At 41.1% G+C, this 55,720-nt stretch carries 62 protein-coding genes; 31 read left to right on the top strand and 31 right to left on the bottom strand.

The genetic code is table 11. The features are described from left to right. The first annotated feature begins 8 nt into the window (after nt 1-8). The 5 genes from MTF68_RS07320 (at nt 9) to MTF68_RS07300 (ending at nt 6,491) form a co-directional block, all read left to right on the top strand. Nucleotides 9-245, top strand: a complete 237-nt coding sequence (locus MTF68_RS07320) for a hypothetical protein (RefSeq protein WP_004588266.1) — start codon at nt 9-11, stop codon at nt 243-245. 77 nt (nt 246-322) lie between these two features. After that, on the top strand, nt 323-1,570 hold the full coding sequence (locus MTF68_RS07315) for an exonuclease SbcCD subunit D C-terminal domain-containing protein (protein WP_248462112.1): 1,248 nt from the start codon (nt 323-325) through the stop codon (nt 1,568-1,570). Next, nucleotides 1,567-5,217 carry an AAA family ATPase gene (locus tag MTF68_RS07310; RefSeq protein ID WP_248462111.1) on the top strand — a complete coding sequence of 1,217 codons (3,651 nt, stop codon included), beginning with the start codon at nt 1,567-1,569 and terminating at the stop codon, nt 5,215-5,217. The genes MTF68_RS07315 and MTF68_RS07310 overlap by 4 nt, the downstream gene beginning before the upstream one ends. Nucleotides 5,218-5,229: 12 nt before the next feature. Continuing rightward, nucleotides 5,230-5,889, top strand: a complete 660-nt coding sequence (locus MTF68_RS07305; protein ID WP_248462110.1) for a class I SAM-dependent methyltransferase — start codon at nt 5,230-5,232, stop codon at nt 5,887-5,889. A 146-nt stretch (nt 5,890-6,035) separates the two neighbouring features. Continuing rightward, nucleotides 6,036-6,491, top strand: coding sequence for a hypothetical protein (locus tag MTF68_RS07300; protein WP_248462109.1), 456 nt, complete (start codon nt 6,036-6,038; stop codon nt 6,489-6,491). Nucleotides 6,492-6,725: 234 nt separating this feature from the next. Here MTF68_RS07300 and MTF68_RS07295 read toward each other — a convergent pair whose 3' ends face one another. The 5 genes from MTF68_RS07295 to MTF68_RS07275 form a co-directional block, all read right to left on the bottom strand. Beyond that, nucleotides 6,726-7,244, bottom strand: coding sequence for a hypothetical protein (locus MTF68_RS07295; RefSeq protein WP_248462108.1), 519 nt, complete (start codon nt 7,242-7,244; stop codon nt 6,726-6,728). 180 nt (nt 7,245-7,424) lie between these two features. Next, a complete protein-coding gene (locus tag MTF68_RS07290; RefSeq protein ID WP_248462107.1) occupies nt 7,425-7,979 on the bottom strand; it encodes a hypothetical protein in 555 nt (184 codons plus the stop codon). A 76-nt stretch (nt 7,980-8,055) separates the two neighbouring features. Then, nucleotides 8,056-8,448: an ACT domain-containing protein gene (locus MTF68_RS07285; RefSeq protein WP_248462106.1), complete on the bottom strand. Its 393-nt coding sequence runs from the start codon at nt 8,446-8,448 to the stop codon at nt 8,056-8,058. A gap of 17 nt (nt 8,449-8,465) precedes the next feature. Beyond that, a complete protein-coding gene (locus MTF68_RS07280) occupies nt 8,466-9,008 on the bottom strand; it encodes a hypothetical protein (RefSeq protein ID WP_248462105.1) in 543 nt (180 codons plus the stop codon). A gap of 1 nt (nt 9,009) precedes the next feature. Then, nucleotides 9,010-9,465: a YaiI/YqxD family protein gene (locus tag MTF68_RS07275; RefSeq protein ID WP_004588273.1), complete on the bottom strand. Its 456-nt coding sequence runs from the start codon at nt 9,463-9,465 to the stop codon at nt 9,010-9,012. 120 nt (nt 9,466-9,585) lie between these two features. Here MTF68_RS07275 and MTF68_RS07270 point away from each other — a divergent pair, with 120 nt between their 5' ends. After that, the gene (locus tag MTF68_RS07270) at nt 9,586-10,107 is read left to right on the top strand and encodes a lipocalin family protein (protein ID WP_248462104.1); all 522 of its coding nucleotides are present in this window, start codon (nt 9,586-9,588) and stop codon (nt 10,105-10,107) included. Between the two features lie 238 nt (nt 10,108-10,345). Here MTF68_RS07270 and MTF68_RS07265 read toward each other — a convergent pair whose 3' ends face one another. From MTF68_RS07265 to MTF68_RS07255, 3 genes are read right to left on the bottom strand one after another with little or no spacing between them, the layout of a single operon-like run. After that, a complete protein-coding gene (locus MTF68_RS07265) occupies nt 10,346-10,687 on the bottom strand; it encodes a DUF3325 domain-containing protein (protein ID WP_248462103.1) in 342 nt (113 codons plus the stop codon). After that, complete coding sequence (locus MTF68_RS07260; protein ID WP_248462102.1) at nt 10,684-12,279, bottom strand: PepSY-associated TM helix domain-containing protein; 1,596 nt, start codon at nt 12,277-12,279, stop codon at nt 10,684-10,686. The genes MTF68_RS07265 and MTF68_RS07260 overlap by 4 nt, the downstream gene beginning before the upstream one ends. Further along, nucleotides 12,276-12,614 carry a hypothetical protein gene (locus MTF68_RS07255; RefSeq protein WP_248462101.1) on the bottom strand — a complete coding sequence of 113 codons (339 nt, stop codon included), beginning with the start codon at nt 12,612-12,614 and terminating at the stop codon, nt 12,276-12,278. Before MTF68_RS07255 ends, MTF68_RS07260 begins: the two co-directional genes overlap by 4 nt. Nucleotides 12,615-12,836: 222 nt before the next feature. Here MTF68_RS07255 and MTF68_RS07250 point away from each other — a divergent pair, with 222 nt between their 5' ends. The 4 genes from MTF68_RS07250 to MTF68_RS07235 all read left to right on the top strand — a co-directional run bounded on the left by MTF68_RS07250 (nt 12,837) and on the right by MTF68_RS07235 (nt 17,216). Continuing rightward, nucleotides 12,837-13,193: a VOC family protein gene (locus tag MTF68_RS07250; protein ID WP_055254322.1), complete on the top strand. Its 357-nt coding sequence runs from the start codon at nt 12,837-12,839 to the stop codon at nt 13,191-13,193. Nucleotides 13,194-13,343: 150 nt separating this feature from the next. After that, nucleotides 13,344-13,934 carry a uracil-DNA glycosylase family protein gene (locus tag MTF68_RS07245; protein ID WP_024033006.1) on the top strand — a complete coding sequence of 197 codons (591 nt, stop codon included), beginning with the start codon at nt 13,344-13,346 and terminating at the stop codon, nt 13,932-13,934. Continuing rightward, complete coding sequence (locus MTF68_RS07240; RefSeq protein WP_248462100.1) at nt 13,931-14,668, top strand: phytanoyl-CoA dioxygenase family protein; 738 nt, start codon at nt 13,931-13,933, stop codon at nt 14,666-14,668. Before MTF68_RS07245 ends, MTF68_RS07240 begins: the two co-directional genes overlap by 4 nt. A gap of 163 nt (nt 14,669-14,831) precedes the next feature. Beyond that, complete coding sequence (locus MTF68_RS07235) at nt 14,832-17,216, top strand: TonB-dependent receptor (protein ID WP_248462099.1); 2,385 nt, start codon at nt 14,832-14,834, stop codon at nt 17,214-17,216. On the opposite strand, the gene MTF68_RS07230 is transcribed toward MTF68_RS07235, so the two are convergent. Then, entirely contained in the window at nt 17,200-18,129 is a 930-nt protein-coding gene (locus MTF68_RS07230; protein WP_024033009.1) for a LysR family transcriptional regulator, read from the bottom strand. The genes MTF68_RS07235 and MTF68_RS07230 overlap by 17 nt on opposite strands. Before the next feature lie 90 nt (nt 18,130-18,219). On the opposite strand from MTF68_RS07230, the gene MTF68_RS07225 reads away from it, so the two are divergent. The 3 genes from MTF68_RS07225 to MTF68_RS07215 all read left to right on the top strand — a co-directional run bounded on the left by MTF68_RS07225 (nt 18,220) and on the right by MTF68_RS07215 (nt 22,015). Beyond that, nucleotides 18,220-19,026 (top strand): class II aldolase/adducin family protein, encoded by an 807-nt coding sequence (locus MTF68_RS07225; RefSeq protein ID WP_138579629.1) that lies wholly within the window; start codon nt 18,220-18,222, stop codon nt 19,024-19,026. A gap of 129 nt (nt 19,027-19,155) precedes the next feature. Beyond that, nucleotides 19,156-21,141 carry an AMP-binding protein gene (locus MTF68_RS07220; protein WP_248462098.1) on the top strand — a complete coding sequence of 662 codons (1,986 nt, stop codon included), beginning with the start codon at nt 19,156-19,158 and terminating at the stop codon, nt 21,139-21,141. A 1-nt stretch (nt 21,142) separates the two neighbouring features. Beyond that, nucleotides 21,143-22,015 (top strand): bile acid:sodium symporter family protein, encoded by an 873-nt coding sequence (locus tag MTF68_RS07215; RefSeq protein ID WP_248462097.1) that lies wholly within the window; start codon nt 21,143-21,145, stop codon nt 22,013-22,015. A gap of 58 nt (nt 22,016-22,073) precedes the next feature. Here the strand turns inward: MTF68_RS07215 and MTF68_RS07210 are convergent, their stop codons facing one another. Next, nucleotides 22,074-22,982, bottom strand: coding sequence for a LysR family transcriptional regulator (locus MTF68_RS07210; protein WP_024033013.1), 909 nt, complete (start codon nt 22,980-22,982; stop codon nt 22,074-22,076). A 115-nt stretch (nt 22,983-23,097) separates the two neighbouring features. Here MTF68_RS07210 and MTF68_RS07205 point away from each other — a divergent pair, with 115 nt between their 5' ends. Genes MTF68_RS07205 through MTF68_RS07185 form a run of 5 tightly spaced genes read left to right on the top strand, consistent with a single transcriptional unit; the run spans nt 23,098 to nt 27,696 of the window. Next, nucleotides 23,098-24,318 carry an acyl-CoA dehydrogenase family protein gene (locus MTF68_RS07205; protein ID WP_248462096.1) on the top strand — a complete coding sequence of 407 codons (1,221 nt, stop codon included), beginning with the start codon at nt 23,098-23,100 and terminating at the stop codon, nt 24,316-24,318. Between the two features lie 9 nt (nt 24,319-24,327). Beyond that, the gene (locus tag MTF68_RS07200; protein WP_243534334.1) at nt 24,328-25,149 is read left to right on the top strand and encodes an SDR family oxidoreductase; all 822 of its coding nucleotides are present in this window, start codon (nt 24,328-24,330) and stop codon (nt 25,147-25,149) included. Between the two features lie 12 nt (nt 25,150-25,161). Beyond that, complete coding sequence (locus MTF68_RS07195; RefSeq protein WP_248462095.1) at nt 25,162-26,235, top strand: phosphotransferase family protein; 1,074 nt, start codon at nt 25,162-25,164, stop codon at nt 26,233-26,235. Next, a complete protein-coding gene (locus tag MTF68_RS07190) occupies nt 26,235-26,939 on the top strand; it encodes a histidine phosphatase family protein (protein WP_029772869.1) in 705 nt (234 codons plus the stop codon). Before MTF68_RS07195 ends, MTF68_RS07190 begins: the two co-directional genes overlap by 1 nt. Before the next feature lie 10 nt (nt 26,940-26,949). Beyond that, nucleotides 26,950-27,696 carry an SDR family oxidoreductase gene (locus tag MTF68_RS07185; protein WP_171036111.1) on the top strand — a complete coding sequence of 249 codons (747 nt, stop codon included), beginning with the start codon at nt 26,950-26,952 and terminating at the stop codon, nt 27,694-27,696. 89 nt (nt 27,697-27,785) lie between these two features. On the opposite strand, the gene MTF68_RS07180 is transcribed toward MTF68_RS07185, so the two are convergent. Next, nucleotides 27,786-28,358, bottom strand: a complete 573-nt coding sequence (locus MTF68_RS07180; protein ID WP_004586261.1) for a hypothetical protein — start codon at nt 28,356-28,358, stop codon at nt 27,786-27,788. A 193-nt stretch (nt 28,359-28,551) separates the two neighbouring features. Here MTF68_RS07180 and arfB point away from each other — a divergent pair, with 193 nt between their 5' ends. Then, the gene (gene arfB / locus MTF68_RS07175; RefSeq protein WP_024033019.1) at nt 28,552-28,965 is read left to right on the top strand and encodes an alternative ribosome rescue aminoacyl-tRNA hydrolase ArfB; all 414 of its coding nucleotides are present in this window, start codon (nt 28,552-28,554) and stop codon (nt 28,963-28,965) included. Nucleotides 28,966-29,046: 81 nt separating this feature from the next. On the opposite strand, the gene MTF68_RS07170 is transcribed toward arfB, so the two are convergent. The 5 genes from MTF68_RS07170 to MTF68_RS07150 all read right to left on the bottom strand — a co-directional run bounded on the left by MTF68_RS07170 (nt 29,047) and on the right by MTF68_RS07150 (nt 33,273). Beyond that, on the bottom strand, nt 29,047-30,096 hold the full coding sequence (locus MTF68_RS07170) for a DUF2955 domain-containing protein (RefSeq protein WP_004586263.1): 1,050 nt from the start codon (nt 30,094-30,096) through the stop codon (nt 29,047-29,049). Nucleotides 30,097-30,106: 10 nt separating this feature from the next. After that, nucleotides 30,107-31,171: an HlyD family secretion protein gene (locus MTF68_RS07165; protein ID WP_055254297.1), complete on the bottom strand. Its 1,065-nt coding sequence runs from the start codon at nt 31,169-31,171 to the stop codon at nt 30,107-30,109. An 8-nt stretch (nt 31,172-31,179) separates the two neighbouring features. Continuing rightward, nucleotides 31,180-31,653 (bottom strand): MarR family transcriptional regulator, encoded by a 474-nt coding sequence (locus MTF68_RS07160; RefSeq protein WP_054982034.1) that lies wholly within the window; start codon nt 31,651-31,653, stop codon nt 31,180-31,182. A gap of 119 nt (nt 31,654-31,772) precedes the next feature. Then, entirely contained in the window at nt 31,773-32,657 is an 885-nt protein-coding gene (locus MTF68_RS07155; RefSeq protein WP_248462094.1) for a fused MFS/spermidine synthase, read from the bottom strand. Further along, nucleotides 32,650-33,273, bottom strand: a complete 624-nt coding sequence (locus MTF68_RS07150; RefSeq protein ID WP_248462093.1) for a fused MFS/spermidine synthase — start codon at nt 33,271-33,273, stop codon at nt 32,650-32,652. The genes MTF68_RS07155 and MTF68_RS07150 overlap by 8 nt, the downstream gene beginning before the upstream one ends. Nucleotides 33,274-33,441: 168 nt before the next feature. Between MTF68_RS07150 and MTF68_RS07145 the strand changes: the two genes are divergently transcribed. Then, the gene (locus MTF68_RS07145; RefSeq protein WP_248462092.1) at nt 33,442-35,523 is read left to right on the top strand and encodes a TonB-dependent siderophore receptor; all 2,082 of its coding nucleotides are present in this window, start codon (nt 33,442-33,444) and stop codon (nt 35,521-35,523) included. 77 nt (nt 35,524-35,600) lie between these two features. Here the strand turns inward: MTF68_RS07145 and MTF68_RS07140 are convergent, their stop codons facing one another. Continuing rightward, complete coding sequence (locus MTF68_RS07140; protein ID WP_248462091.1) at nt 35,601-36,476, bottom strand: LysR family transcriptional regulator; 876 nt, start codon at nt 36,474-36,476, stop codon at nt 35,601-35,603. A 107-nt stretch (nt 36,477-36,583) separates the two neighbouring features. Here MTF68_RS07140 and MTF68_RS07135 point away from each other — a divergent pair, with 107 nt between their 5' ends. Further along, nucleotides 36,584-37,255, top strand: a complete 672-nt coding sequence (locus MTF68_RS07135; RefSeq protein WP_248462090.1) for a hypothetical protein — start codon at nt 36,584-36,586, stop codon at nt 37,253-37,255. A 44-nt stretch (nt 37,256-37,299) separates the two neighbouring features. Here MTF68_RS07135 and MTF68_RS07130 read toward each other — a convergent pair whose 3' ends face one another. Next, nucleotides 37,300-37,632, bottom strand: coding sequence for a gamma-glutamylcyclotransferase family protein (locus MTF68_RS07130; protein WP_029771802.1), 333 nt, complete (start codon nt 37,630-37,632; stop codon nt 37,300-37,302). A gap of 172 nt (nt 37,633-37,804) precedes the next feature. Here MTF68_RS07130 and MTF68_RS07125 point away from each other — a divergent pair, with 172 nt between their 5' ends. Further along, complete coding sequence (locus tag MTF68_RS07125; protein ID WP_248462089.1) at nt 37,805-38,779, top strand: transposase; 975 nt, start codon at nt 37,805-37,807, stop codon at nt 38,777-38,779. Nucleotides 38,780-39,123: 344 nt separating this feature from the next. Here the strand turns inward: MTF68_RS07125 and MTF68_RS07120 are convergent, their stop codons facing one another. The 3 genes from MTF68_RS07120 to gcvA form a co-directional block, all read right to left on the bottom strand. Next, nucleotides 39,124-40,353 (bottom strand): MFS transporter, encoded by a 1,230-nt coding sequence (locus tag MTF68_RS07120; RefSeq protein WP_248462088.1) that lies wholly within the window; start codon nt 40,351-40,353, stop codon nt 39,124-39,126. Between the two features lie 57 nt (nt 40,354-40,410). Next, a complete protein-coding gene (locus tag MTF68_RS07115; RefSeq protein ID WP_096042631.1) occupies nt 40,411-40,932 on the bottom strand; it encodes a carboxymuconolactone decarboxylase family protein in 522 nt (173 codons plus the stop codon). Between the two features lie 155 nt (nt 40,933-41,087). Continuing rightward, on the bottom strand, nt 41,088-42,017 hold the full coding sequence (gcvA, locus tag MTF68_RS07110; RefSeq protein WP_248462087.1) for a transcriptional regulator GcvA: 930 nt from the start codon (nt 42,015-42,017) through the stop codon (nt 41,088-41,090). 168 nt (nt 42,018-42,185) lie between these two features. On the opposite strand from gcvA, the gene MTF68_RS07105 reads away from it, so the two are divergent. The 5 genes from MTF68_RS07105 to MTF68_RS07085 all read left to right on the top strand — a co-directional run bounded on the left by MTF68_RS07105 (nt 42,186) and on the right by MTF68_RS07085 (nt 45,529). Next, a complete protein-coding gene (locus tag MTF68_RS07105; RefSeq protein WP_096042629.1) occupies nt 42,186-42,965 on the top strand; it encodes an SDR family oxidoreductase in 780 nt (259 codons plus the stop codon). 65 nt (nt 42,966-43,030) lie between these two features. Then, nucleotides 43,031-43,312, top strand: a complete 282-nt coding sequence (locus MTF68_RS07100; RefSeq protein WP_248462086.1) for a hypothetical protein — start codon at nt 43,031-43,033, stop codon at nt 43,310-43,312. Nucleotides 43,313-43,340: 28 nt separating this feature from the next. After that, complete coding sequence (locus MTF68_RS07095; protein ID WP_248462085.1) at nt 43,341-43,685, top strand: carboxymuconolactone decarboxylase family protein; 345 nt, start codon at nt 43,341-43,343, stop codon at nt 43,683-43,685. Between the two features lie 62 nt (nt 43,686-43,747). Further along, nucleotides 43,748-44,422, top strand: coding sequence for a cupin domain-containing protein (locus tag MTF68_RS07090; RefSeq protein ID WP_248462084.1), 675 nt, complete (start codon nt 43,748-43,750; stop codon nt 44,420-44,422). A gap of 3 nt (nt 44,423-44,425) precedes the next feature. Continuing rightward, the gene (locus MTF68_RS07085; protein WP_055254279.1) at nt 44,426-45,529 is read left to right on the top strand and encodes an FAD-dependent oxidoreductase; all 1,104 of its coding nucleotides are present in this window, start codon (nt 44,426-44,428) and stop codon (nt 45,527-45,529) included. A gap of 117 nt (nt 45,530-45,646) precedes the next feature. On the opposite strand, the gene MTF68_RS07080 is transcribed toward MTF68_RS07085, so the two are convergent. Together MTF68_RS07080 and MTF68_RS07075 are read right to left on the bottom strand one after the other, a co-directional pair. Further along, nucleotides 45,647-46,165 (bottom strand): hypothetical protein, encoded by a 519-nt coding sequence (locus MTF68_RS07080; protein ID WP_054982021.1) that lies wholly within the window; start codon nt 46,163-46,165, stop codon nt 45,647-45,649. A gap of 27 nt (nt 46,166-46,192) precedes the next feature. Beyond that, nucleotides 46,193-46,435 carry a hypothetical protein gene (locus MTF68_RS07075; protein WP_054982020.1) on the bottom strand — a complete coding sequence of 81 codons (243 nt, stop codon included), beginning with the start codon at nt 46,433-46,435 and terminating at the stop codon, nt 46,193-46,195. A gap of 108 nt (nt 46,436-46,543) precedes the next feature. Here MTF68_RS07075 and MTF68_RS07070 point away from each other — a divergent pair, with 108 nt between their 5' ends. Continuing rightward, entirely contained in the window at nt 46,544-47,452 is a 909-nt protein-coding gene (locus tag MTF68_RS07070; RefSeq protein WP_054982019.1) for a LysR family transcriptional regulator, read from the top strand. 119 nt (nt 47,453-47,571) lie between these two features. On the opposite strand, the gene MTF68_RS07065 is transcribed toward MTF68_RS07070, so the two are convergent. The 3 genes from MTF68_RS07065 to MTF68_RS07055 all read right to left on the bottom strand — a co-directional run bounded on the left by MTF68_RS07065 (nt 47,572) and on the right by MTF68_RS07055 (nt 49,398). Then, nucleotides 47,572-47,814: a hypothetical protein gene (locus MTF68_RS07065; protein ID WP_054982018.1), complete on the bottom strand. Its 243-nt coding sequence runs from the start codon at nt 47,812-47,814 to the stop codon at nt 47,572-47,574. A 191-nt stretch (nt 47,815-48,005) separates the two neighbouring features. After that, nucleotides 48,006-48,737, bottom strand: a complete 732-nt coding sequence (locus tag MTF68_RS07060; protein WP_054982017.1) for an SDR family oxidoreductase — start codon at nt 48,735-48,737, stop codon at nt 48,006-48,008. Nucleotides 48,738-48,846: 109 nt separating this feature from the next. Then, the gene (locus MTF68_RS07055) at nt 48,847-49,398 is read right to left on the bottom strand and encodes a carboxymuconolactone decarboxylase family protein (protein WP_054982016.1); all 552 of its coding nucleotides are present in this window, start codon (nt 49,396-49,398) and stop codon (nt 48,847-48,849) included. Between the two features lie 300 nt (nt 49,399-49,698). Here MTF68_RS07055 and MTF68_RS07050 point away from each other — a divergent pair, with 300 nt between their 5' ends. After that, nucleotides 49,699-50,283 carry a TetR/AcrR family transcriptional regulator gene (locus MTF68_RS07050; RefSeq protein WP_054982015.1) on the top strand — a complete coding sequence of 195 codons (585 nt, stop codon included), beginning with the start codon at nt 49,699-49,701 and terminating at the stop codon, nt 50,281-50,283. 251 nt (nt 50,284-50,534) lie between these two features. Here MTF68_RS07050 and MTF68_RS07045 read toward each other — a convergent pair whose 3' ends face one another. Next, a complete protein-coding gene (locus MTF68_RS07045) occupies nt 50,535-51,419 on the bottom strand; it encodes a LysR family transcriptional regulator (RefSeq protein ID WP_096042624.1) in 885 nt (294 codons plus the stop codon). A gap of 166 nt (nt 51,420-51,585) precedes the next feature. On the opposite strand from MTF68_RS07045, the gene MTF68_RS07040 reads away from it, so the two are divergent. After that, nucleotides 51,586-52,068, top strand: coding sequence for a DUF2938 domain-containing protein (locus MTF68_RS07040; protein WP_282448202.1), 483 nt, complete (start codon nt 51,586-51,588; stop codon nt 52,066-52,068). 21 nt (nt 52,069-52,089) lie between these two features. Next, on the top strand, nt 52,090-52,500 hold the full coding sequence (locus tag MTF68_RS07035) for a hypothetical protein (protein WP_138579673.1): 411 nt from the start codon (nt 52,090-52,092) through the stop codon (nt 52,498-52,500). Nucleotides 52,501-52,628: 128 nt separating this feature from the next. Here the strand turns inward: MTF68_RS07035 and MTF68_RS07030 are convergent, their stop codons facing one another. The 4 genes from MTF68_RS07030 to MTF68_RS07015 all read right to left on the bottom strand — a co-directional run bounded on the left by MTF68_RS07030 (nt 52,629) and on the right by MTF68_RS07015 (nt 55,671). Next, nucleotides 52,629-53,219, bottom strand: coding sequence for a TetR/AcrR family transcriptional regulator (locus tag MTF68_RS07030; RefSeq protein ID WP_054982011.1), 591 nt, complete (start codon nt 53,217-53,219; stop codon nt 52,629-52,631). 126 nt (nt 53,220-53,345) lie between these two features. Then, a complete protein-coding gene (trxB, locus tag MTF68_RS07025) occupies nt 53,346-54,296 on the bottom strand; it encodes a thioredoxin-disulfide reductase (protein ID WP_248462082.1) in 951 nt (316 codons plus the stop codon). A 19-nt stretch (nt 54,297-54,315) separates the two neighbouring features. Next, nucleotides 54,316-54,639: a thioredoxin domain-containing protein gene (locus tag MTF68_RS07020; protein WP_248450122.1), complete on the bottom strand. Its 324-nt coding sequence runs from the start codon at nt 54,637-54,639 to the stop codon at nt 54,316-54,318. Between the two features lie 543 nt (nt 54,640-55,182). Then, nucleotides 55,183-55,671 (bottom strand): GNAT family N-acetyltransferase, encoded by a 489-nt coding sequence (locus MTF68_RS07015; protein WP_121638590.1) that lies wholly within the window; start codon nt 55,669-55,671, stop codon nt 55,183-55,185. Nucleotides 55,672-55,720 lie beyond the last annotated feature (49 nt).

The following is a 55,720-nucleotide window of genomic DNA, read 5'->3' as shown; positions in this document are numbered from 1 at the left end:
GTGGGTGTATGGATTTTTATATCCTAAAAAAACAACAAGAGCTAATAGCCATTCCAGCAAATCAGCAAAGTTGTAAGCAGTATCTAGACTCAGGTTATTTTTATATTGATAAAGTAGCCGCCTGTAACGAAACGAATGCCATAAAAGCATTGCAAGCAAAGCAAACTAAAAGTTTAAAAATGCCGCTAGGTATGGCTTTGTTAGCGCTTCCTGTCATTATTATTGCTATATATAGTTTTACCTAAACTAAAGCCCTCCCGAGGCTTGCATCTTTACTTGCCTTGGGTATATTGGCGCTCTTATGGTTTTTTAAGAGCGCGATATGAAAGTTCTCCACACCTCAGATTGGCACCTAGGCCAACAATTTTATGAACATGACCGCCGTGATGAGCACGCTGCATTTTTTACTTGGCTACTTAGCACCCTTGTAGAGCAACACATAGATATACTTTTAGTTGCAGGCGACATTTATCATACTGCCACACCCAGTGCCAGCGCCGAAAACCAACTCTACCAATTTATAAAAGATGCTAAAAAGCGTTGCCCGCAATTGCATGTTGTTATTATTGCCGGCAACCACGACTCAGCAAATCGTATATTAGCGGCGCAGCCCTTACTTGCTCAGTTTGACACCCATGTAGTGGGGCGCTTTGAAGTAACCGACCCAGGCAATACCGTGATTGAAATAAATACGCAAAATAAACGCGCTGTAATCGTCGCTATGCCTTTTTTACGTACCAGCGACATAAGTTCACTTAGTCATACTAAAAACGGCCCTAGTTACGCACAAGGCGTTGAAAAAGCCTATAAGCTTGCACTTGATCACGCCTATAGCATTAACGCGCAAAATTCGCCGTTAATTGTAATGGGGCATTTACATGCCAAAGGCGGTGATATTTCAAGTGACTCAGAACGTAATTTAGTGATTGGTGGGGAGGAGTCTATTTCGGCCAATGTATTTGGTAACAAGGCAGACTACGTAGCACTGGGGCATTTACACAAAGCGCAGCAAGTCGCTAAAAAAGACGTTATTCGTTACAGCGGTACGCCCATTCCTATGTCGTTTTCAGAGCGTAAGTACACGCACCAAGTTAATATAGTAGAATTTAAAAGTGATGAAAAACAAACTATTAGCACATCTGTAAACCCCCTTTACATTCCTCGCTCTGCTGAAGTGATTATCTTACCAAAAGGGGAGTGTGTGCCATTGAGCGAGTTATGCGAGCAAATTAAAGCGCTCGATACATCACAACATACTATTGCCCCTTATTTACGCGTAAAACTTAAATCAAGTGATACCGACACCACCTTTAGAGAACAAATAGAGCAAGCACTTGAGGGTAAACACGTAAAATTTTGCGGCATTGAGCGGGTACGAGAACAAACCACATCAAGCGATAACAGCGCCGTATTTGAAGATTTAAGCGAAATTGAAATGCTCAACCCATTAAACTTATTAGAACAAGCCTTTGCAAACGACAAAGATATGGCCGGCCAAGCTGTACCTGATGAGCTAAAAACACTGTTAAACGATGTAATAAGTGAACTGACGGAGCAAGAGCAACTATGAAAATAACCGCAGTTCGTATTCATAATTTAGCCTCAATAGTCGATGCCGAAATCGACTTTACTCAAGCTCCACTGAAAGATGCGGGCTTGTTTGCTATAACCGGCGACACAGGCGCAGGTAAAAGCACCTTTTTAGATGCTATTTGTTTAGCGCTTTATACTAAAACAGCCCGCTTAAAAGGCGATAAAGGCAACTTAATTGATTTTAACGGCGACAGCATAAAGCTAAACGATGCGCGTAACTTACTGCGCAGAGGCAAATGGGAAGGCTTTGCTGAGGTTGATTTTGTTGGCCAAGATAAACAACTATACCGCGCACGCTACGTTATTACCCGTACCCACAAAAAAGCAACAGGCAAGTTAAAAGTAGCTGAGCATACGTTACTAACCTTGCCCGATGAAACCCTAATAGCCGATAAAAGCCAAACCATAAAAGAGGTAGAAAACAAAATAGGGCTAAGCTTTGATCAGTTTTCGCGTGCGGTATTATTAGCACAGCACGAGTTTGCAGCCTTTTTAAAAGCCACAGGCGATGAACGCGCACAACTTTTAGAATGTTTAACCGGCACCGATAAATTTAGCTTAATAGGTAAACGTATTTTTGAGCGTAATAAAGCGCTAAAAGATCAATATGAATTACTTAATGCAAGCCTTGCAAGCTACACCTTGTTAAGCGATGACGAATTAAGTGCTAAACAAACCCTGCGCGATGAGTTACTTAAAAAAATTGAGCAAACTAAAAAAACGCATGCAGCAACAGAGCAAGACTTAAATTGGTACAAGCAAGCAGCTAGTTTATCGCAGGCACTTGAACACGCACTAGAGCAGCAACAACACGCGCAACAACAGCTTGATGCAATAGCAAAGCAAAGTGAGCAAGCTAAACAAGCACAAAGCGCCCTTGAAATAAAAGACAACCGCAAACGTCATGAGTACTTAACGGCGCAAAACAAAGCACTTAGTACGCAAATAAGCGATTTAAAAGCGATTGACCATGCTGCGCTTATAAAAGAGCAGGCCGCAACACTTACAACAAAGCAAAGCGAGTTAAAAACAGCGCAAGAGCAAAAGCAAACGGCAGAGCCAATTATTGCAAAAGCCCGCGAGCTCGACAGCCAACTTGCTATACACGCACAAACTATTACAAGCCTGACTCAGCAAAGCGAAAAAGAGCAGCAGCAACTTAGCGAATTACAAACGCAGTACACGCAAAGCCAACATGCACTTGATGCGGCAAACAAACTCAGCACTGGGCATCAAACGTGGCTAAACGAACACACGCAGCTTAAACCATTGGCTAATGATTGGAATTATTACCAACATAGCTTTAATACGTATTTAAGTGCCAATGAGCAAATAAAGGCAACCGCTTCGCAAAACCAACAGCTGTTAGAAGAGCAAGCTAAACAAGCGGCGCTGTTAGCTGAGCAAACTAAAAAAGCAGAGTTGCAAGAGCAACAACTTGCGCATCAACAAAAAGATCTTAACCAGCTAAGTGAGCAACAACGCCAATTTAATATTGAACAATGCGATAGCAAACTTAAAAATATTGAATATTTAAAAGATCAGCGTTTGCGCTACCAGCAGTTTAATCAAGAAATAAAACACAGCACACAACAACAAGCTGCGGTTGCGGCCAAGCTTGTACACAGTGAGCAAACGCAAACAACATTGCAACAAAGCTTAGCCTCGTGCGAGCAAGCACTTAAACACAGTGAATACGCATTAAACCAAGCTCGCCTGCGTGCCAGCGAAAACGTAGAGCATTTACGCACGCAGCTTACCCCTAACGAGCCATGTGTAGTGTGCGGGGCAAAAGAGCACCCGTATGCAAGCAGCCAAAACCCGCAATTAAATAACCTAATAGCCGATTTTGAAACAAGTTATAACCAAGCTAAGCAGCAACACGATAGCGCCCAAGCTAAGCTGCACCAGCACCAAACTCAACATGCTGTACTTGTCACTGAGCACGCCCAATACAGCCAAGCCATACAGAACGCACAGGCAAAGCAGCTAGAAATTAAAACAACAATGCAAGGGGCACGTACAGAGCTTAACGACTTAACAGCACAGCAGCTTGATGAAACATACGCCCAGCTCAGCAGTCAAAAATCGCACTATTTTGAATCGCAAAAACAGCAAACAGCCCTGCAAGAAAAAGTAAATCAGCTAATAAATAACTTGAAAGCCGAGCAACATACACAGCAGCAATTGCATAATCAGCATGTTGAATTAAACAATAAGCTTGGCCAAATAAACACTAAACATGCAGAGCTAAATACGCAAGTTAACGAGCTTACCAGCACCCTTAATGCACAGTTTGAGCACAGTGACTTTTGGCAGCAATTGCAAAACAACACGCTTAATATGAGTGATTTAAGCCAGCAGGTTGAGCAGTTCCAGCAAACACAGGTTCAGCTTGAACAAAGTCAAAAACAAATAGACAGCGCTAATCAGCAATTACAGCAACTCACACCGTTAATTGCTAAAAGTGAGCAAGCGCTTAAAGTTTTAAAAGACGATTTAGCCAAAGCGCAACAACTGCAAAATACCACACGCACAGAGCGCCTTGCTTTATTTAACAACGAGCCATTAAGTGCCGATGATTACCAAGCAAAACTTAATGCGCAGCTTGAACAATGCCAAAAGGCATTACATACAAGCCAACAAGCCCACGACAGCGCAATTAAAAAACGCGATGAGCACGCTATAACACTCAAAAACATTGAGCAGCGCTTGGCAGAGCAAACTCAAGAGCAAAATACACTTGAAGAGCGCTACAATGCCTGGTTTAGCGACTTTAAAGCGCAATATAGCGAGGCAAATCACGAACAGATCGCTATTTTACTAACTCTCACTAGTGAGCAAATAAAAGAGCAATTAATGCAGTTTGAGCAGCGTTTAGCAGCACTTACAGACGCAAATGCAGCGCTTAAGCAACAGCAAAAGGCGCAAACAGATCACCAAAATACTAACAAGCCCGAAAAAAGCGAAAGCCAATTAGCAGAGCAAGAAACGTCCTTAGCCAATGAACAAACTGAGCTACAAAATAGTTTGCTTGGCACTAATACCGCGCTTGAGCAACACAATCAAAACGCCAAAGCACTTAAAGGCAAACACGCTGAACTTGCTACCCTTAAAAAGCAGGTAGAGCAGTGGCACGTGCTTAATAAAGTATTAGGGGATGCAACCGGTAAAACCATGCGTAATTTAGCGCAAACACAAACCCTTAAAATATTGCTGCATTATGCTAACAGCCATTTAAAAACCCTCAATAAACGCTACGAGCTCACTGCCATTGCGCAATCGCTCGATATAGCCATTATTGACCGCGATATGGCCGACGAACAACGCTCGGTTAATACGCTCTCTGGTGGTGAATCTTTTTTAGTATCACTAGCACTGGCTTTAGGGCTTGCATCGCTTTCTTCAAACAAAGTGCAAATCAACTCTTTGTTTATTGACGAAGGGTTTGGTACGTTAGATAGCGAAACACTCAGCGTTGCTATGGACGCACTCGACTCATTACAAGCACAAGGCCGTAAAGTAGGGGTTATATCGCATGTGAGTGAAATGAGTGAACGCGTAGCCACGCAAGTACATGTAAGTAAAAAAAGTGGTGGATACTCCACTGTTGAAGTCTTATAAAGGAGTTAAAAAATGCCAACATTCACAGGCGAGCAAGCAACGCATTACAACGACCGCATTACCCGTTTAGTCCCTGGTTATGAGCTATTGCACCAACTTACTAATGCTCAACTTAAAGCAACCCTTAAAGATAACGCACATATTTTAGTCGTGGGCGCAGGCACAGGCAAAGAAATACTCGCCCTTGCCGCGCTTAACCCTACTTGGCAATTTACCGCACAAGATACCTCTAGTGATATGCTCGCAATTGCTAAACACGCGTTTGAAGAGCACGGCATAGCAAAGCGCGTTAATGTTATTGAAGGCGAGCTTGATAAGCTATCTACTAAGGCCGATGCGGCGCTATGCCTACTCGTAATGCACTTTTTAAAAGACGACGGCAGCAAAAAGCAGCTATTAAAAAATATTAAAGCTAATTTAAATAAAGGCGCAAACTTATTTATTAGCGATTTAATGAAACCCGAAACCGACTTTGAGCGCGAAGCACAAATTACTGTGTGTGCCGATTTGGGCTTAAGTGATGCAGGGCAAGCCTACACAGCTCAAAACTTAGACAGTGAATTTTACCCACTTGATAGAATGCGCTTTAGCGAGTTACTTAATGAATGCAAATACGGTATTCCTAAGCTTTATTTTAAAGCGCTGGGGTTTAGCGGATACGTTGTTAAATAGTCTTAACCTTAGCACCGACCTGGCTTCAGTCGGTGTTTTCCTTTGAACACATTCTTACATCTTCTAACAGGTACAAACAAAGCTCTCACAGTTTTATTACTAATTAGTGAATATGATGATACTCATTACCAACACAGAGAATAATCATGAAAAAAAGTTTAATTGCCCTTTTATTACTGTCTGGCTGTGCCTCTCAGGGCGTTGATCGCGATGACCAAGGTCATATCATTAAGCATTACTATGCTACGGTCGAATCAATTGAAAAGGTAAAGCTGTCATCAGAAATCGGAACCGGAATCATGGTTGGTGCAGGCATTGGTTTAGCCGAGGATTTAGATGGTAACACCGAAGACATGATCAGCGGTGCAATTGCCGGAGCATTGATTGGCGGACTTTTCACGGCCTTATTTGAAGGCGGTAACACAGCATATCAATACACACTTAACGATGTAGATAACGGCGAATTTAATGTAATTCAAAAGAAAAAACTGCCAAAAAGTACTCGCTGTGTAAGAGTAAAAACAGGAAATAGAGTAAAGCTTGAGCAAGTAGCCTATCGAAATTGTACTAATAGAAAGAGGATAAATTTTGCAGCCAATTAATATACCTGTTATCCCAGAGTAAAAATTACACTAGACGACAAATTTTTATATTATTGGCTGCTTAGTTATTTACTAGCCTTATATATAACTAATATAGAACGTAATGAAACTATTGGAAATATAGTTATTAGGCCGTAAAACATAGCGGCTCTTGTGTCTTCGCTTGAAGACTCCCAGCTAAAATAAATTGCGATAAATATCAGTGAGTAAATAAGTGAATTAAATAGAACTACTTTAATTTTTTGCATATTTACAAACATCAAAAATATCCTCCGAACGGGTAACAAGAGCTTCTTTAAAAGCGTTTAACTTATTAATCCCTATATTACTAGTTATAAGGGTTTTCATTACGTAATCTCCGCTACTGTTATCTATTTCGATAAAAAAAACATCTAAATGTGTGCTTTCAGGAAATTCTGCTTTAATTATTTTGCGACTACTTTCAAAAGTGCTATGTTCGTACATGACTTCAGTCTTATAAAATAACATTGTCTCTAATGTATCTTTCTGGTAAGCATCGAGTAGGCTCTCATAAATACTATAGGGCTCATCGCTATAGCTGATATCCGAGTTTGCTAATCGTTCCTTACTCAATACCCATACACTTAAATTAGAGTCAAAACCACTTATGTTAATTATTTTAGAATAAATTGGCTTATTAAACCCTTCGAATTCGCACTCTGCTGTAGCAAAAGGAGAAACAATAATTAAAGTAAATAAAAGAAGCATAAGAGCAAAAATATTTTTTTTCATATTAAAGTTTCGATAAATATTTTTTCTTTGAAAAAGATAGAAAGTTTAAATAAGCAAATATAAACAGTAACGAGCCAAAAAATACGTAGTCTTCATATTTACTAGTCGTTGCTGTCTCCCACAATAATATCATTAAAGCCGAAGATATGATCGTGATTGCTACATGCTTAATCAGGATTATCATTGCACTGGCTTGAGTGAGATTGTTCTAATAGAACTACGACGTTTTATCTCATCATTAACTTTGGCAAGTTCGCTTTTGTTAAACAGCACAGTCCCCCATATAACGAGAGTTACAACTCCGCCCCGAGTTATTTTTCGCTGCTTCCAAACTTGTTTTAATAAATCTTTGCCACTAAGAACTGATGCACCTACACCAACATATGATGCAAAAGTATCTATCTGGCTGTGAAAGTATTTATCCGCGAGTAACTCTTCCTCAGTAAATGACCATATACCTAAATCTTTATTAATAAAAGTTGGTTCTATTGCAACAGAAATCAATTTACCGGTTAGTGCTCGATTAGATAAAGCACGAATTTTAGTCATTACTTCCATTCTTTGATGTCTATCGAGGTGCCTGTAAAGCATTGCGCCACAGATTGCTTCCACCTCATCTTCGCCACCATCTTTAACAAAAGAGTAGGGAATATCAACTATATTAGCTAATATTCTTAACTGCTCATTTAAATTACTTGGTAAATTATATGGAAGATTATTTATAGAGAAAGACATTTTTTTATTCCTTTAAAAATTATTTCCAAATAAGGTAATTGATTAAATAAAATAAATCAACCACACGCGATTACTCTTAACCAATCTCTTTAAGCGCAGATAGCGCCGCCTGTGCTTTATCTATTTGTACAAAAATATGATCGTGATAAAACGCAGCTACTACGTTAGCGCTTATATTATGCTCGGTTAATTTGGCCGATACCGCAGCGGTTAACCCAACAGCCTCAAGGCTTGAATGCACATTAAGGGTAATTAAATTATATTTAGCTTCATACGTAATACCGGCTTTATTGGCTGTATCTGCATTTAAAATAAGGGTTAGGCCTTCTTCTTCAACGTAACTGGCAAGCGGGTTTAAATAAACGTAGTCAGCAAGGTTGCCTGCTAAACAGCAAAATATATATTCACCTTGTTTAAGCTCAGGGTTCATTGATTTTAATAACGTATTTAGCTCTAAAATTCCCGCCATGTTGAGTCCTTACATTTTTAATTAGATGTTTTAAGCTTGGCAACTAGCTCGCTTAATCGGGCTATTTTAATATTACTTAACTGCCGGTAATCAAAGTACGGGCACACAATAATGTTATTCGTTGTATCAATTGCAAACTCATCGTCTAACCAATTAAATTGCGCATTAAGCTTACCTTGCTGTAATAAGTTTTTAGCATGGGTTCGCCCAGCAATAATATGCAGTTGATTTTTATTTGCGCCGTTAATAATGGGCGCACTAAATAACAGCGCTGTTTTACTGTTTTTTTGCAGTAAAAATGTATCGCGATACGCTTGCCAGCTAGCGGCTTGTTTAGCAAAGCTGTAATGCTCACTCGGTAGCGCAAACAACACTTTAGCGTATACGTTAAACACTTTACGCCAGCCATTCCCGCAGTGCTGGTTTATGGTATTTATTTGCTCGTTTATTACAGGCTCAACACTGTGTAGGGTTGCAAAGTAGGGCATAGGCGGCGCTTTTGCCACATAAACGCCTACGCTAAAGGCTTGCTCACCTAAGCCAATTAGTTGCTCACTCACACTAGCTCGCCTTTTTCTGCGCTAAAATACGGTCGAGGTTATTGGCAAAGTTTTGGCGGTCGGTTTGGCTAAGCGGTGGTGGCCCGCCACTCATTTCTACGCCGCTTGAGCGCATGGTATCCATAAAGTCGCGCACGTTTAATAACGAGCGAATATTCTCTGGCGTGTAAAGCTCACCCCGTGGGTTAAGTGCTTGGCCACCGTTATCTATAACTTCACTGGCTAGCGGTATATCGCCAGTAATAACTAAATCGCCTTTTTCTACACGTTTTACTATTTCGTCATCGGCCACATCAAACCCGCTCGAAACCTGTACCCGGCTTATAAATTTTGAAGGCGGAATACGCATTGCATGGTTAGCTACTAAAATGGTTGGTGTTTGCGTGCGCTCAGCGGCTCTAAAAAGTATTTCTTTTATTACCACAGGGCATGCGTCGGCATCTACCCATATTTTCATGCTTAAATCTTTTAATTGCTCTAGTATTTAGCTGATCCTATAGCAATTTATTTTAATCGGCTAGCAAACTTTATTGGCTTAGAGCCGTACAAACAACATCACTTTTAAAAAGGAGCTTTCATGAAGGCCATTACGACTATTTTACTCATTACAGGGTTATTTTTACTCACCGCCTGCACAAGCGCACCAGAGGGCATTACTCCGGTTAAAAACTTTGACTTAGAGCAGTACAAAGGTAAGTGGTACGAAATTGCCCGCCTTGATCACTCATTCGAAGAGGGTATGGAGCAAGTAACCGCGACTTACACTGTAAATGACGATGGCACTGTAAAAGTGCTCAACAAAGGTTTTATAACTAAAGAGCAAAAGTGGGAGGAAGCACAGGGCTTAGCTAAATTTGTAGAAGGGACTGACACAGGCCATTTTAAAGTCTCGTTTTTTGGCCCATTTTATGGTGCTTACGTTATTTTTGAATTAGACCAAGACGACTACCAATATGCGTTTATTACAAGTTATAACCGCGACTTTTTATGGTTTTTATCGCGTACACCTACTGTTAGTGACAAACTTAAACAACATTTTATAGCTAAAGCAAACAAACTAGGCTTTGCTACAGAGCAAATTATTTGGGTTAAACAGTAGGTTATTTAGCTATGTAAAGGGGCTTTACAGTTGTTGAGCAAATGATTGTTACAGCTGTAATAAAACGATCATCTCACTGTAAGGTAAGTTAAATATGTTAGGGCTATATTAGCTGCACTTGCAACGAGACATGCAAGTGTTGGACATACTGAATATCCCCCTATTGTTGGCAAGCTTTATAGCTTGCCATTTTTTTTGCCTAAAATTAATGGCTTTCTTTGGATCAGGTTTTTACTAACTAAAGTGAATTTACTGCCAGTAATAGCCCTGATAAGCCAATCAGTAACATATTTAAAAAGCTAAATGGCTTAATCAACTTTTCTATAAAATTATAAAAAATCGTTATAATTAATACACTTAGCCCCATAAAGCCACAAAACAGTAAAGCACCGTATCCCTGCTGCGTAACCACACAGAGCAATAAGCTTAGTAAAATACTGATCCAAGCAACTATTAGCAGTAAATTACTTTGCAGCTTAGAGGGACGCGTTGTAAACACCGTTTTAAAATGCGCTGGTTTTGCCAAAGCAAAACCATTAAAAGCAAACAAACAGAGGCTAAAGCTAAGTAAATCAATCATGCTTTTTGCCTCTTTTTATTATTGGCTAGGTTATTGGCTGTTTTTTTAGATGCGCTAGAAGCAGTACGTAATTTTTCGGTTTGTACTAAAAACAGTATGCTAAACAGTAAAAATACCGCATCGAAAATAAACAAGGCCCATTGTTTATTAAGCAAGTAGCTCACTATATTGCCCTGTGTGGTGAGCGCATTTATTGCCGGTACACTCAAACACGCGAGGGCATTTATGGCTGCCATTACACGCCATTGCAGCCTATCGCGCTTTAAAAGTGCCATAACGGCAACCACTAACCATGCTAAAAAGAACGCTGTAACTTCTTTTTCACCACGCCCTGCTACGGTTGGACTAAGTAATCTATTGGCAATAAAAAAGGCGCAGGTAGCCAGTGGTAAACCCATAATGGTGGCAAGGTTTAAGGCTTCGACTAACTGTAAGCCAAAAGAGGCTTTACCCTTATTACGCTCGCGTATGCGTTTAGCCCACATTATGCAGCCAGAGCCAATCATTACGCAGCCTGCAATACCGCCAAGTACGTATAACCAGCGCAGTAAAGGCGTAGCAAAGCGCCCTGTATGCATAGAGTTAAGTGATTCATAAAGTGCTTTACTACTGCTAAGTTCGTCATCAGTTTGTGCAACTAACTCGCCCGTAGCACCACTAAACAAAAGCCGCGGAGATTGATCGCGAAGCGCCTTTGCAGGGCTTACCAATACCGTTACTGTTGAAGCGGCCATATTCGGTTTACTAACCTGAACACGCGTAATATCTGCACTAGGCCACTTGGTATAAACTTGATCCAAAATAGTGTTTATAGGGAGCAATTCTGCACTGCCTTGGGCGTTATTAGTTACGTTATTGCTAGGTGTTACATCGTTAAAAAAGCCACGCATACCCTTGTCGTACGTCGTTAACGCAGGGTAGGGGAACAACATAAATATAAGCGTAATAATGCCTGTGTAGGTAATCATTAAATGAAACGGTAGGGCAAGTACCGAGCTTAAATTATGTGCATCTAACCAGCTACGAGTCCCTTTATTGCGCCTAAAGGTAAACATATCTTTAAATATGCGCTTATGAATAACCACGCCCGAAATTATTGCCAGCAGCATAAAAAAGCTGGCAAAACACACTACCCAGCGACCTGTTATGGCATCTAAATAATAAAGCTGATAATGCAACCGGTAAAAAAAGTTACCACCTTTACTTTCAACAAAAGGAGGCAGCGCTTGCATGGTGTTTGGGTTTAATTGGGTATTTACAAACTGGCTGCGGCGCTGCCCCGGCTCTTTAGGTTTTGCATAGCCATATACCAAATATGGTATTCGCTCTTCAGGCAAGGTAATACGCCAACTAGGGGAATTTGCAGCGTGCTGATTTAAATAATCAAAGCCCTTTATAATTTGCTGCCTTTGCGCGGCCACTCTGTCGGTTTGGGCTTGCACATTGTGTATAGCCGGTTGATTCCACAAGTTTATTTCGTCTCTAAAAAAGCTCGCTGTGCCTGCAAAAAATATTACGTAAATAATCCAACAGGTAAGTAAGCCCACCCAGGTATGTAGCCAGGTCATCGACCTAAAAAAACTGTCTTTCATAGCCAACCCTTCAGTAATGCCAATACAGCAACAAAAATACCTGTACTTAGTAAAATACTGATCCAAACAGTTTTTAACGACTTAACCGAAAACGCATAAATAAACACCGCGGCGTAAATTAAAATACTGATAGACACACACAGTAATACGGCATCTTGCTTAGGAATGGGCAGCAGCACACTTAATAATGAAATACACGCTGAGGTAAATGCATAGCCGCCCACTATGGCAATAATAAAACGCAAAAATACTAACACTCTATAGCTTTGGGCCACCTTTGAAAGCGCAGCTAGGTTAGTTTTGGTAAAAGGTGCTATGTGCAGAGGTGCCTGCATAATTAACAAATCCCTTATTCAAATACGAGAATAAAAATAAGGCGTTATTATAAAGCTTACAAATACAAAAGATAGCGATTCTCATTTGTATATTCTAGATAATTTAACATTAGTGCCTAGCATGTTAGTAAAATACTGATCTCAGCCGTTTTAGGGTTATTGCTTAGCTAATTACGAAGGTTTACAGTGGTCAATACTGGCAAGCCAAAGAGTAAATTTAAAATGAGCAACCACGAAAAACTAAATTATGTAGAATTTCCCGCGTGCGATTTAACAGCCACAAAAAGCTTTTTTACTAACGTGTTTAACTGGCAATTTACCGACTATGGCCCAGAGTATACGGCATTTAGCGGCCAAGGGCTTGATGGTGGCTTTTTTAATGCACCGCTTAAATCACTTACCCAACATGGGGCCGCACTGCTGGTGTTTTACAGTAACGACATTCACGCTACCTATAAAAAAGTAGCGCAATATGGCGGCAAAATAGTAAAACCTATTTTTGAGTTCCCCGGTGGCTGCCGATTTCACTTTACCGAGCCCAGTGGTAACGAATTTGCCGTATGGTCAGAAAAACAATAAACATATCAAATAATTAGTTGTTATTATTAGATGAGATCACGATTTTACCAACTAATAACTAATTTGAGTAAAATAAACCGATTTTTTACCAACTCATTAGGTCTAAATGGCCATTTAGAATAAAATTTAAGCATTTAAGGCCAGATTTATATGGATCCGATCAATTTAATTGAGCAAGTTAGTAAATGCGTGATCTGTGAACCTCATTTACCGTTAGGTGCTCGCCCCGTTATACAATTTAATGCCAATGCGCGTATTTTAATTGCCGGCCAAGCACCGGGCATAAAAGTACACGAAACTGGCAAGCCCTTTAACGATGCCAGCGGAAACCGCCTACGCGAGTGGCTTGGGCTAAGTGTTGATGAGTTTTATGATCCGCAAAAAATAGCTATTTTACCTATGGGCTTTTGTTACCCTGGTAAAGGTAAGTCGGGCGACTTACCCCCGCGTAAAGAATGTGCACCCGCTTGGAGAGCGCAATTACTGGCCGCTCTGCCAAATTTAGAGCTTACAATCGTGCTCGGTAAATACGCGCAGGCTTATCATTTACCGCATACTAAAAACAGGCCCTTAACCGAGTTAGTAAAATCGTGGCGTGAATATTGGCCGGAGCATTTGGTGCTACCACACCCAAGCCCACGCAATAATATTTGGCTTAAAAAGAATCCATGGTTTGCACAAGATGTACTGCCAGAACTTGCTGAACGGGTTGCTGCAATATTAAATAAAGAACCACAATGAACAGCTATAAATCAAACGGTTATATGCTTGTAAAGGGGCTTTACAGCACCAAGGAGCTAATTAAAATTAAGCTCCTAGTTAATGCCTTTCATACACAGTGGAAAACTAATAACCGTGAGTTTTATCAATCCCGTGCCATTAATAGTTCAGGCATAACAAATAGTGAGTATTTAACGGCGCAGCAAAACGAAGCCTTATTTAGTTTAATAGCTGATAACAAATTAATTAAGCGTGTAAAACAGGCGATTAGTGAGCCACTGTTTTTAAATACTCAGTTATTTTTTAATCCCGTTAATATTACACAAAAAAATTATTGGCATCGCGATATGCAATACCATTTAAATGTGCAAGAGCAACAAGCTGCGTTAAACGGGCCCGACGTAGTGCACTGCCGGTTAGCCCTTGAAGACGAACCAGGCATAGAGCTTGTGCCCCACTCGCATAAAAATTGGGATACACCAGAGGAGCTAAATGTACGTTTTGCAAAAAATAATAAGCTGCCAAGCGATAACTTAACTACAGGCAAAGTTATTAAACTTAATGCGGGTGACTTACTGTTGTTTTCAGCCAATATGATTCACCGAGGCTTATACGGTAAAAACCGTTTAGCACTGGATATTATTTTTTGCGAAAATGCACCACAGCTTACTGCCTTTATCAATGCAGCAAACACCCCAAGCTCGGCATTAGCAAATAAAACCGCTAATCCACAAGTATTTTTTAACCCACTTTAAACCCGCTATAACCCCATTTAGCACAACACTTTTCCGCTTAACTATAAATATTACTAATAGTGTTGAATAAATAAACATCACTGTTATTTATTTTAAGACTCGTCAGTATGAAATAGACGCAAAATTATCCAATAAAAATAACCTCTATAATGGAGTTGCAGCTATGACAACTGAACACACACAGTCACACACACGTTTAAAACCTAGCTTTTTAAAACAAAAAACACTTACTTTATTTACGCTCAGCGCATTAAGCGTGGGTATGGCACAAGCTGGCGAGCAAAAAGTAAATAACAGCGAGCTTGAAACCATTACCGTCACCTCGCAAAAGCGGGTGCAATCACTACAAGATATTCCTACCTCTATTCAAGCGCTTTCTGGCGATTACCTCGAGCAAAACAGTGTTGACGATTTACTCGCCCTAAGCGAAAACCTACCTAACGTGCATATAACCGAAACCTCAAGCAGCAAACGTATTTTTGTACGCGGCATAGGCTCGGGTACTAACTCAGGCTTTGAGCAATCGGTTGCTATGTATAAAGATGGCGTGTATTTAGGGCGCGGGCATCAGGCTAAATTTCCATTTTTAGATATGCAGCGCCTTGAGCTTATAAAAGGCCCGCAGTCGGTTATGTTTGGTAAAAACGCCACAGCAGGAGCCTTTAGTATGATCTCAAATTCGCCAACCGATGTACTTGAAGGCAACGTATCGGCAGAGTTTGGCTCTGATAACGAAAAGCGCTTTACCGGCGTTATAAACATTCCTATTAACGATGATTTAGCCATTCGTATTGCCGCATTTGATCATTCTGTTGATGGCTTTTTATATAACCAAGCGCGCCAAAGTGATGAGCAATCTAACGACTCATCAGGTGCACGTTTATCAATAGATTGGCAAATAAACGATGATATAAACGCATTGTTTAAGTGGGAACACGGTGAGTTTGAGTCGCATGGCTCGCGCTACCAATACATTATTGATACTCCTAACCGAGATTTACAAATAGCAAATGACCCTACTAACCCAGGCAATGTAGGATTTCGTTCACTTTTATTAAGCGACAACTCGGGCCTTGATTACACAAGTTCGGTATCGGGCGATGGTCACCCAGGTGGGCTTAATGAGCAAAGTAAAACCACGCTTGATAACGCATCACTTAAATTAACCTATAACTATGGCGAATACGAATTTACCTCTGTAACCACGTATAGCGAGTACGATTGGGACTCAACCTTTGACGCGGACTTTTCAGAAATCCCGCTTATAAAACAAGACTACTTAGAAACCTATAACCAGTTTACGCAAGAGTTTAGAGTAAGCTCGCCAACAGGGCGCACGCTTGAATACGTAGCGGGCATTTTTTACATGAGCAGCGAGCTTGAACACCCAAACGATATTTTATTTGGTGCATCGTTACTTATTCCTGATTTAGTGGGTACATCATTGGGCGTAAATGCGCTGTTTGATCAAGACCAACAAAGCTACTCAGCATTTACCGCCCTTACTTGGAATGTAAACGCGCAATGGCGCGCTAACTTTGGCCTGCGTTATCAAAAAGAAGAAAAAGAAGTAAGCAGCGTACAAAGTGTGTATAGCGTATTTGAGCCAAACACACCGCAAGCCGTACAACAATTTGCTAATGCCGCTGCGCCCACTATTGCAGGGCAGCTTTCGGGCGCGGGGGTACATAACCTTAACGCTAAGCGTGATGAATCGCACTTATCACCCAATATTAGTGTGCAATATTTAGGGTTTAACAACACCATGTTATTTGCAAGCGCTGGCATAGGCTACAAAGCCGGTGGTTTTGATGGCTCTGGCTTAAATGGCTCACAAGGTAACACGGTTGATGAAAACTCAGGCTTTGAGTTTGACGACGAAAAAGCCACAAACTTTGAATTTGGCATAAAAGCCGAGCCAATTAAAAATACTCTACAAGTAAACGCTACACTGTTTTACACCCTGTACGATGACCTACAAGTATCTGAATTTAATGGTAATGCATTTGTAGTTAAAAATGCCGCCGAAACCAAAGTAAAAGGGATTGAGCTCGATTCGCGCTGGGCAATAAATCAAAGTTGGCAGCTATCGGCAAACCTTGCGGTGCTTGATTTTGAATACGAACAATACGCCAGTGCATCGCCAACGGTTATGCAAAGCGAGCTACTTGGCCAAGCATTTCAAGATTTAACCGGGCAAACTGGCGCGTTTGCTCCCGATTACTCAGGCAATATAGCGATTGATTACAATACCGAGGTGTTTTCAAACCTTACTTTAAGTAGCAATTTAGCGCTTAACTTTAGTGACGATTACTTTTTAGAGCAAGATCTTGACCCAATAGCCAAGCAAAGCGCTTTTGAAAAGCTAAATTTACGCATAGAGCTAGGTAGCAGTGAAGGAGATTGGTCGGTGGCGTTATTGGCTAAAAATTTAACCGATAAACACACTTTTTCTCAGGCCAACGATGTGCCAGTAATTAGCTACGCACACCGTTTTTTATCAGAGCGTGGGCGCAGTTATCACGCACAATTTAATTACCGCTTTTAAGTTTGTCAGCAGGGATAAGTTGCTGGGCTAAACCTAGCAGCTTTTCTCGCATCCAACTATTTACTAAATCGTCATCAGCTTGTTCGTGCCAATACATGTGCACGGGCATTAACGGCACATCAAACGGCAAGCTAGTTACATGCACAGGCATTTGCTCTTTTAATACCTGCGCGTACGCGTTTGGCATGGTCATTATCATGTCGCTTTGGCTAATCACTTTAGTCGCCGCAAAATAATGTTCACATTTAAGCACTACATTACGGGCAAGTGCATGCTTTGCCAGCGCCATATCAATAATATCTACCTGCGCGCCTTTTAACGACACCAACGCGTGCGATGCCTTTGCGTAATTTTGTACGGTTAAGTCATTTAATATTGGGTGATCGTGCCTACAAATTAGCGAAAAATGCTCATTACAAATAAAGGTGTTTTTTATGTGGTTACTCGTTGGGGTAAGTACATCAATAACTATATCGAGCTCTTGGTTTTCGAGCGATTTTTCCATATCAACATGCGACACCTGTCGGCTGTTAATCGTGATATTGGGGGTGTTTGTGAGTAGGTCGCTCATTAGCGGCGGAAAAAATATCGATTCTAAAATATCTCTAAAGCCAAATTTAATTTCGCGCTTAAAGGCGGCTATATCAAAAAGCCGTTCATTATTTAAGGTTGACTCTAATACCTGCACCGACTCAATAACTTGCGCTATTATTTTTTGGCAAAAAGGTGAGGGCACCATACGCCGACCGTGGCGAATAAATAATGGGTCGTCAAACTTTTCTCTAAGGCGAGAAAGCGCATGGCTAACAGCAGGTTGCGTTAAATGCAGTTTATCCGCTGCAGTGGTAATACTGCCCTCTTGATATACCGTTTTAAGTATTACAAACAGGTTTAAATCTATCTTTCCATGCATAGTATTTATGTTTAACCATTAATTAACATCACTTCTATTTATCTTAAGCGAGACTAAACTAAAGTCAACAGAGTTTAATTTAGGATTATTATGAGCAATACACTAGAGCAGCAAGCCGCAAAAATGACCATAGGCAGCGACAAATTTAAACTTATTATGCCGCCTAAATTTAACACCCTAGAGGAGCAACGCAGCTACGAAAAACAACGCCTAGCCGCAGGCTTTAGAGTATTTGCCATGTATGGCTTTGATGAAGGACTTGCGGGGCACATAACACTTCGCGACTGCATAGAGCCCGATACCTTTTGGGTAAACCCTGTGGGTATGCATTTTGCGCATATTAAAGCGTCAGATCTCATTCGGGTTGATCATAAAGGTAATATTATTGAAGGCAGCACACCGATTAATAATGCCGCGTTTGCTATTCATTCACGCATACACATGGCGCGACCCGACGTAAACGCAGTAGCCCATGCCCATACACGTTATGGCCGTGCGTTTTCGGCATTAGGAGAGTTACTTAAACCAATTTCGCAAGATGCCTGCGTATTTTACGAAAACCACAGTGTATTTGATGTATTTAGCGGCGTAGTAGCCGACAGCGAAGAGGGCGACATGATAGCTAAATCACTGGCTGATCACTGCGCTGTTATTTTGCAAAACCATGGTTTACTTACCGTTGGTTCGTCGGTTGATGCCGCAGTTGCCAATTTTGTATTGCTAGATAGCTGCTGCCAAAGCCAATTATTAGCGCAAGCCGCAGGCGAGCCCAAGCTTATTTCACACGATGTTGCGCTACACACTAAACAAGCCAATGGCTCAGAGCTAGTTACATGGGGGAACTTTCAGCCCATGTATCAGGTTGTTGCCGCAAAAGATAACAGCTTTTTAGATTAAAACACTGGCAATAGCTTAATTTTGATAGACTAAAATTTGCGCGGTAATGGCCCACACACCCAAAGCCGCGTTTAAATACTATGCACTCACACGCAAACACACACATTATAAAGATACGTTGAGGGTTTTATGAATATAACAACAATTAAAAACCACGCCGATGTTGGCAATTTAAACCTTGCTGAAATATCACCAGAGCAACTTCCTCGCTCTACTTATCATGCCATTTTACAATCGGCAAAAAACTTTGGTGATGCAACCGCTATTGAATACATTTTAGATGGCGACTGCATTAGCGAAGCGCAAATTCCGTTTGCAAAAAAGCTAATTCACCGCATTTTAATGACCTTTAAAGGTAAAAGCTTTGCTAATCCGCACCGTAAAATGAGCTACAAAGCGCTCGCAAAAAACGTAACAGGGCTTGGCAATGCATTGCACTCGTTGGGTATTACAAAAACCGAGGTTACCTCGCTGGTGCTACCTAACTTCCCTGAAACCTATGTATCGCTTTGGGCAGCAGAGGCCGCAGGCATTGCAAACCCCATAAACCCCTTGCTTGATGAGTCCATAATGAAAGAAATTATGATCTCAGCCAATACCAAAGTAATCATTGCCCTAGGCCCAGTCCCTGGTAGCGATATTTGGCAAAAAGTAATGGCAATTAAAGAGCATATACCCGGCCTAAAAGCGGTTATTAGCTTATTTGGTGACGACATAGCGTGCTCGCAAAATAATAAAGTACCCGTGTATGGGTTTAAAAAGTTACTCGCGGCGCAAAATACGCAAGCAGCTAATTTTATTTTGCCTGAGCAAAGCGATGTGTGCGCGTATTTTCATACGGGTGGTACCACCGGCCTACCAAAACTTGCCAAGCACTTGCACTTAAACCAGCTCACCAATGCAGGGCAGGTTAATTTACTTTCGCCAGTAAACGCAGGCGATACCATGCTAGTAGGTTTGCCCATATTTCATGTAAATGCGGCGGTAGCCACAGGCATAGCCTCGGTAATGAAAGGCTGTAAAATTTTACTCGCAAGCCCTTCTGGCTTTAGAGGTAAAAACATCATTCAAAACTTACTCACCCTAATTAATAATTACGATGTAGCCGTTATGACCGCCGTACCTACGGTTTACGCTGCTATGGTTGAGCAAATTACCTCGCAAAAAATATCGGTGCCACCGCTTAAAATGAAGTTTGCTATTTGTGGGGCCGCGCCCCTTTCATCAGATTTACAAGCCCTGTTTACTAAACTCACAAACACCCCACTGGTAGAGGGTTATGGCTCAACTGAGGGCAGCTCAGTAAGTACGTTAATGCCTGTAAACCCGATTAATAAAGAGGCTTCTGTAGGGCTGCCAATACCCGGTATTACACTTAAAATTGCCGATATAAACGAGCAAGGCACGCTTGTTAAAATTTGCGATACACTCGATGTTGGCGAAATAATAATAACCGGTAATAACGTATTCCCAGGTTATGTAGAAGATGCGCATAACCAAGTCGCATGGGTAGTTGATGAAAACGGCCAACAGTATTTTAGAACCGGCGATTTAGGAAAAATAGATGAGAGCGGGTATGTATCCTTATGTGGTAGGCAAAAAGAGCTAATAATACGTGGCGGGCACAATATAGACCCCAAAATGATAGAAGATGCCGCAACCAGCCACCCCGATGTAACACTTGCAGCCGCCGTGCCACGCCCCGACAGCTACGCAGGCGAAGTACCCGTACTTTACGTAACGCTAAGCCCACATAGCACGCTTAAACTTGATGCTCTCACCGCGTATGTTAGCGCCAACATACCTGAGCGAGCAGCAATACCAAAAGCCATTTATATAATTGATGAAATACCGCTTACTGCCGTAGGTAAAATTTATAAGCCCGAACTGGTTTGCCTAGAAATAAAACAAACCATTACAGAGGCTCTTAGCGAGCAATTAATCAACAAAACCGTGCAAATAAATGTGTTTGCTGATAAAAAGTTAGGCATAAAAGCCACAATTTTAGTTAATGAAGATGAGTTAAACGCGCTGCAACAACAGATAAAAACGCTGCTAACCCCGTACTCATTTAACTACGAAGTGCTGGCATTAAAAACAACTGAGGCCGCCTAATTTGAACGCATCATTTTTAACAGAAATCATACTCCCACTCGCCCTTGCCCTTATTATGTTTGGCATGGGGCTTGGGCTTACAGTTGGCGACTTTACGCGGCTTTTTAAAAAGCCCTTAGCAATTGCTATGGGCTTACTAGGCCAAATTATTGCCATGCCGCTACTGGCTTTAAGTTTGTGTTATTTACTTAATTTACCTACGCCTATAGCAATAGGGTTAATGATTTTAGCCGCGTGCCCAGGTGGTACTATGTCAAACGTAGTGAGCCAGCTGGCAAAGGCTAATTTAGCGCTTTCGGTAAGCTTAACCGCTGCCTCAACCGCTATTAGCATTATTACCACCCCGTTTATTATTGGCTTTGCCATGCACCAATTTGCGCCGCAAGACGATGCTAACTTTTCTATATTAACTACATCACTTGGGCTATTTGTAATCACCTTAGTGCCTGTAGCCATAGGGATAAGCTTGCGCCATTTTAAAAGCGAATTTGCGATTAAAAGTGAGCCGTTTTTTAGGCGTTTTTCGTTATTTTTTATGCTCGCCATGATAGCCGCGTTAGTAATAAAAGAACGCGCCTTACTGGCAAGCTCGTTTGATGCTGTATTTTGGGCCTGCCTTGCATTAAATATTGGCTCAATGGTCATTGGCTTGCTCATAGCTAAGCTTTCAAACCTTAATCTGACAGATTCACTAACACTTGGGATTGAGGTGGGGATTCAAAACGCATCGCTGGCTATTTTAATTGCTATAAGCTTTTTAAATAAGCCCGAATACGCAGTAACGGGCGGTGTATATGGCCTTGCCATGTTTATTGGGCCGCTGTTATTAATTGCTGGGCTTAAGTTTAAAAACAAACGCCTTGTAAACGCTTAAAAAAACAACGCGAAGCGCCAAATTTAGTTCACTAAGTTTGGCGCTTTTTTTATAGCTATTAACGTTTAAAAATAGGCTGCACTTGCCCACGTAACCATACTAAAGCGTCGTCTTTATCAGTACTCTGATGCCAATATAAATGCTGATAAATAGCAGGCATAGTGGTGGGAACTGGCCGTGCTATTAGCGTGTCGTCTAGCAATTGACTGGCAACCATTGAAGGTAAAGTAAGTAAAAATGGCGCGTCTTTTATTACCTCTTTCGCTGCAAAATAATTTTGACAACGTATAGCCACCTGCCTATTAAAACTCAATTGCAATAACGCAATATCTTCAATAACAGTACCGGTTGCTCGGTTAGATACCGCAACATGCTTAGCCGCTAAATAATTGTCTATATTGAGTTGGTTTTTAAGCGGGTGGTTTTTTTTCATGAGTACACAAAAGTGATCACTTGAGAGAACAGCATGACTAATGGGCGCTTTTATTGGCCGTGCTACATCAATTGCCATATCTATTTGATGATTAGCTAATTGCTTATGCATATCTTCACGGCTTAATTTTACGCTCGCTAAGCTTGCATTGGGAGCATGTTTTGCCAGTGCAAGTTGCAATTTAGGCAAAACAATAGGCTCTATTGCATCGTGCAGGGCTATTTTAAAGGTTTGTGCAGTGGTCGCTAAATTAAAATCACCGCAGGCTTGTAGCACTTGGCGTAATTTTTCGAGTAAATCTATTAGCTCGGGAGCCATACGTTGGCACGCAGGGGTGGGGAGCATTAATTGCCCTTGGCGCTCAAATAACGGATCGTTTAATACACTGCGCAAACGTTTTATAGCATGGCTGACTGCTGAGGGCGTTATGTATAGCACCTTTGCGGTTTCGCTCATGTTTTTTTCACGGTATAGGCATTCAAATATTTTAAGTAAATTTAAATCCAACTGTTGAATATTTTTAGCTTCAATCATTATTACCCGCTCACACTATGAATGTAATTCACACTTAACTGGTAATATATTTCATTTAATTCATTGGGGCGAATGTTTTATGCTGGGTTAACTAAAAAATAAACAGGCAACCCTAATGAACTTTGAGCCAAGCCAAAAAAGCCAAAACTACCTAAAGCGTGTAACCGCCTTTATGGATGAGCACGTATTGCCTATTGAGCAAGCAGTAGTTGCGCATAACCATGCTAAAAATAATTCAAACAATTGGACCACTTGGCAACTAAGTGAGCACATTGAGCCATTAAAAGCGAAAGCAAAAGCCGCTGGCCTGTGGAACTTATTTTTACCCGATGCAGAACTAGCACAAGGCTTAACCTGCTTAGAGTACGCCCCTATTGCAGAGCAAATGGGTAAATGCTTATTTGCATCAGAAATATTTAATTGTAATGCCCCCGACACCGGCAATATGGAAGTGCTTTATCATTTTGCAAACGATGAGCAAAAACAGCAGTGGTTAACCCCATTATTAAATGGCGATATTCGCTCAGTATTTGCCATGACCGAACCCGATGTCGCTTCATCAGATGCGACAAACATGCAAGCAACCATAGATGTTGATGGCGACGAGCTTATTTTAAATGGCACAAAGTGGTGGACCACCGGCCTTGGTCATCCTAATGCACAGGTGGCTATTTTTATGGGGCTTTCTAATCCCGAAAACGATAAACACAGCCAGCATTCAATGGTACTTGTGCCGCTAAACACACCCGGTGTAAACATTAAGCGTATGCTAAGTGCCTGTGGCGATTTTGATGCCCCCTACGGCCACGGCGAAATGGAGTTTAATAACGTACGCGTACCAAAACAAAATCTTATTTTAGGGTTAGGCAAAGGCTTTGCCATTGCACAAGGGCGCTTGGGGCCTGGGCGAATTCATCATTGTATGCGCGCAATTGGCGCAGCAGAGCGCTGTTTAGAGCTCATGATTAAACGCGGGCTGTCGCGCAGCGCTTTTGGTAAACCCTTACTTAAATTAGGCGGTAATTTAGAACGCGTAGCGCAAGCGCGTATGGCGATAGATCAAGCCCGTTTATTAACCCTGCACGCGGCATGGAAAATAGACACCCAAGGCGTTAAACACGCCATGACCGAAATATCGAGCATAAAAGTAGTCGTGCCTAATATGCTGCAAATGGTGTCTGATATGGCGATACAAGTATTTGGTGGCGCTGGGGTGTCGAGCGACTTTCCTATAGCATCGTTTAATGCAATGGGGCGTATTTTACGCCTTGCAGATGGCCCAGACGAAGTACATATGGGCATGGTTTCGCGCCTCGAACTTAACAAATATCGCTAAGGCAACACCATGAAAACACGACTAATAATAACAGGTGGAGCCACAGGGCTGGGTAAAGCATTAGCCCTGAGTTACGCAAGTAATTTGGGCGCTAACTTACAAATTTGTATTGCCGATATAAACGCCGAGCGTGCAGCCACAACCATTAGTGAGCTGCAAGCACTAAAAAGCGATGCCTTTTTTTACGCCTGCGATGTAACCAAGCAAGCAGATGTAAAGGGGCTTTACGATATTATCCAAACCAAGTGGCAGGGCGTAGATATTGTCATTAATAACGCAGGCGTTGCCACGGGCGGCTCGCTTGAGGGCGAATCGCTTGAGCAATGGCAGTGGATTATGGATATTAATTTGCTCTCTATGGTGCGGGTGTGCCAAACGTTTTACCCCGCCTTTGTGCAACAAGGCGGTGGCTACTTTATTAATATAGCCTCACAAGCAGGGCTTACCCCTATTCCGTTTATGAGCAGTTATAACGCCGTAAAAGCGGCGGTTATAGGTTTTAGCGAAACCCTAAAGCTCGAACTCGCCCACGATAATATAGATGTAAGTGTTGTGTGCCCGAGCTTTTTTAAAACCAATCTTGATGAATCCATGCGCACCAGCGAGCCGGCCATGAAAACCATGCTTAACCGTGCCTTTGAGCGCTCCCCCATAAACGCAGAGCAAGTTGCCGATATTATTTATCAGCAGTCGCTTAACCGCCCATTTTTAATTTTGACCCATAAATTAGGTAAACAGGCCTTTTTAATGAAAAAACTACTCCCCATTGAGTGGTACATTAAAAACATGCTGAAAAAAACACGCTCTATGCAACGTTTAAAATCAAAATAATAAAGGCTAGCAATGAACACACAATTATTAGATCAAGCCAAAAACGTACGCCAAGGCGAAGAGCTCGACACACAAAAGGTAGATACCTGGCTTAAACAGCACCTTACACAGTTAACTGGTGAGCCAAGTGTTACTCAATATGCAGGGGGAGCATCAAACTGGACCTACTGCCTAGAGTACCCAGAGCAATCGCTTATTTTACGCCGTGCTCCCAAAGGCACCAAAGCCAAAGGCGCACACGATATGGCCCGTGAATATAAGCTGCAGCAAGCGCTAAAACCAGTTTACAGCTATGTGCCAAACATGGAGGCGTTTTGCGACGATGAAAACATACTCGGCACCGACTTTTACGTTATGGAAAAGCTTACGGGGATAATTCCGCGTAAAAATTTACCACGCGGATTAACCCCCACGCCCGAGCGCACCAAAAAGCTGTGCGAAAACGTACTCGACTGCCTAGTAGAGTTACACAAAGTAGATTACAAACAGGCCAATTTAAGCCATTTAGGCAAAGGCGAAGGCTACACCCAGCGTCAAATTAGCGGCTGGAGCGAGCGCTTTACTAAAGCCAAAACCTGGAATGTACCCAGCGGTAAAAAAGTCATTAAGTGGCTTGAAAACAACATGCCAAGTAACGAGCGTATTTGCATAACACATAACGATTTTAGGTTTGATAACGTTGTGCTTGATGCAAACGACTACACCAACGTACTGGGTATTTTAGATTGGGAACTTGCCACACTTGGCGACCCACTTATGGATTTGGGCAATACATTGGCTTATTGGGTAGAGCCAGGAGATGACTTTTTAGCCCAAGCCACGCGCCGTCAACCCACTCACTTAGAGGGTATGCTAACGCGCAAAGAAGTAGTGGCCTACTACTGTAAAAAAATGAATATAACCGTAGATGACTTTACCTTTTACGAAGTGTACGGGCTATTTAGACTTGCCGGCATTGTGCAGCAAATTTATTACCGCTATCACCATGGGCAAACTAAAAACCCCGCCTTTAAACACTTTTGGGTGTTTGTACATTACCTTTTATGGCGCTGTAAAAAAGCCATTAACAACCAAGGTAAAGTCTAATGTGTATTTTATATTTAGTACGCCACGGGCAGGCCAGTTTTTCGGCTGATAATTACGATACGCTCTCAACAAAAGGGCAACAGCAAGCCACACTACTGGGTGAATATTTAGCACAAAAGCAGCTTACGCCCGATGCAGTATTTGCAGGCAGTATGCTGCGCCACAATCAAACCGCAGAGCTGAGTTTAGTAAGTGCTAATAATGTGCCGGTATTAATAAACGATGCGCGATTAAACGAGTACGATCACGAACATATTTTAGCTGTTTATAACCCACAGCTTGCCACCCCAAGCCAAGTTCGCGCGGTACTTAGCAAGCAAGCAGAGCCTATGGAATATTTTAAAACGGTATTTATTAGCGCCATACAGCAATGGGTACTCAATCCCGACAGCACTCAATATAACGAAAGCTTTAATGCATTTACTGCGCGTGTACTTGGCGCGCTTGAACAAATAGCCAATGAAAACCACGGTAAAAAGGTACTTATTTATACCTCTGGCGGGCCTATTAGCATTATAACCAGCCATTTAATGGGGCTAAAGCTCGAGCGCTTTATTGATATTAATTGGAGCTTAGTAAACGCAGGCGTAACCAAAGTAGTGGCGCGCGGCAAAGGAAAAAATCAAAAATTAACGATAAGCAGTTTAAACGAGCATCACTTTTTAGAGTGCCACCCACAACAAAAATTAATTACATACACCTAAGGAGCTAATTATGCGCAAAAACATACTAATAACAGGTGCAAGTTCAGGCTTAGGCAAAGGCATGGCAAAAGAGTTTGCAAAACAAGGTTGTAATCTTGCTTTATGTGCTCGGCGCTTTGAGCTATTAGAGCAGCTAAAAAGTGAGCTTGAACAAATAAACCCAAATATAACCATTAGCATAAAAGTGCTTGATGTTAACGACCACGAGCAAGTATTTAGCGTATTTAACGCCTTTAAAGATGAGCTTAACGGCCTTGATAGAGTGATTATAAATGCTGGTATGGGCAAAGGGGCTTCTATTGGTACGGGTTATTTCAATGCCAACAAACAAACCGCACAAACTAACTTTGTGGCCGCACTTGCGCAGGCTGAGGCCGCAATGGAAATTTTTAGAGCGCAAAACCATGGTCATTTAGTGACTATTTCATCTATTAGTGCTGTACGTGGTTTTAGGCGCGCCATGACCGTTTACGCCGCCACTAAAGCGGCTATTACCTCATTAAGTGAGGGCATACGCATAGATGTAATGCACACGCCTATAAAAGTAAGCTGTGTACATCCAGGTTTTATAAGAAGCGAAATAAACGAAAAAGTGAAAACAGTGCCGTTTATTGTTGATACCGAAACTGGCTGCAAAGCACTGGTAAAAGCAATAAATAAAGAAAAAGCCAACAGCTTTGTACCAAGCTGGCCGTGGGCATTCCTGCATTGGATTTTACGAATAGCACCGCTGAGTACAATTCGTAAAATGTCGTAAGGTTTTTAAATTTTAGGCATTAAAAAAGGTGGCAAATGCCACCCTTTATGTACGTGTTTACTTAACCTACGTTTAGGTTATTTGTAAAATTATAGTAGTGCAAAAATCTTTTGCAGCTGTGGCATGTACTCGCTCACAAGCTCAAGGTTGTTTTCGCTTACTAGTGGGTCTGTAGATTCTTCAGCCGCGCTTGAAGCCTTACCAAACGAGCCCATTAACGAGCTAGCGTCACTGCTTTTAGCACTTTTAAGGCTTTGCAGGCCACCCATTACTTTATTTGCTGTTTCTTGGTTTTCTGCTGAAAGACCCGATTTAAGGTTTTCGATGTAAGCCATAGATACTTCTGAGCCAACAGATACTAACTCTTCAGGCGAAAAACCGTAACGGTTAGTAATATCGGCAAAGCTTTTATATAAGCCTTGCTCTTTAATCATGCTTAATGCGCTATTAGCAAGAGAGCTTTGCTCTTCAACATTTTGATCAGCAGAGCCACCAAGCATGCTTGCTAAATCTAGGTTTTTTAACGAATCTTGGCTGCTAGCCCAGCTAGAAACAGCCGGCAGTGCTTTCATGTAGCTTTGTAATTGGCCTTCGCTAATATCTTCAGCAAGGCTTGAAAAACTCATTGCTAATAAGCTAAGTGATAAAATTATTTTTTTCATTGGGCGTTTCCTATTATTTAATTAAAGCCATTAAAAACTAAATGTAAGCGCTTGCCAATACATAACTAAAGTATTAGCTGTATTTAGGCTATAAAGTAGTATAAATACTTTAAAGTTCTATAACTTAAGCTGATTCAGCACAAATATAGTTACAAATGTTATACTGCATTTTTGTCGATAAGAGCTGAACGTAATGTTAACTATTTCAAATACTGTCACTATAGATGAATGGGAACTAGAGCTAACTGCTATACGTTCGCAAGGTGCCGGTGGCCAAAACGTTAACAAAGTAGCCAGCGCCATTCATTTACGCTTTGATATTAACCGCTCAAAGTTACCCGATTTTTACAAAGAACGTTTATTAAAGCTAAACGACTCTCGGATCACCAAAGAGGGCGTGGTGGTAATTAAAGCCCAAAGCTTTCGCACCCAAGAGCTTAACCGAGAAGATGCACTAAAACGTTTAAAAGATTTAATTTTAAGTGCAACCAAGGTAAATAAAGCCCGCCGCGCAACCAAGCCAAGCCGTAACTCGCAGCGCAAGCGCATGGATAAAAAAACCAAACATGGACAAACCAAAGCCCTGCGCGGTAACATTAAGTTATAACTCACTAAGTTTATATGGCTTTACAGTAAAGTATGCTTAATTTACGCCTACAGCTAATAGTTAACCGTAGGCGTGAGTGGGCTATTCGTAGGTATGATGGCGGGTGGCACTAAAGCGATTTAATATATGGTGCATTACATACACCGCAGATAGACTGGCCACAATAGCCACCGCAACAGAGCTAAAGCGATACATGGCGCTATAAACAAGGTCTTGCCCGGGGCCTAGTGAGTTGCCAAACAAAATACCAAACGTGGTTAACACTCCAAATCCTATGCCCGGAGCGCCGCCACCAATAATATGAAAACGGCTAAATACGAACGATAACGTCCACAGTATAAGCACCGGAAACAACAAAAAGTCAGAGTGATTATACAATAACACTTGCGCCAATAAAGCAGCATTACAGCCAATTAATGTACCAATAGCGCGCTGCCAACCAGCCATACCTGCGGCTTTCCAGCACAGCGAAAACAAAATTAATACCGATGAGGCTTGCGCCGATATTGAATCTTGTAAATCGAGGACTTGAAACGCCACAAACGAAAGCGTAGCAACCGTTGCGCATAATAATACCTCATGGCGAATGCTTTCTTTAGCTTTAGCGGGTACCGCCCTCACGGCACGCGCGGTTACATCGGGAAAAACACCATGCATAACAAACGCTATAACAATAGAGAGAACAGTAGCCAAACCATTACTTAAAATAAGCGGGTATACACTACTTGTACCGGTTACATAGCTTGAAAAATGCAGCTGAATCGACAACCCAACCACGCCTAGTGCGCCAAATAAAAAAGCCGCGCCTGAGCTCATTTGATAAAACAAAAAGCAAAACGCTAAAAATACAATAATGGTCATCAGTACCGGAAGGTGCGAAAACAAGCCCTGCATAATTAAAACCATTGGAATACTAATGGCGGCACTGGCTAAAAACTGGCGCACAATGCTTTTATTTAACACCGGCACTAAACCAAGTAGCAACATAGGGTAAACAGTAAAAAATATACCGTATGGCCAGTTCATTAATTTACTAATAGTAAACCCTATGGTGCAGCCACCGGCTATGCGCAGCGCTTGGCGTAAACCGTTTGAGTCTAATTGCGGTGCTTGGCTAACAGCTTGAGTCATACGGCCTCCATTAATAAATGTAGTGTAGCCAGCTAATAAACCTAATTTGAGCCGACGCTAACCACTGCCCAATTGTTGACTCTGGCAATAGTTGCACAGTGGCACGCGCACCACTTGGCATATTAGCAATTAATTTAGCATTATCTGGCATCACTAAATGAATACGCTGGCGCTGAGCATCGCGCACCCAACGATTACTGGTTTCGGTACTACTAAGCGAGCCATTTGCACTGAGTTGCCCATCGCTTACGCCTGCCTCAAACGTGCTTATATGCGCGTTGTAAACCTCACCTGGGCGGCTATCAAATACCACTCGCGCCAAACTACCTGGTTTCATATTTAGTAATGATTTTTCTCTAAAATCGGCAACAAGGTCGGCCTTATTAGCCACAATTGCTAAAAGCGGGCTACCCGTTACCGCATATGCGCCATCTAGTAGTTGTAAGTTAGAAACCACACCAGCGCTTAGCGCACGTACTTGGGTGTACGATAAGTTAAGCTCGGCTTGTGCTAATTGGTTTGCAGCATGGCGAAGCGCTAAGTTTTGCGCGCCGCTTTCGCCGCGGGCAAGTACTGCTTCTGCCAATTGCGCTTCTAATGAGGCGACATTTGATTTACTTGCTTCAAAGTTAGCTTTAATGCTTTCAAGCTCTTGCTCTGAAATAGAGCGCTGCTTAAATAATGCTTCGCCACGGTTATTTAGTAATTGCTGTTCGTGCAGCTTTGCCTTGGCCGCCGAAATTTGCGCCTCCAGTGCTTTTACATTGGTGTCTAAACGTTTGTTTTGTAATTTGGCGTCGTCAAGGGCAAGCTGTGCCTGCTCTAGCGCTAATTTATAAGGGCCTGAGTCTATTTCAAACAATACATCGCCAGCCTTTACGGTTTGATTATTATTAACCAATACCTTAGTAACACGGCCACTTATTTGCGGGGCAATTTGCACCACAGGATGATAAACCCGCGCTTGCGGCGTTACCGGCATAAACATGTCGGCAATTAAATAGTAAATAAATATAACAACAAAACCCGCTAACGAAAGCCTTACATAACGAGTAAATTTTTGATCTGGTGTCATTGTGTCTCTTACTCTTTACTTTGATTTTTAATACAGTTTAGTGCGTTTTTTTCCATATTGACGATGCCATAAGCAAGCGCATCGAGTTGCTGTGTGCTTAGCCCGCTGTATAGCTGGCTTTTAATATCAATGAGTTTTTCGTTTAGCGACTGTAAAATTGCGCCACCTTGCTCGGTAAAGTAAATTTTTTTACTGCGTTTATCGTGCTCATCAACTTTACGGGTAATTAAAAGCTGCTCTTCTAATTGCTTTAATGTGCGGGTAAGCGAGGGCATTTCTATTCCTAAACTCTGCGCAAGCTCAAGCTGTGTTATGCCCTCGCCCAACATATTTATATGGGTTAGCGCCGTCCAACGCGATTGCGTAAGCCCTAAAGGTTCTACAGCTAAAGTGATGGCCTCGCGGCACAGCCTATGAACCCGCCCCATGTTACCAATAATGGTTAAATCGAGCGTTTCGTGAAAAGGTTTTTGAGTAGTCATAACCATCTCAAATTAGTTAGCATGCTAAGTATTTTAGCATTAGTTAGCGTGCTAAGTAAATATTGAGAGGGGTTGCAAATAAAAAAGCCCCAAAGCTGGGGCTACATAAATTTGTGGATTTAAAAATTAAGGAGGTTAGCAGGGGAGTACTGATCGGTAAGCACTTTTGTATTGGCAGGCCAATCTTGCTTGTTTTTGGTACTTTGCATGTAAGTACTAATTGCTTTTAAATCTACATCGTATTTTTTTAAACGCGGGTTAAGTGCTTTAATACGCTTATTAATTTGCGCCTCAGTAGGCATAGAGTTTACACCCGCTAAAATAATACGGTTAGAGCGATTAGCACGGCTTACGTTAATAAAATCGCCAAACACGGCGTGGTAAGTTGCCGACTCATGTTCGTATAATTTACTGCTCGAAAACGTATTAGCGGCAATTACACCGCCCTCGGCCAATACGCTTTGTACCTCTTCAAAAAACTCTTTGGTGAGTAAGTGCTCAGGAATATAATCGCCGTTAAACGCATCAAGAATAATCCAATCGTACTTTTGCTTTTTAATGGCTGCGCGCTTTATAAATATACGCCCGTCTTGCACGCTTGAGGTGACCGCATCGTTTTCTATAAAGTTAAAATAGTTACGGGCTACTTTTAAAACGGCGGGATCTATTTCAACATTATGAATTTTAGCTGCAGGGTAAAGCGCATGAATGACATTAGAAAGCGTACCGCCACCTAGGCCAATAATAAGCACATTTTTAGGGTTGTCGGTTACTAAAAGGCTGGCAAACGTAAGTTTAGTATAGTTAAAAACAAGTTTGTCGGGGTTGTTTTTATACATACAGCTTTGGCTGGTTTGGCTACTTTTTGTATTAAATTTTAAGCAGCGTAGGTCATGTGTTTCATCAACAATAATATTGCGATATAAAGAACGCTCCTCGTGCACTACATTACTGTGCGCCGCAACCGAAAACAGTACCGCTAAAAATAATAAACAGTTACGCATGGGCAAGCTCCTTATTACCAGCAAGGCTATTAACAGTAATTGCCAGCACACCTAAAAGGGCCAAGGTTAACGCAAAGGCACTTATAATGGTATTTACATCAAACGCCAATACAAAGTAAAACGAGGTAATAATAGTCCCTAAGGCGCTACCCAACGTGCTTACAAAATATAAAATACCCGCAACTTGGCCACTTTTATGGCTGTCGGTGACTAATAAACGCACCGAGTAAGGCGAGATCATGCCTAAAATAACGGTAGGAATAAAAAACAAAGCCGTAGAGGCAAGTAACGAGCCGTAGCGTGTATCTTCGATGTGGGTAAAAATAAACTCCATTATTGGCTGCGAAAAAAGCGCAATAGGCACCACCATAATACTGGCAGTTAAAAATATTAAGCCATATTTTGTAAGCGATGCATTTTTAGTACTTAGCTTACCGCCGAGTAAATACCCAAAAGAAAGGCTAAGCATAAATACGGTAATTATGCTGCCCCAAATGTGTACACTACTGCCAAAAAAAGGCGCTAAAATACGCCCGCCTAATAGCTCAATACCCATAATGCAAAAGCCACTGCAAAAGGCTAAAAAATAGATTAACGCGTTTGTTTTTATACTCATGTAATTATCGTTATGTAACCTAAAGAGATCTCCATACTAACGTGATGACAGAGCAGTCGCTAGTGCATTAATTAATCGCTCTGTGATTTTTTAAAAAGTTGTTTTGTTATAAAGTAACACATGTTAAACTTATTGTTATAATATAACACCTTCGATTTCCCTATTATCATGAAGTATTCTTTAATTTATTTAGCCTGCTTAGGCATAAGTGTGCAAACAGTGGCGCAAGAGCAAAACGACGAAATTGAAAAAATATCGGTTATTTATAAACAAGCATATCGTGGCGACATTCCACAAAAACAAATGCCGCAATCTATTGTAAGTGTTAGCAGTGCTGCGCTTGATCAAAAAGGCATTACTAAATTACAAGACGCGCTCGATTTTTCGGCCAGTATTTCGCGTAAAAATAACAGTGGCGCATTATGGGATAGCTTTTCTATTCGGGGTCTTTCGGGTAACGAAAACATGCCATCGAGCTATTTAATAAATGGCTTTAGCGGTGGCCGTGGTTTTAGCGGCCCGCGTGATGTATCTAACATTGATTACATTGAAGTACTAAAAGGCCCGGGCTCAGCACTTTATGGGCGCTCAGAGCCCGGCGGTACTGTAAATATTGTGACTAAAAAACCTCAGTTTGAGCCGCAAGGTGAGCTAAAACTAAGCTTAGGCAGCGACAGTTTTAATCGCGTTGAAGGCGATTACACAAACGGCATTAACGATACCACCGCGTTTAGAATAAATGGCGCATGGCAAGATAGCGACAGCTACCGCGATGAGGTGTACACCAATAAAAAGGTAGTTACGCCGTCTATTTATCATCAAATAAACGCATCAACCAGTGTGACTTATGAGTTTGAATACGTAGATTTAGCGCAGTTATTTGACCGTGGTGTTGTCGTACTCGATAACGATTTTGACACCGTACCAAGCTCGCGTTATTTAGGTAACCCAAACGATGGCGACACGCAGGTGTATTCACGCGGGCACCAAATTACTTTAAATCACGATATCAACGATGAATGGTCGTTAGTGGCCGGTGCAAACTACCGCAGCTCTACGTTAACGGGGTTTTCGTCAGATGCTGAGCTTTCGCCATCGCGCCAATCGTTATTTGACGATGGCCGCACACTTACTCGCCAGCAGCGTTATCGCGACTACGAAGTAGAAGATTTAAGTGTAAAGTTTGAGCTAAGCGGCAGTGTAGACACAGCCGGTATTACGCACCATTTATTAATAGGTGCCGATGCATACAAGTACGACTTACGCACTGCGCTTTCTCGCTATCGAGGCGGTAACGGCACTTATACCGTTGATATTTTTGAGCCAAACTACGATGTTGAACGCCCAGCAGTAAGCCTGCTTTACGAAAACGACGAAGAGCAAAAGGCGTACGGTATTTATGTTCAAGACCAAATGGATATTACCGACAAATTTAAGCTATTAGTGGGCCTAAGGTTTGACAGCGTAGACCAAGATATTTTAGAAACCAACAGCGGCGTGTTTTCGACCAGCTCTGAAAGCCAAGTAAGCCCGCGTGTTGGCGTAGTGTACGAGCTAAATAACGCAATCACTTTTTACAGCAGTTACTCAGAAGGCTTTTTACCACTGAGCGGCACAGATGCAAGCGGCGACCCGTTTGGTTTTGAATACAGTGACTCGTTTGAGGTTGGCGCTAAGTTTGAATACTTAGGCATAAACGGTACTGTGGCATTTTTTGATGCGTCTAAAAGTAATATGTTAGTGGCAGACCCTGTATACGTTGGATTCTCAGCGCCTATTGGTAAAGCCGATAGTAAAGGGTTTGAGCTTGATGTAAATACCTATATTACTGATGCAACGGCGTTTAACTTATCGTACGCCTATATAGATGCCACCACAGCAAACGACATTATTAATGCCGATTGGGGCGTGCCAATTGAAAAAGGCAGCCCGCTGGTTAATGTACCAAAAAATAACTTAAACCTTACGCTTAGCCACCAAACAGCATTAATGGGCAAAGAGCTTGAGTTTGGTGCAAGTTACCAATACACCAGCAGCCGTTTAGGTGATGCCGCCGATTTAAGCTTTAGGTTACCGAGCTACCAATTAGTAGGCGTGTTTGGCAACGTTAACTTAACCGAGCAAACCGAGCTTAATATAAGTGTTAATAACATTTTTGATGAAGATTACGCCGAAAGCAGCTACAACGCTTTATGGGTTTACCCAGGCGCGCCAACTCAATTTAAAATGTCGCTAGCGTATAACTTTTAATAGCTAGCAAATTAAAGTTTTCATCCTAAAGCGTCTTAATGTAGTGGTTAAGGCGCTTTATATTTTTAAGCGCTTTTTTATAAAGAGTGCATAAGTTTATTAAGCCAACCATCGGCCTTTGAAGGTTTGTATGTCATTACAATGCTTTCACTGTAGTGACTGTTAACCCCCTTTACAGTTAATTTTGTAAGCCCTAAATCGTCAATCACAAAGTTAGGTAAATACGCCAAGGCCAAGCCACTTTGTACCACCTCTATTAATGCACTGTAATCGCTACATCTAAATACAATATTGCGCGGTGCAGTATCATCTTGCCAGCCGTCGGAGCCTACTCCTTGCTCAAGGCCGCACAGGGGTGAAAACAATGGGCATGCAAAAGCAAGCTCTAGTAATTGATTTTTATTAAGCGTTAAAGAGCCAGTTTGTACTAGCTGATGCGAAGCATGCGCAGCCACACTAAACCCAGTATTTAATACATCAACCGCCACTAAATTAGCGTGTGAGCTGTTATTTAATGCCTCACGAGTTACTAGCGCAATATGGGCAGCGCCTGATGCAACTTGGCTTATGGCTTCACCTTCAAACACATTATTAATACGTACCGAGCAGGGCAGGTTGCTCAGGGGTGTAAGCAGCTTTTTAAGGCCACTTTTAAGTAAAATGGCAGGGCCTGCAATAACCGCATTAAATTTATGATTATTGCTTTTAAAGCGGCTAGTAAGCTGCTGGTAATTATGAACTAAATCGCTACTGTGCTTAACAAACTCTTTGCCTTTATCATTAAGTACTAAGGTTTTGCCCACACGATTAAACAGCTCAGTGGCTAAGTTTGCCTCAACCTTTTTTAGCGTTTTAGACAGCGCCCCTGGGGTAATATTAAAATGCTTAGCGGTTGTGTGCAGGTTTTGCGAACTCGCCATATGAATTACTTTTTCAATGTCATCTAAATGCATAGCGCCAAACCGTATTGATTAAAAGGAAACAACTAATAACTTATTATCGATTATTTATATATATAAATCAGCTTATAGTGACGCTATATTTATTTTTGAGCATTAACATGAAACACATACTGCTAATTTTTATTTTATTATCGAGTGCAGCGCACTCAAATACACCTCAACACAAATCACACAAAACCCACAGCTATAATGGCTTTCATGGCATGGCGCTTATATTAGCCGGCGATAAAGTACTTGCCAGCCACATGCCGTTATACGCCCCCCCACACAACTACCAAGTAGTGTACGAAGTAACTACCAATGACACCCATCTTAAAATAATCAAAAAAGCACTAAACGAGTCACTAAAAAAACAAAGTCAGATCACCATTTTACCAACCAAATTTGATTTGAATTTATTAATAAATAAGCTGACACCCACATTAAATACCACTGTGTTTAATGGCCATTTTGAGCGCGGAGGTACGGCTTTGTTTTCGACAAAGCTGACCTTTAAAAATCCGTTATATGTAAAAAAGCTCGCTATAACACAACCTGAAAAAGAAGAGTTTAATTTAATAAAGGTTTCAGCAGAGCAGGGGGTGGTGATTCATAAAATACAAAGTAAACCAAGCTATGACTCACTCAGTTTAGTAGCACTAACTAACGGAAAATATAATGGCCAGTTAAAATGTGATGCGCCAGTAACCACAGCGCTTGCAAGTAAGCTAAAGGCCTGTTTTAAAAGCGTACCAAGCTATTTAGAAACTCGCGATTTTGCAGTTAATTAAAAAATCATAGCAGCGCTTTAGCTTAAAAAGCGCTGCTATATAAATTACTTAACGTTAAGAGCATATACATTTGCCTGAACGTATTCGCCGTTTAACAATTTTATTTGCGTTAAAATGCGTGAGTACGCATCGCCTTCAAATTCATCGAGCACATGCCAATGATCTTTTAAATTAGTTGAGCTAAACACATAGCCATTTATCTCTTGGCCTGTTTCGTCTAATACCAGTGCAGGAAAGCCCATTTTGGCGCCCCAGCCCTCGTTAATTAAATTGCCAACCACACTGCCTTGCTCAAACGTACCGCCAATATTGGCAAGAATATGCTCGTTCGGATGCCCTGGGCACAAGGTACCATAAACAAATAACGCTTCTAACACGTAAACTCCTAAATTAGGCTAATGATTATGTTTAGCTAAGCTAAAGCTTAACTAAATATGAAAAAAATCCCGAGTGAAATTTTACTTTTTACAATGACACCCACCTTTATTTTTGCACTTTACGCAATAAGCATCTACTTTTTTAATTGGTTCATCAAAAGCTAGGTGCTACATGGCTATTGCAAGAAAACGCCAAATCAGTTTGGCAGATACAAAATATTATCACTGTATTTCGCGCTGTGTACGCCATGCCTATCTATGCGGCGAGGATTCATTAACGGGTAAATCTTATGAACATCGAAGGAGCTGGGTAGAGCAAAAACTATTTAGCCTCGCTAAAATATTTTGTATTGATATATGTGCTTATGCAGTTATGAGTAATCACACCCATATTGTGCTTTATGTTGATGATAAAAAAGCAAATAGATTGAATGACAAAGCCATAGTGCTGCGCTGGCATAAGCTATGTAAAGGTACACCACTAACACAAAAATTTTTACAAGGTGAGGAGCTAAGCAGTACAGAGCGATACTTTTTAAGCCAAACTATTATTCAATACAGAGAAAGGTTATCTAGCATTAGCTGGTTTATGCGAGTTTTAAACGAACACATTGCTCGTAAAGCAAATAAAGAAGACGAATGCACTGGCCGATTTTGGGAAGGGCGTTTTAAATCACAAGCTCTTCTTGATGAGGCAGCCCTTGCAGCTTGTATGGCTTACGTTGATTTAAACCCAATAAGAGCAAAAGTAGCTAAAACCCCCGAGTGCTCAAACTTCACCAGCGTGCAAAAGCGCATTCAGGGCGCTAAAAACGCAAAGCAACCCAAACAACTTTTAAAATTTGCAGGTAAACCCTGTAAATTTATGCCTAAAGGTTTACCGTTCGAGCTTAAATATTACCTAGAATTAGTTGAGCTTACGGGGAGTATTATTCGCGATGACAAACCTGGGTTTATTGAAAACACTCAGCTCCCTTTATTAGAAAGAGTAAACATAGCACCAGAGAACTGGTTAAAACTCACAAAAGACTTTAGACGCGTATTTCATGGCGCTGTAGGTAAGCCGCAATCACATGTAAGTTACTGCGATCATTTAAATAAAAAGCGACGAGTTAATTTTAGTAATTGCGAAAAGCTACTAGCCTAAAAAACCCTTCTTTCATTTAAAAAACAGCCTAAATGCTGGTTTCAGCGTGCCCTAAATTTAGTTAACTACATAAATAGCAGCACATTTTTAAAATAACCGCAGTATATGCCTTTTAATATGCCTTGAGCTTACGTGTTTTTAAATTAGGCATTTAATTAAGTCGATTTTTTGAAATAATTAAAGTGGGTGTCATCTTAAATAAATTATATTATTGTGAAGAATTTAAGATGGGTGTCATTTTAATTTTAATTGAGTTTATATTTCATATAAAACAGCCGCGCCACAAAAAATAAAAGTAAACTTTAGCTTGCTAATAAAAGCGGCTTGTAGGGCAGTTAGTGTGTTTAAGCTTGCTCGCTAAAATTGGCTTGGTATTTTTTGGTTAATATCAGAACAATAACGGCTAGTAATAAAGGCACAAACGACGCCCATAAAACGGTGTGCCAACCGTACGCACTTAATAACCCACCTGATGAAAAAGAGCCTACCGCCATTAAGCCAAACACTATAAAGTCACTAAACGATTGAGCACGGTTTTTTTCTTCTGGCTTGTGCGTTTCTAGCACTAATGCGGATGTCCCTAAAAAGCCAAAGTTCCAACCTATGCCTAACAAAATTAATAGCGCGTAAAAGTGATATACACCTTCACCTAAAAAGCCTATAGCTGCTGAAATTGCAGTTAAAATAATACCAAAAACAGAAATACGAGCAGCCCCAAAACGTGCAATGAGCTTACCGGTAAAAAAGCTAGGTGCATACATAGCAATAACATGCCACTGCATTCCTAAGTTTGCTGACTCTTGGCTATGCCCGTGCATATGCATTGCCAAAGGTGCTGATGTCATTAAAAAGTTCATCACCATATACGATGCTGCACCACAAATAACCGCGCTTATAAATCGTGGTTGCAAAGCAATTGTTCTCAATGGTCTTCCTGAATATGCTTGATTTGCTAAAGGCTTAGCCAATTTAACGCCAAACAAAATAACACCAGCGAGAGCCGCGACAATGGCTTGCGCAATAAATGTGGCAGCAAACATTTTGTCTGACCACAGGTGCATGGTATGCGTAACTAACTGCGAGCCAATAACACCTGCAGCTACGCCACCGGCCATTACCATAGAAAGCGCTTGCGGGCGTTTATTTTCGGGCACGCCATCGGTTGCAGCAAACCGAAATGACAAAGCCACTGCCGCATAAGCGCCGCCCAATAGCGCAGACAAACAGTACAGCCAAAAGCTGTCTATATACAACGCAATAGTCGCTAATAGTCCGGTTAAAACACCCGCGCCAGTGCCTGCCATAAAGGCTGCACGCCGGCCATATTTTCGTGCTAATTCACCGGCGGGTAAAACACACAACGCCATTCCTAAAACAAAAATAGAAACAGGTAAAGTGGCTAAAAGTGCAGTAGGAGCAAGCAAGCTGCCCACTACCGCACCTGTTGCATATAGCGCAACGCTATTAGCTCCAGAAAGTGCCTGGGCTAACATTAAACGCCATAAGTTAGCTGTTTGAACTTGAGGGTCGCTTTGCTCAAGCCTATCTGAGTCTATAGCGTTTAATTTTTCCATGATTTCACTTTTCTAAAAGTATTCAAGGCGCTTAAAAGCAATTTATGGTTGAGGTATTTAAATGTCTAACGCCACTAAAAAGCGCGATACCATGTTGTAAGCAGCAACAGTTGCTACCGCTTCTACTGTTTGCGTTTCACCAAATAGTGCTTTTAAACGTTCAATAACGTCGCCATCAACATTTACTTTAGTGGTTGATTGCTCAGTAAGCTCAAGCAAAGCCAGCTCCTGCTCAGAGAATAACTCAGCATTTACTACCACACTTTTAAGAGCCGTTGCTTTTTCATCGCTACCGCCAGCCTGTATGTATGCAGGGTAGTGCACATTCCATTCAAAATCGGCTTTGTTTAATACCGCTACACGCAGCATAATAAGTTCGCGATACTCAAGCGATAAGCCAAAGTTTGCTCTAACGCGCCCTAACAGCTCATTCCAGCCTTTAGCTAAAGGAAAGCTTTTTAGTAGTACTCTATCTATGCCTATTAGTTCACCGTTTGGACGACGACCTTGCATTTCGGCTAGTAGTTCGGCTGGGGCTTGCTCGCCATCTTGCCATGGCGTTACTCTTACTTGTGACATAATGTTTACTCCTAATTAAACGCCACTTTAGTCATTAAAGTGGCTAACTTGGAGCGAAAGCTTACGGGGAATGAACGTACTTAACCACAGAGATTATCTTTTACCATGGTAAATATTTTCTTTATTGCTGTATTTTATCAAAGTACTCCTGAGCTTTAATCTCTTTTAGCCCACGGGTTTTCTACCTCTTTAAACAGCCATTCTTTAAATGCGTGTATTCTTGGCAGTTCAGCAGATTCGGGGCGGTAAATAACGTAATACGCCAATGGTGATTCAAAATAAATATTAGGGAACAACCTGACTAATCGCCCTGCGGCTAGGTCATCTTTAGCCATTACACTGCGCGCTAAAGCCACACCGTGGCCGTCAATAGCTGATTGCAATACAGCCGCTGAGTTATTTATTTGAATGCTTTTAGTGGTTAAAGGGCCTGTTACTCCGGCTTTTTTTAACCACGCCGACCAAGACGGAAAACCCGTATGGTCATCCATTGATTGATCGTGTATTAGGGTTTCGTTCAATAATTTATCTATGGTGTTTAAGCGGTTTGAGTCTTCTAAAAACTTAGGTGAGCATACAGGGTATACCTCTTCATCCATTAGTTTTTCTGCGTTCAAGCCTTGCCAAGTGCCTACACCAAAGCGTATGCCTATATCTATACGCTGCTCAGTAAAATCAACAGGTTTTAAATTAGTATTTAAATTTACACTGGTTTGCGAGCATATCTCTTGAAAGAAATGCAACCTAGGTAATAACCACTTGGCGGCAAATGCGGGGCTTACTGCCACTGTTAACGCGCCACTTATGGCGTTGTCTTTTAAAATGTCTAGCCCTTGGGCAAGTTTATCAAAGCCTTCGCGTATTAGTGGCAGGGCACTTTGCGCGGTTTCGGTGGTTACTAGCCGTGTTTTACCTGAGCTCATTCTATGAAACAGCGGCGTGTCGAGCCACTCTTCTAATGTTTTTACCAGCTGTCCAACGGCTGCAGGCGTTACATTTAGCTCTTCAGCTGCCGCTGAAAAACTTTGGTGCCTTGCGCTTGCTTCAAACGCTTTTAATGCATTGAGGTGTATAGGTGATTTCATACGATAAACTTTTTCTTTACTGATGATTCAGATTATCTCGTTTGTTAAAGCAAGTAAATAAGTAAAAAATACCGCCAAGCCTACCAGCAAGTTACTTGCTATTAGGCAACCCAATACTTTTTATTTATATAACAAATACAGCGCTTAGTGGCGCTTGGAGCAATAAACATGACTAAGCAATTTTTAGGTAAAAAATTACTCGTTATTGGTGGTACTAGCGGAATGGGTTTTGAAACAGCTCGATTAATTTTAGAGCAAGGCGGCCACGCTGTTATTGTTGGCCACCGTAAAGAAAAAGCCCGAGCAGCAAAAGAGCAGTTATCAGCTTTAGGAACTGTTGAGGTGTTAACCGCTGATTTAACCAGCGACGAAGGCGTGCAAAACTTAATTAACACACTTTCACAAGACCACGCAGACGTGGATTTACTGGTAAATGCGGCCGGTGTGTTTTTCCCTAAACCATTTTTAGAGCACGAAGCGGCTGATTACGATCAGTACATGCAAATTAACCGCGCACTATTTTTTATTACACAAAAAGTAGCCGCTAATTTAGTGGCAGCAAAACGCGCAGGCGCCATTGTAAATGTGGGTTCTATGTGGGGTAAGCAAGCTATTGCAGCTACACCATCGTCAGCGTATTCAATGGCTAAAGCGGGCTTACATGCGCTAACTCAACATTTAGCAATGGAATTAGCCGCGCATAACATTCGCGTTAATGCAGTATCGCCAGCGGTTGTACAAACGCCAATTTACGAAGGTTTTATTCCTAAAGCACAAGTAAACGATGCCCTACAAGGCTTTAACAGTTTCCACCCAATTGGCCGTGTAGGTACAAGCGAAGATGTCGCCAATACCATTGCGTTTTTACTAAGCGACAAAGCCGCTTGGGTCACAGGTGCAGTATGGGATATTGACGGCGGCGTAATGGCAGGTCGTAACAGCTATTAATAAATATTGTAAGCGCTAATGGGCTAAAGCTGCCCGTAGCTAAATTTAATCACTGGAGAACAAATATGGTTTATTTACAAATTACACTAAATGTTGACCACGGTAATAGAAAAGCAGCAGCAGAGGTTTTTAATACCTACAAAGCCCCATTTTTAGACACTGTAATAGACGCAGTTTCAAAAGAGTTATTAGCGCGTGATGAAGATGTACAGGTACTTCACGGCTTTGAAACTATTGAGCACGCTCATGAGTACTTAGAAAGCGATTTATTTAATGCAGATGTAGTTACCGCGCTCGCGCCACTACTTACTAATGAACCAGAAGTACGCATTTACTGCGTAGCTTAGTAAAAATTTAAGATAGGAAAGTAAAAAAATGTCACAAGATTGGAACGCGTACCGCAGCGAAGTAATGAACACTGTAGGTGCGTTTGCTAAGCAAAGCCCAGATACCCTACGCGGATTAATGACAATGGATGGCGCTGGCGAAAAGACAGGCCACTTAACGCCTAAATTACATGAGCTAATAGCGCTCGCTGTTGCAGTAACAACACGTTGTGATGGGTGTATTGCGATGCACACTAAAAAAGCGGTTGAGCACGGCGCAACAATTGGTGAAATATCTGAAGCGTTAGGCGTTGCTGTAGCCTTAAATGCAGGTGCTGCGCTAACTTACAGTGCACGAGTACTTGACGCTCACGCACAATTACAAAACGCTTAATAAGCGTAAATTTATAGAGCAATAACATACATTATTGCTCTTATTTTATTTAGGTTAGATATATGCGAGTCAATTCAGATTTTTCACAACAAGCTTCTATGCTAGCAAGTCAATATAGTTGGCAAACATCGCCTCAAGCGGGTGTTGAGCGAGTAATGCTCGACAGAATAGGCGCTGAAAAAGCCAGAGCAACTAGCGTAGTACGCTACGCGCCTGAGTCTACTTTTCCAAGCCATGCTCACCCAGGTGGTGAAGAAATATTGGTACTTTCAGGCACCTTTTCAGATGAGTCGGGCGACTATCCACAAGGTTTTTATTTACGAAACCCGCCTGGGTCTTCACATGCACCTAAAAGTAAAAGTGGCGCAACCATTTTTGTAAAACTGTGGCAAATGTGCGTAACAGAAGCCACCTCTGTGCGCATAAATACACACGATCCGGCTACGTGGATAACCCAAAATAACCGCCTAATATGCCCGCTTTATCAAGATGATAACGAAGTAACTAAACTGGTAAAGTTAACCCCGCAACAGCCCCTATTTGATAACCTAAAAGCACATAATGCCTTAGAGCTATTTGTACTGGGCGGCAGCGTAATACACAACGAGGTTGAATATACAAAAGGAAGCTGGCTAAGGCTGCCAAGCACGAGTAAAGCGTTAATATCTGCGGGAAATAACAGCGCTACAATTTACCTAAAAGTAGGTAATTTTATAAACATAGGCTGTGGAGGCTAAATAATGCGTACAAAAATTGCGATTATAGGCGGTGGGCTAAGCGGCGTGTATGCAGCTTACCAGTTAGAGCAATGCGGCATTACCGATTACATATTGCTTGAAGCCAGAGACCAATTAGGTGGCCGTATTATGGACTTTACAAGCCTGTCGCAAGCGACAACAAATAGCTTTGATCTTGGCCCAACATGGTTTTGGCCAGAGTTTCAGCCGCAATTAAATGCCATTATTAAAACCCTAAACCTAGAAACATTTGCCCAGTACGAGCAAGGCAATACGTTAGTAGAGCGCTCACATACACAACCGCCCACAGCAATACCCGGTTATACGCATGCGCCTACGTCTATGCGGTTAAAAGGTGGCATGGGCACCCTTATTAATGCCTTACATGCAAAGCTTAGCAACAAACACATAGTGACCGGCGCTTTGGTTAAAACAATTACCCACCAACACGGTAATATTGAAGTTAACTTTAGCACCTCAAAGACAACCGATCATAAAGTAAACGTTGAGCACGTAATGCTTGCGCTACCACCACGCTTAGCCGCAAGCCAAATAACATTTACCCCCGCATTGCCAAGCGATTTAGTAACGCAGTGGCAAAATACCGCAACCTGGATGGCACCCCACGCTAAGTATATTGCAGTGTACGATACGCCATTTTGGCGTAAGCGAACGCTCTCGGGCAGCGCCCGCAGCAGTGTTGGGCCAATGGCAGAAATACACGATGCATCAAATCCACAAGGCCAAGCGGCATTATTTGGTTTTATTGGTATACCCGCCGATGATCGAAAACGCATTAGTAATGAAGATTTAATCACCCATTGCAGAGCGCAATTAGTCAGGCTTTTTGGCACACAAGCCGCTACACCCAAAGCCGATATTATTAAAGACTGGGCACAAGACCCACTCACCGCAACACATTTAGATACACATGCGGCTAATACGCATACCCCAGCACCTTACATAACCGCGCAAAATGGCCCATGGCATCAAAATTTAGTCGGTATTGGCAGTGAATGGTCAGTGCAATTTCCGGGCTACGTTGCCGGTGCGGTTGATGCGGCAAATATAGGTGTTGAGCATTATTTAAAAAAGGTTAAAGCATGATGTGTAGAGGCTGAGGTTTGAGCTTAGTGCTTTAATGGATAGCTCATAACGGCAGCTGATGGGCGGTTATGAGCGTTCAAGAAACAGCCATCATTATAGTGATTTAAACAGATTAACTTATTCGTTTTTAAACTTCCTAAATATCCACACATTCAGCCCAATTAGCAACATAACAATTAATGTTAGAATTGGAGGCTTTGATTGTAATGGTAAAAACTCAGCAGTTACCTCTGGAATCATGTGAACATACACTGCGACAAACATAATAGATAGCGCTAATAGTGATGAGCAATAAAATACTTTTCTTATTATATTTTTTGTTAGAACCTTGGATAAAGTAAGCACAATCAAAAACCCTAAACCTGCTGAAATTTCACCTAATTGACCAGCCCACCTAGCTATCTCGGGTAATGGCAGTCCACTCAAAGCTATTTGTTTAGTAAACATAGTATTGAACGGCTCAAAGAACTTTACTGTGCCAGCCATAATTAAAAAAATAGCTAACAAGCCGGTTAATAGCTTTTGCATGATGGCCGAAGGGTTCATCGCTGAATGGCGTAACGCCAGCCACATTAACCCGACAATAACGAATACACTCGATATTAGTGATACTTCTAGTAATAATTGTTTCCCCATTTCATTTTTCCTATATTTTATGGTGAATTATTTCTCTTCAGATTCTAATAATACTTTGCTAACAAAAAGCCGAACTGTTGGTGCAACTACAGCTAAAAGCAATAGTGCAGAAGGAATAACTTCTCCTATAGAGTATGACCATGCACTCATAAATGAGACATCGTCAGACACCATTTTCCTGGCCATAATAGCCGTCATGCCCAAAAGCATTGAAGGTAAAACCATTGAGGCTATTAGCGGATATTTAAATTTTTGAGGGAATTTTTTCATATTGGTCACACCTTGAATAATTTAGAGGGCATATTTTAAAGCCTTGCCCTTATTTCAAAAATAGCTATTATTGAAATTTATAAATTCATATTTGAATGATTAGATATTATGGATGCAAAAGAGCTCGGCAATTTATATTGGTTTTGCCTGTCAGTAGAGTGTGGTGGTTACGCCCCGGCTAGTCTTTTAGCTACAGCCTCTGCCCCGACGCTTTCTAGGGCTGTGAGTCAGTTAGAAGAAAAAGTAGGTGAGAAACTCATTCATCGACATGCCAAAAAATTCCAACTCACTAATGCAGGTGAAGAATATTACCGACGCTTTGCTCCTATTTTCAAACAAGTTGATGAACAATGGCTCAACCTTTCTAATACACAGGCAACATTAACGGGTGAGATTTATGTATCGTGTCCAGAGCCTTTCGCTGATTATTTTCTTCAGAATCTAGCAATCGAATTTATGACAGAACATCCCGGTGTTAAAATCCACATTAGTTTCTCTTCTGACACTGAAAACTATATTGATGAACGTATTGATCTCGCGATTGTTACTACACCGAGCAATATACCTACATTAATTCAAAAACCCTTATTTCAAACTGAGCTAGTCTTAGCTGCATCACCCAAATACCTTAAAGCTCAAGGTATTCCCAATAATATAGAGTCATTACTTGAACATAATTTACTTGCAGGAAATACTATACCTTTTTGGGAATTTAAGTACCAAGGTGTAACTACAAAGCTACCTGTAATGGCTAAGTATTCAATAAATAGCCTCCGTTTAATGATTAATGCAGTTAAAGCGGGCATAGGGATAGGCTTGATACCGAAAGAAGTGTTAGAATTTGAAAAAGACGCAGTGCTACAGAGGGTATTGCCCGATGTAGAGTGCCCGAAAGGCAAAGCTTATATTGTATGGAGTGATCGTCAGTTGATTGCTAGTAGGGTGGTCGCATTTAGAGAAAAAATAATTCAAAAAATGGATAAACCATCAGACTTATTTAAATCCATAGTGAGTTAGTTTTGCTAGAACAGATTAAGTGCTAAATACATTAAAAAGATAAGTCTAATAGACCGCTATTGGCTATTATAGTATTGATGACGTTGATAAAAATAAGCGCTTAAAGTCAGTACAACTTCTCATTTTGCTTCTGGCTCTAACAATATTTTCGTCACAAGGAGTTTAATCGTTGGTGCGACAACTAATAATAGCATTATTGCAAAAGGGATAATTTGCTCAATAGAGTTAATCCATGCACTGATAAACGAAGCCTCATCAGGCAGGGTTTTATAGGCCATCACCCCAGACGTTCCTAGCAACATTGAAGATGACACCATAGAAACAGTAAGTGGATATTGATACTTACGCGGAATTTTTTTCATGCTTGCTCCAAGGTGTCATTAAAATTCAGCTTACTGAATAGAAAGTAAATAGCTAAGTCCTAATACAGAAATAATACCAAAGCTTGCCATGGTCCATTTTCTTCTATCTTTCTCTGCTATAACGACAAAAAAAAATAACAGTGCTTGAGAGTAGATAGCCGTATAACCCTTAGCTATTAGCTCAAGATTTACTATGAAAAATCTTTCAAGATAATATTGTCTGCGTAGCTTTGGTAAGCACCTTCAATCATCTTAGCCATATCGTCTGGGAAGAGTAAAAAGTCGCCTTTTTCAAGAGAGTCTATAATGCCTTCAGAGACAGACTCAGCACTTGCTAAGTTATCAAAGCCAGCTCTTTTTCCCATATCTGTTTCAATTGGGCCTGGGTGAACACTAAGTACCTGAACGCCTTTTTCGGCAAATGCGTCTTTCAATCCTTGTGTGATTGAGTAGGATGCAGCTTTAGATGCCGAGTAAGTGGTTTCCTGAAGAAAGTTTTTCATCGATACCACAGAATTCAGTTGGACTAACGCACCTTTATTACGTTCAAGCGCTTTTGCAAAGGCGTTAGCGATACGCACTAAACCATAAACATTAACGTCTATTTCCCTAGCTAAAGACTCAAAAATATTCTCTGCTAAAGGTGTAGTCGACAGCATTATACCTGCGTTGTTAACTACAAGATCGACATCAGTAGCCTCAGCTGCCGCTTTGTTAACTGAGTCGGTGCTTGAAATATCCGTCTGGATAGTTGCTACTTTTTCACCGTATTGCTTTTCTAATGCTTTAGTTGACTCAGGATTGCGCACACCAAGATATACTTTTTTGGCACCGTGTTGCAGAAGTGACTCAACAATGGCTTTACCTATGCCACGATTTGCGCCGGTAACGAAAGCTACTTTGTCTTTAATGATAAAACTCATTTGATATTCCTTTGGTTTAGTATCCGTTGCGATTGCTAAAGTTTTATCGCAACGGAAAATTGATTAGGCTGTAATACAGTATTTACTATAACTGTGCAGTTATAACTCGTTACTTTTTAGTCCATTCAAATTTATTAAACATTGAATCTACTGGTGTTTCAGCAATGTGGTTTACATAGTTGCTGATCACTTTTTGTGATAACCCAAGAATGATTTCTAATACTTGTTGCTGCGCGTAACCTGCGGCAAAGAAAGCATCGACTTGTTCAGGTGTTACGTTGCCGCGTTGGCGTACGATAGCTAGCGTGAAATCTTGAAGCGCTTGTAGTTTCTCTGTTGGCATCGCTTCTTGGTTACGTAACGCCTCAGTTAAAGCGGCATCAACTTTCATTGAGTGTGCAATACCAGTATGAGCTGGCACACAATAATGACACTCATGCTCAACGTTAATTGTTTGCCACACTACAGTTAATTCTTCTGCGTTGAATGATGTTGCTGTAAATAACTGATGTAGCTGTGTATAAGCTTTTAATATTTCTGGTGATTCAGCCATTGCTGCATATAAGCCAGGAACAACACCCATTTGCTTTTTAGCGCCCTCTAAAATTGCTTTGCTTTTTTCTGGTGCTGTTTCTACTGTGTGTAATGTAAATTTGCTCATTTTTAATCTCCAATGACATAGGTTGTTTAGGGGTTGTCCCTATATAAAAAGGGAATAAATCTTGAAGCCCCTTAGTTGATGGAGTGAACTATATACCCACCTGAACGATCGTTCAAGCTATATTTGAGCGATCGTTCAATTATTTTAAATATGTAAATATAATCTATTGTATTTAAATGGATATTTGTCTTGAAATATTTTTGCTTTATTAGAAGTCACCTCTGCTGAGTTTAACTTTACCTAAAGATAAAATATAACTATAATTGAACGACTGTTCATTTAATGTTTTTAGGTGAAGTTATGGCAAAGACCACAACATTTGATCGCCAAGAAGTGATAGATAAGGCAACCAATCTTTATTGGAAGAAAGGCTTTCATGCAACATCAATGCGAAACTTGCAAGACGCGGTAGACCTTCGCCCCGGTAGCATATACTCAGCATTTGGTAATAAAGATGGTTTATTTAAGGAAGCCTTAGCTAACTATGCTGATATGAGCCTGTCACTATTACAGCAATGTAAAGACGAACATGATTCGCCACTTCATGCACTAAAAGCCTTTATGAAGTTAATAATAGTAGAGTCACAAAATAGTGCTCCAAATGGCATTTGTATGCTGTCAAAAACTATTTCAGAATTAACAGATGAGAATCAAGATTTAATTGATGTAACGAAAGCACATCTAGTTAATATATCCTCAGCATTGGTCAAATTAATTGAAGAAGCACAGACATTAGGTGAGGTGGATAAAAATAAAAATGCTGAAGATCTTGCTACCCATGTACAAATTCAAATAACAGGTTTACGTACTTTTGCTAAAATTAATAAAGACAAAAATAAGGTTAGTGCCATGATAGACGATATTTTTACGCATTATCCTTTTTAATAGGAGTTAAGGGTTAATCATATAGGTCTAAAGGATCAAACCTTGGCGGCCTACAACATGCTCCTGATCCTCTGAAAATGGCACTCTCTAGCTACTCAACAACATTAAATACTGTAATAATTGGCAAAGTATTTTACTGTGTCGGATGGCGCTTCGCTTATCCGACCTACACTGGCATATACCTAACAGCTCAAGTTAATCCCCCAAATTATTAATTCTCTTCACCGCCTTACATTTAACAGCAAAGCCATTTACACATTTGAGCGGGTTGACTCTATAAACCCTTTTACATAATCAAGCTGTAAGTCGTCATCGCGCACGCCTACATTCACGCTTTTTTGCAGCCCTTTATTACCTATGCGGATGCCTTTTATGCCTAAACGGCTTTCGTGCGATGACACTAGCCACTCGGGTAATGCTGCCACGCCACGATTGGCAGACACTAATTGCAGCATCATTTCGGTGCTTTCTATGGGTACTCTGCGTCTGGGTTGCACGTTAGCGGGGTCTAAAAATCGGGTATATACATCTAAGCGGTTGTAGCCTACAGGCACGGTATAAAGTATTTGGTCTTCGAGGTCTTGCGCTGTAACAAACGCTTTGTTGTATAACGGGTTTTGCTCGCTCACGACAATACATAAATTGTAGTTAAACACAGACCTAAAGTTTAAGCCCTCTGTATTGACGGGGTCGGGGGTTATTAGCACATCTATTTCGTTGGCTTTTAGCGCTGCTATGCCATCAAATCTAAAGGCACTTTTTATTTCTACGTCTACCTCTGGCCATGCTTTTAAAAATTGCTGAATTTTGCCCATTAACCATTGCTCACACGGGTGGCATTCCATGCCTATACGCATGATTCCTCGCCGGCCTTGGGCAAACTCTTGCAGTACGCGCTCGGCGTGCTCAAATTCGGTGACCATTTTGTCTGCAAGTGAAAGTAAATAAAGCCCCGCCTGAGAATACACCAGCGTATTGCCTTTACGGTGCCACAGTTTTACGCCAAATCGGCGCTCTAATTTAGCAATAGTATGGCTCACAGCCGACTGGCTTAAGTTTAAACTCTCGGCCGCGGCGGTCACGCTTTTAAGGCGTTTAACCTCTTTAATAATGTGTAGATGATTACGCTCAAGCATTATGATTTATATTCATTCCAAAACCAGTTTTTACCATTGGTGTTCATAATGGTGTTTTGGTAATATTATCACATTACATACTCAAGTCTATGCACTTTGCTGTTGTGCTATGTATACACACCAGCAAAACGCCTAGCATTTAACGTATAACCGGGAGACACAGCTTATGTTTAGCGACTCTATCTATACCTTTATATTAATAGGTATAGGGGGCACACTAGTGTTAGATATTTACGCGGGGTTACTCGCTAAGTTTTTTGATTTACCTGCCACAAATTGGCGATTAGTCGGGCGCTGGGTAGGTCATATGAAGTCGGGGCAATTTTATCAGCCTGCACTACCTAAGGCCGAAAAAATACCGGGTGAGCTTACCATTGGTTGGGTTGTACATTACCTAATTGGCATAGCGTACGGGTTAATATTAATGGTGTGTGTAAACACGCAGTGGCTTGATTTGCCAACCATACTACCTGCATTACTTGTTTCATGGTTTGGCATAGTTGCCCCCTTTTTTATTATGATGCCAGGCATGGGGGCGGGTATGGCCTGTGCAAAAACACCTAACCCCACCGTTACGCGCATAAAAAGCTTTGTAGGGCACACCATATTTGGCTTAGGCATGTTTTTAACCGCACTGGTTTTAGCATAATTTTAAGTAGGAAAGCAGACTATGAACATTTTAAATTTAAGCACCTATTCTACGCATATAAAAATAGTGGGCTTATTAGCTATTGTTATTTCAATAGCTGCGTGGAGCACAGATTTATTAGGCATTGTGTATGCGTGCCCCTATTGTAGAGTGCAGCGCTCAGTAATAGGCCTGTTAGGCTTATTATTAATAACGCCTGCGGTTACACACTGGATAGGCAAATATTTCTCTTTAGTAATTGGTTTTTTTGGCGCTACAGTGGCTGCTAATCAGCACTTTATGGGCTGGAAAAAAATATCAGCAGGCACCTTTGAATTTAAAGATAACCTGTTAGTTGACCCATTTATTTTATCGGCCTGTGCACTAACAGGTATTATTGGGCTCACTTATTTAGCAATAACAGCCGCAAAGTTACCTGCTAAAACGGCTTAACATTTAGTACCGTAGCTAAAACAAACAAGGCGCACTTTTTATTAAAAGTGCGCCTTGTTTTTTTATATATAAATTTAATTTAGTTACGTTAAATCTGTTTTTTCTATGCGCTTAAAGCAATCTACTTATTACCACCTATCTAAAAATAACTCACAGGCTTCTAAAAGCTTTTCCCGTGCAATGCCGTCTCTTGATTGAATAGAAAGGCCATTAATAAAGGTATCTAAAATTAGCATAAATTGCTCTACGGGCATTTCTTGTTGCCACTCTTGCTGGGCTGTTCCGCGCTCTATGCATTTTACAAGCGCTTTACGAATGTCGTTGCGTACCGACAGCGCCATTTGCTCAACTTCTTTATTTTCGTCGCCGCAATTTAAGCCAGATAAAACAATCATGCAACCCGATGGTTGCTTAGTTGAGGTTTGCATATGAATGGTTTTAAACACCATGTTTTTAATCGCTGCTTTTGCAGGAACCGACTCGTTTTCTAGCTCCGAAAAGGTCTCTCCACAGGTGCTGGTATAAAGTGCTAAACATTCACTGTATAGAGCTTGCTTTGAGCCAAATGCTGCGTAAAAACTCGCAGATGAAATATTGCCTAACACTTTGCGTAGCTCAGCTAAAGAAGTGGATTCGTAGCCTTTTTGCCAAAATAAATCCATTGCACTTTTTATTGCATCTTCACGGTTAAACTGGCGTGGGCGTCCGGTTCGGGCCATATAAATTACCTCAAGTAAGTAAATTTTAAATAAGTGTATTGTTAGTTAAAACACTCAAGCCCGAAATACTAAGTATTGTCGGGCATTGTGCTGATCATATCATAAGTTTTAAATACAGTTGCTGTGCTAAGCACCTAAGCGAGTAAAGTATTGCTCTACATCTAATGCTGCTTTACACCCAGAACCTGCAGATGTAATTGCCTGCCTATAATGGTTATCGCTTACATCACCTGCGGCAAATACGCCGGGAATATTCGTTAATGTTTCACCATTTTCAAACCCAGAATACACATTAATGTAGCCATCGCGCATATCAAGCTGATCTTTAAAAATATGTGTATTAGGCTGATGCCCAATGGCAATAAACACGCCATTAACGCTCAGTGTTTCTCTATTGTGCTCCGCTAACGTTGATTTAATAGTAATTCCTGTAACGCCGTTAGCGTCACCCACTATTTCATCAACCTGGTTATTCCACTTAATAGTTACTTTACCTTGCGCTACTTTATCAAATAGGCGCTGTTGTAAAACCTTTTCGGCACTGAGTGAATCACGACGGTGAATAAGCGTAACGTGCGAGGCAATATTAGCTAAATATAAAGCCTCTTCTACAGCGGTATTACCACCGCCAACCACAGCTACGCTTTGGTTTTTATAAAAAAAGCCATCGCAGGTTGCACATGCCGATACACCCTTACCTTTAAACTCGGTCTCGCTTGGTAGGCCAAGGTACTTTGCCGATGCGCCCGTAGAAATAATTAACGCATCAGCTGTGTAAGTCTGCTGACCTTTAAGCACAAACGGTCTTTGCTGCAGGTCAACATGTGTAATGTAGTCATGCACTATTTCGGTATCAAAATTTTCAGCATGCTCTTTAAACTGCCTCATCAGTTGTGGCCCCTGAATACCCGTTGGGTATCCTGGCCAATTTTCAACATCAGTTGTTGTTGTGAGTTGCCCACCCACTTCAAGGCCAGTAATTAATAATGGCTCAAGGTTTGCTCTAGCTGCATAAATAGCGGCAGTGTAACCAGCAGGCCCTGAACCCAAAATTATCAACTTTCGATGTGTGCTCATTTATCACCTCTTTGGCGTACTAATCTTTTAAAATTAGCGCTTGTAGCTCTGGCGCAGGCATCATACCTACAGAGCGATTCATTTCTTTACCGTTTTTAAATACAACAACAGTAGGAATACTTCTTACCGCTAATTTGGCTGCAACTGATGGAAAATCATCAATATTAAGCTCACCCATAATAATATTTTCATCAGCGAGGTTATCGGCTACTTGCTCGTAAATAGGCGACATCATTTGGCATGGAGCACACCACTCAGCCCATAGTCTTACAACTAATTTGGCGTCTTTTTTGTTTAGCGATTCGAAGTTTTCATCATTTAATTTAATTACTTGGTTAGTCATTTTTGGCTCCTAGTTAAAAATAAAATCGACCCACAGTGACACACCTATATTTCGCCTAACAGGTCATTTATATATGCAAAATACGCATAATAAATATCAGAGCTATAAACGTGTTTTAAAAAGATGCTATTTAAAATAAGAGGAACAAACTCTTAAAAATATCAACTTAAAACACATTACCCAGAACACTTGTGGATCGATTGATCCGAAATTTACACTCAAGAATAGCGAGTGTCAACAACTTATAGAACACTCATTCCACAAATAAGTGAAATTAACACTCAAAAAGCCGCACTCATAAATTAATTTGAAGCGACTTTGTTTTTATTTTTTAAATTAAAGCAATAGGTTATAAAGTAAAAAAACAACGCAGCTAGGAGCTGAAATTTAAAATAATTAATTTATGGTTTTTGAGAAAAGAGTAGAGAAGGTGAGCAATATACATTCTGAGGTTGTGAGTTTTTCTTAAATAATTTGAATAATAAATGCGATTTAAAAGCATAATAATGAACGCACATTGTATTTATTATGCTATTTGAAGGTTTAGAGGCCTACAACGGCGCTGCGCCTTTCCATTAAAGTTACATTGCGCCATACGCCATGCAGTTGGCCTAATTTTTCTCGGTTTCCAACTTGCCTAAAACCATTACGAGTATGTAGTGTAATGCTGCTTATGTTTTCAGGGAATATACTGGCTTGTAGCATCCATATACCGTTTTTTTCTGATTCTTTAATGAGTGCACAAAGTAATGCGTGCCCCAAGCCTTTACCTTGGGCTTGGCTTGCAACATATACACTTACCTCGGCAACGCCCGAGTAAACCTCACGGCTTGAAACCGCAGATAACCCGGCCCAGCCAAGCACCTTTTCATCCTCAACTGCAACAAGACGACAACAGTTGAGCATAGAACTATTCCATTGTTCCCAATTTTTAGCTTCAGTTTGAAAGGTCGCGTTGCCGGTATCAATGCCTTGCTGATAAATATTTTGAACGGCTAAAAAGTCGTTCTCTGCAAATGGCCTTATGATCACAGTATTTCCTTAAAACTATTATCATTCTTTAAAATTAGCGCTTACTTAT

It is taken from the genome of Pseudoalteromonas sp. 2CM37A, from assembly GCF_023161885.1.
In the GTDB taxonomy this organism is placed as follows: Bacteria; Pseudomonadota; Gammaproteobacteria; order Enterobacterales; family Alteromonadaceae; genus Pseudoalteromonas; species Pseudoalteromonas atlantica.
Note: the sequence above shows the minus strand (reverse complement) of the source record. Positions and strands in the feature narration are given on the sequence as shown.

Bases quoted from the DNA above. Each gene is read 5' to 3' on its own strand.
- MTF68_RS07320 (WP_004588266.1), top strand. From the start codon at position 9: ATGGATTTTTATATCCTAAAAAAACAACAAGAGCTAATAGCCATTCCA.
- MTF68_RS07315 (WP_248462112.1), top strand. From the start codon at position 323: ATGAAAGTTCTCCACACCTCAGATTGGCACCTAGGCCAACAATTTTAT.
- MTF68_RS07310 (WP_248462111.1), top strand. From the start codon at position 1,567: ATGAAAATAACCGCAGTTCGTATTCATAATTTAGCCTCAATAGTCGAT.
- MTF68_RS07305 (WP_248462110.1), top strand. From the start codon at position 5,230: ATGCCAACATTCACAGGCGAGCAAGCAACGCATTACAACGACCGCATT.
- MTF68_RS07300 (WP_248462109.1), top strand. From the start codon at position 6,036: ATGAAAAAAAGTTTAATTGCCCTTTTATTACTGTCTGGCTGTGCCTCT.
- MTF68_RS07295 (WP_248462108.1), bottom strand. From the start codon at position 7,244: ATGAAAAAAAATATTTTTGCTCTTATGCTTCTTTTATTTACTTTAATT.
- MTF68_RS07290 (WP_248462107.1), bottom strand. From the start codon at position 7,979: ATGTCTTTCTCTATAAATAATCTTCCATATAATTTACCAAGTAATTTA.
- MTF68_RS07285 (WP_248462106.1), bottom strand. From the start codon at position 8,448: ATGGCGGGAATTTTAGAGCTAAATACGTTATTAAAATCAATGAACCCT.
- MTF68_RS07275 (WP_004588273.1), bottom strand. From the start codon at position 9,465: ATGAAAATATGGGTAGATGCCGACGCATGCCCTGTGGTAATAAAAGAA.
- MTF68_RS07270 (WP_248462104.1), top strand. From the start codon at position 9,586: ATGAAGGCCATTACGACTATTTTACTCATTACAGGGTTATTTTTACTC.
- MTF68_RS07265 (WP_248462103.1), bottom strand. From the start codon at position 10,687: ATGATTGATTTACTTAGCTTTAGCCTCTGTTTGTTTGCTTTTAATGGT.
- MTF68_RS07260 (WP_248462102.1), bottom strand. From the start codon at position 12,279: ATGAAAGACAGTTTTTTTAGGTCGATGACCTGGCTACATACCTGGGTG.
- MTF68_RS07255 (WP_248462101.1), bottom strand. From the start codon at position 12,614: ATGCAGGCACCTCTGCACATAGCACCTTTTACCAAAACTAACCTAGCT.
- MTF68_RS07250 (WP_055254322.1), top strand. From the start codon at position 12,837: ATGAGCAACCACGAAAAACTAAATTATGTAGAATTTCCCGCGTGCGAT.
- MTF68_RS07245 (WP_024033006.1), top strand. From the start codon at position 13,344: ATGGATCCGATCAATTTAATTGAGCAAGTTAGTAAATGCGTGATCTGT.
- MTF68_RS07240 (WP_248462100.1), top strand. From the start codon at position 13,931: ATGAACAGCTATAAATCAAACGGTTATATGCTTGTAAAGGGGCTTTAC.
- MTF68_RS07235 (WP_248462099.1), top strand. From the start codon at position 14,832: ATGACAACTGAACACACACAGTCACACACACGTTTAAAACCTAGCTTT.
- MTF68_RS07230 (WP_024033009.1), bottom strand. From the start codon at position 18,129: ATGCATGGAAAGATAGATTTAAACCTGTTTGTAATACTTAAAACGGTA.
- MTF68_RS07225 (WP_138579629.1), top strand. From the start codon at position 18,220: ATGAGCAATACACTAGAGCAGCAAGCCGCAAAAATGACCATAGGCAGC.
- MTF68_RS07220 (WP_248462098.1), top strand. From the start codon at position 19,156: ATGAATATAACAACAATTAAAAACCACGCCGATGTTGGCAATTTAAAC.
- MTF68_RS07210 (WP_024033013.1), bottom strand. From the start codon at position 22,982: ATGATTGAAGCTAAAAATATTCAACAGTTGGATTTAAATTTACTTAAA.
- MTF68_RS07205 (WP_248462096.1), top strand. From the start codon at position 23,098: ATGAACTTTGAGCCAAGCCAAAAAAGCCAAAACTACCTAAAGCGTGTA.
- MTF68_RS07200 (WP_243534334.1), top strand. From the start codon at position 24,328: ATGAAAACACGACTAATAATAACAGGTGGAGCCACAGGGCTGGGTAAA.
- MTF68_RS07195 (WP_248462095.1), top strand. From the start codon at position 25,162: ATGAACACACAATTATTAGATCAAGCCAAAAACGTACGCCAAGGCGAA.
- MTF68_RS07190 (WP_029772869.1), top strand. From the start codon at position 26,235: ATGTGTATTTTATATTTAGTACGCCACGGGCAGGCCAGTTTTTCGGCT.
- MTF68_RS07185 (WP_171036111.1), top strand. From the start codon at position 26,950: ATGCGCAAAAACATACTAATAACAGGTGCAAGTTCAGGCTTAGGCAAA.
- MTF68_RS07180 (WP_004586261.1), bottom strand. From the start codon at position 28,358: ATGAAAAAAATAATTTTATCACTTAGCTTATTAGCAATGAGTTTTTCA.
- arfB (WP_024033019.1), top strand. From the start codon at position 28,552: ATGTTAACTATTTCAAATACTGTCACTATAGATGAATGGGAACTAGAG.
- MTF68_RS07170 (WP_004586263.1), bottom strand. From the start codon at position 30,096: ATGACTCAAGCTGTTAGCCAAGCACCGCAATTAGACTCAAACGGTTTA.
- MTF68_RS07165 (WP_055254297.1), bottom strand. From the start codon at position 31,171: ATGACACCAGATCAAAAATTTACTCGTTATGTAAGGCTTTCGTTAGCG.
- MTF68_RS07160 (WP_054982034.1), bottom strand. From the start codon at position 31,653: ATGACTACTCAAAAACCTTTTCACGAAACGCTCGATTTAACCATTATT.
- MTF68_RS07155 (WP_248462094.1), bottom strand. From the start codon at position 32,657: ATGCGTAACTGTTTATTATTTTTAGCGGTACTGTTTTCGGTTGCGGCG.
- MTF68_RS07150 (WP_248462093.1), bottom strand. From the start codon at position 33,273: ATGAGTATAAAAACAAACGCGTTAATCTATTTTTTAGCCTTTTGCAGT.
- MTF68_RS07145 (WP_248462092.1), top strand. From the start codon at position 33,442: ATGAAGTATTCTTTAATTTATTTAGCCTGCTTAGGCATAAGTGTGCAA.
- MTF68_RS07140 (WP_248462091.1), bottom strand. From the start codon at position 36,476: ATGCATTTAGATGACATTGAAAAAGTAATTCATATGGCGAGTTCGCAA.
- MTF68_RS07135 (WP_248462090.1), top strand. From the start codon at position 36,584: ATGAAACACATACTGCTAATTTTTATTTTATTATCGAGTGCAGCGCAC.
- MTF68_RS07125 (WP_248462089.1), top strand. From the start codon at position 37,805: ATGGCTATTGCAAGAAAACGCCAAATCAGTTTGGCAGATACAAAATAT.
- MTF68_RS07120 (WP_248462088.1), bottom strand. From the start codon at position 40,353: ATGGAAAAATTAAACGCTATAGACTCAGATAGGCTTGAGCAAAGCGAC.
- MTF68_RS07115 (WP_096042631.1), bottom strand. From the start codon at position 40,932: ATGTCACAAGTAAGAGTAACGCCATGGCAAGATGGCGAGCAAGCCCCA.
- gcvA (WP_248462087.1), bottom strand. From the start codon at position 42,017: ATGAAATCACCTATACACCTCAATGCATTAAAAGCGTTTGAAGCAAGC.
- MTF68_RS07105 (WP_096042629.1), top strand. From the start codon at position 42,186: ATGACTAAGCAATTTTTAGGTAAAAAATTACTCGTTATTGGTGGTACT.
- MTF68_RS07100 (WP_248462086.1), top strand. From the start codon at position 43,031: ATGGTTTATTTACAAATTACACTAAATGTTGACCACGGTAATAGAAAA.
- MTF68_RS07095 (WP_248462085.1), top strand. From the start codon at position 43,341: ATGTCACAAGATTGGAACGCGTACCGCAGCGAAGTAATGAACACTGTA.
- MTF68_RS07090 (WP_248462084.1), top strand. From the start codon at position 43,748: ATGCGAGTCAATTCAGATTTTTCACAACAAGCTTCTATGCTAGCAAGT.
- MTF68_RS07085 (WP_055254279.1), top strand. From the start codon at position 44,426: ATGCGTACAAAAATTGCGATTATAGGCGGTGGGCTAAGCGGCGTGTAT.
- MTF68_RS07080 (WP_054982021.1), bottom strand. From the start codon at position 46,165: ATGGGGAAACAATTATTACTAGAAGTATCACTAATATCGAGTGTATTC.
- MTF68_RS07075 (WP_054982020.1), bottom strand. From the start codon at position 46,435: ATGAAAAAATTCCCTCAAAAATTTAAATATCCGCTAATAGCCTCAATG.
- MTF68_RS07070 (WP_054982019.1), top strand. From the start codon at position 46,544: ATGGATGCAAAAGAGCTCGGCAATTTATATTGGTTTTGCCTGTCAGTA.
- MTF68_RS07065 (WP_054982018.1), bottom strand. From the start codon at position 47,814: ATGAAAAAAATTCCGCGTAAGTATCAATATCCACTTACTGTTTCTATG.
- MTF68_RS07060 (WP_054982017.1), bottom strand. From the start codon at position 48,737: ATGAGTTTTATCATTAAAGACAAAGTAGCTTTCGTTACCGGCGCAAAT.
- MTF68_RS07055 (WP_054982016.1), bottom strand. From the start codon at position 49,398: ATGAGCAAATTTACATTACACACAGTAGAAACAGCACCAGAAAAAAGC.
- MTF68_RS07050 (WP_054982015.1), top strand. From the start codon at position 49,699: ATGGCAAAGACCACAACATTTGATCGCCAAGAAGTGATAGATAAGGCA.
- MTF68_RS07045 (WP_096042624.1), bottom strand. From the start codon at position 51,419: ATGCTTGAGCGTAATCATCTACACATTATTAAAGAGGTTAAACGCCTT.
- MTF68_RS07040 (WP_282448202.1), top strand. From the start codon at position 51,586: ATGTTTAGCGACTCTATCTATACCTTTATATTAATAGGTATAGGGGGC.
- MTF68_RS07035 (WP_138579673.1), top strand. From the start codon at position 52,090: ATGAACATTTTAAATTTAAGCACCTATTCTACGCATATAAAAATAGTG.
- MTF68_RS07030 (WP_054982011.1), bottom strand. From the start codon at position 53,219: ATGGCCCGAACCGGACGCCCACGCCAGTTTAACCGTGAAGATGCAATA.
- trxB (WP_248462082.1), bottom strand. From the start codon at position 54,296: ATGAGCACACATCGAAAGTTGATAATTTTGGGTTCAGGGCCTGCTGGT.
- MTF68_RS07020 (WP_248450122.1), bottom strand. From the start codon at position 54,639: ATGACTAACCAAGTAATTAAATTAAATGATGAAAACTTCGAATCGCTA.